This is a genomic window from Variovorax sp. GW821-FHT10B04, assembly GCF_059415645.1.
On record NZ_JBWKNQ010000003.1, the window covers coordinates 111,966 to 169,091 of the forward strand.

The 57,126-nt window shown below is 65.5% G+C and carries 51 protein-coding genes, 6 tRNA genes and 2 pseudogenes (2 of these 59 running past the window's edge); 32 read left to right on the plus strand and 27 right to left on the minus strand.

Features of this window, described 5'->3' with window-relative positions; all coding sequences use genetic code 11:
• Positions 1–589 (plus strand): annotated as a pseudogene (gene dsdA / locus AC07PZ_RS08705) (D-serine ammonia-lyase); its annotated part reaches 734 nt to the left of the window's first position; the annotation flags it as partial.
• 99 nt (positions 590–688) lie between these two features.
• The gene (locus tag AC07PZ_RS08710) at positions 689–1,738 is read left to right on the plus strand and encodes a DSD1 family PLP-dependent enzyme (RefSeq protein WP_495295151.1); all 1,050 of its coding nucleotides are present in this window, start codon (positions 689–691) and stop codon (positions 1,736–1,738) included.
• 34 nt (positions 1,739–1,772) lie between these two features.
• Here AC07PZ_RS08710 and AC07PZ_RS08715 read toward each other — a convergent pair whose 3' ends face one another.
• On the minus strand, positions 1,773–2,930 hold the full coding sequence (locus tag AC07PZ_RS08715) for an acyl-CoA dehydrogenase family protein (protein ID WP_495294664.1): 1,158 nt from the start codon (positions 2,928–2,930) through the stop codon (positions 1,773–1,775).
• A gap of 190 nt (positions 2,931–3,120) precedes the next feature.
• On the opposite strand from AC07PZ_RS08715, the gene AC07PZ_RS08720 reads away from it, so the two are divergent.
• From AC07PZ_RS08720 to argE, 9 genes are all read left to right on the plus strand, one after another.
• Positions 3,121–3,573 carry a hypothetical protein gene (locus AC07PZ_RS08720; RefSeq protein ID WP_495294665.1) on the plus strand — a complete coding sequence of 151 codons (453 nt, stop codon included), beginning with the start codon at positions 3,121–3,123 and terminating at the stop codon, positions 3,571–3,573.
• 179 nt (positions 3,574–3,752) lie between these two features.
• On the plus strand, positions 3,753–4,355 hold the full coding sequence (locus AC07PZ_RS08725; protein WP_495294666.1) for a phosphatase PAP2 family protein: 603 nt from the start codon (positions 3,753–3,755) through the stop codon (positions 4,353–4,355).
• Positions 4,352–5,392, plus strand: a complete 1,041-nt coding sequence (locus AC07PZ_RS08730) for a glycosyltransferase family 2 protein (protein ID WP_495294667.1) — start codon at positions 4,352–4,354, stop codon at positions 5,390–5,392. Before AC07PZ_RS08725 ends, AC07PZ_RS08730 begins: the two co-directional genes overlap by 4 nt.
• Entirely contained in the window at positions 5,389–6,954 is a 1,566-nt protein-coding gene (locus tag AC07PZ_RS08735) for an ArnT family glycosyltransferase (RefSeq protein ID WP_495294668.1), read from the plus strand. The genes AC07PZ_RS08730 and AC07PZ_RS08735 overlap by 4 nt, the downstream gene beginning before the upstream one ends.
• Entirely contained in the window at positions 6,951–7,787 is an 837-nt protein-coding gene (locus AC07PZ_RS08740) for a ChbG/HpnK family deacetylase (RefSeq protein WP_495294669.1), read from the plus strand. Before AC07PZ_RS08735 ends, AC07PZ_RS08740 begins: the two co-directional genes overlap by 4 nt.
• Positions 7,788–7,892: 105 nt before the next feature.
• The gene (locus tag AC07PZ_RS08745; protein WP_495295152.1) at positions 7,893–8,753 is read left to right on the plus strand and encodes an AraC family ligand binding domain-containing protein; all 861 of its coding nucleotides are present in this window, start codon (positions 7,893–7,895) and stop codon (positions 8,751–8,753) included.
• A gap of 47 nt (positions 8,754–8,800) precedes the next feature.
• Positions 8,801–9,520, plus strand: a complete 720-nt coding sequence (locus AC07PZ_RS08750) for an alanyl-tRNA editing protein (protein WP_495294670.1) — start codon at positions 8,801–8,803, stop codon at positions 9,518–9,520.
• Complete coding sequence (locus tag AC07PZ_RS08755; protein ID WP_495294671.1) at positions 9,520–10,458, plus strand: DMT family transporter; 939 nt, start codon at positions 9,520–9,522, stop codon at positions 10,456–10,458. The genes AC07PZ_RS08750 and AC07PZ_RS08755 overlap by 1 nt, the downstream gene beginning before the upstream one ends.
• Before the next feature lie 19 nt (positions 10,459–10,477).
• Positions 10,478–11,623, plus strand: a complete 1,146-nt coding sequence (argE, locus tag AC07PZ_RS08760) for an acetylornithine deacetylase (protein WP_495294672.1) — start codon at positions 10,478–10,480, stop codon at positions 11,621–11,623.
• Positions 11,624–11,641: 18 nt separating this feature from the next.
• Here the strand turns inward: argE and AC07PZ_RS08765 are convergent.
• The 12 genes from AC07PZ_RS08765 to folC form a co-directional block, all read right to left on the minus strand.
• Positions 11,642–11,718: transfer RNA gene (locus AC07PZ_RS08765), tRNA-Asp, on the minus strand.
• 69 nt (positions 11,719–11,787) lie between these two features.
• Positions 11,788–11,863: transfer RNA gene (locus tag AC07PZ_RS08770), tRNA-Glu, on the minus strand.
• 53 nt (positions 11,864–11,916) lie between these two features.
• Positions 11,917–11,992 (minus strand) — tRNA-Ala (locus AC07PZ_RS08775).
• Between the two features lie 181 nt (positions 11,993–12,173).
• Positions 12,174–12,250 (minus strand) — tRNA-Asp (locus AC07PZ_RS08780).
• 69 nt (positions 12,251–12,319) lie between these two features.
• Positions 12,320–12,395, minus strand: a tRNA-Glu gene (locus AC07PZ_RS08785).
• 56 nt (positions 12,396–12,451) lie between these two features.
• Positions 12,452–12,527: transfer RNA gene (locus tag AC07PZ_RS08790), tRNA-Ala, on the minus strand.
• 31 nt (positions 12,528–12,558) lie between these two features.
• A complete protein-coding gene (gene gltX / locus AC07PZ_RS08795; RefSeq protein WP_495294673.1) occupies positions 12,559–13,950 on the minus strand; it encodes a glutamate--tRNA ligase in 1,392 nt (463 codons plus the stop codon).
• Positions 13,947–15,164 (minus strand): O-succinylhomoserine sulfhydrylase, encoded by a 1,218-nt coding sequence (locus AC07PZ_RS08800; RefSeq protein WP_495294674.1) that lies wholly within the window; start codon positions 15,162–15,164, stop codon positions 13,947–13,949. Before AC07PZ_RS08800 ends, gltX begins: the two co-directional genes overlap by 4 nt.
• A gap of 8 nt (positions 15,165–15,172) precedes the next feature.
• Positions 15,173–16,690, minus strand: a complete 1,518-nt coding sequence (gene purF / locus AC07PZ_RS08805; protein WP_495294675.1) for an amidophosphoribosyltransferase — start codon at positions 16,688–16,690, stop codon at positions 15,173–15,175.
• A gap of 12 nt (positions 16,691–16,702) precedes the next feature.
• On the minus strand, positions 16,703–17,188 hold the full coding sequence (locus tag AC07PZ_RS08810) for a CvpA family protein (RefSeq protein WP_495294676.1): 486 nt from the start codon (positions 17,186–17,188) through the stop codon (positions 16,703–16,705).
• Between the two features lie 15 nt (positions 17,189–17,203).
• Positions 17,204–18,079, minus strand: coding sequence for an SPOR domain-containing protein (locus AC07PZ_RS08815; RefSeq protein WP_495294677.1), 876 nt, complete (start codon positions 18,077–18,079; stop codon positions 17,204–17,206).
• A 60-nt stretch (positions 18,080–18,139) separates the two neighbouring features.
• Positions 18,140–19,444 (minus strand): bifunctional tetrahydrofolate synthase/dihydrofolate synthase, encoded by a 1,305-nt coding sequence (gene folC / locus AC07PZ_RS08820; RefSeq protein WP_495294678.1) that lies wholly within the window; start codon positions 19,442–19,444, stop codon positions 18,140–18,142.
• Positions 19,445–19,490: 46 nt separating this feature from the next.
• Between folC and AC07PZ_RS08825 the strand changes: the two genes are divergently transcribed.
• From AC07PZ_RS08825 to argG, 4 genes are all read left to right on the plus strand, one after another.
• Positions 19,491–19,847 carry an ArsC family reductase gene (locus AC07PZ_RS08825; protein ID WP_495294679.1) on the plus strand — a complete coding sequence of 119 codons (357 nt, stop codon included), beginning with the start codon at positions 19,491–19,493 and terminating at the stop codon, positions 19,845–19,847.
• An 81-nt stretch (positions 19,848–19,928) separates the two neighbouring features.
• Complete coding sequence (locus AC07PZ_RS08830; protein WP_495294680.1) at positions 19,929–20,471, plus strand: hypothetical protein; 543 nt, start codon at positions 19,929–19,931, stop codon at positions 20,469–20,471.
• Positions 20,472–20,573: 102 nt separating this feature from the next.
• Positions 20,574–20,897: a pyrimidine/purine nucleoside phosphorylase gene (ppnP, locus tag AC07PZ_RS08835; RefSeq protein ID WP_495294681.1), complete on the plus strand. Its 324-nt coding sequence runs from the start codon at positions 20,574–20,576 to the stop codon at positions 20,895–20,897.
• 14 nt (positions 20,898–20,911) lie between these two features.
• Positions 20,912–22,249, plus strand: a complete 1,338-nt coding sequence (gene argG, locus AC07PZ_RS08840; RefSeq protein WP_495294682.1) for an argininosuccinate synthase — start codon at positions 20,912–20,914, stop codon at positions 22,247–22,249.
• A 141-nt stretch (positions 22,250–22,390) separates the two neighbouring features.
• On the opposite strand, the gene murB is transcribed toward argG, so the two are convergent.
• Positions 22,391–23,443, minus strand: coding sequence for a UDP-N-acetylmuramate dehydrogenase (gene murB / locus AC07PZ_RS08845; RefSeq protein WP_495294683.1), 1,053 nt, complete (start codon positions 23,441–23,443; stop codon positions 22,391–22,393).
• 122 nt (positions 23,444–23,565) lie between these two features.
• Here murB and AC07PZ_RS08850 point away from each other — a divergent pair, with 122 nt between their 5' ends.
• Positions 23,566–24,051 (plus strand): YajQ family cyclic di-GMP-binding protein, encoded by a 486-nt coding sequence (locus AC07PZ_RS08850; protein ID WP_495294684.1) that lies wholly within the window; start codon positions 23,566–23,568, stop codon positions 24,049–24,051.
• 78 nt (positions 24,052–24,129) lie between these two features.
• Here AC07PZ_RS08850 and AC07PZ_RS08855 read toward each other — a convergent pair whose 3' ends face one another.
• From AC07PZ_RS08855 to AC07PZ_RS08870, 4 genes are read right to left on the minus strand one after another with little or no spacing between them, the layout of a single operon-like run.
• A complete protein-coding gene (locus AC07PZ_RS08855) occupies positions 24,130–24,483 on the minus strand; it encodes a RidA family protein (RefSeq protein WP_495294685.1) in 354 nt (117 codons plus the stop codon).
• A 7-nt stretch (positions 24,484–24,490) separates the two neighbouring features.
• Positions 24,491–25,126, minus strand: coding sequence for a glycerol-3-phosphate 1-O-acyltransferase PlsY (gene plsY / locus AC07PZ_RS08860; protein ID WP_495294686.1), 636 nt, complete (start codon positions 25,124–25,126; stop codon positions 24,491–24,493).
• Between the two features lie 28 nt (positions 25,127–25,154).
• The gene (locus tag AC07PZ_RS08865; RefSeq protein ID WP_495294687.1) at positions 25,155–25,649 is read right to left on the minus strand and encodes an aminoacyl-tRNA deacylase; all 495 of its coding nucleotides are present in this window, start codon (positions 25,647–25,649) and stop codon (positions 25,155–25,157) included.
• A gap of 17 nt (positions 25,650–25,666) precedes the next feature.
• Positions 25,667–26,728, minus strand: a complete 1,062-nt coding sequence (locus AC07PZ_RS08870) for an aldo/keto reductase (protein ID WP_495294688.1) — start codon at positions 26,726–26,728, stop codon at positions 25,667–25,669.
• A 112-nt stretch (positions 26,729–26,840) separates the two neighbouring features.
• Between AC07PZ_RS08870 and AC07PZ_RS08875 the strand changes: the two genes are divergently transcribed.
• The 10 genes from AC07PZ_RS08875 to AC07PZ_RS08920 all read left to right on the plus strand — a co-directional run bounded on the left by AC07PZ_RS08875 (position 26,841) and on the right by AC07PZ_RS08920 (position 40,226).
• Positions 26,841–27,761 (plus strand): alpha/beta fold hydrolase, encoded by a 921-nt coding sequence (locus AC07PZ_RS08875; RefSeq protein WP_495294689.1) that lies wholly within the window; start codon positions 26,841–26,843, stop codon positions 27,759–27,761.
• A gap of 101 nt (positions 27,762–27,862) precedes the next feature.
• Positions 27,863–31,354 carry a response regulator gene (locus AC07PZ_RS08880; protein ID WP_495294690.1) on the plus strand — a complete coding sequence of 1,164 codons (3,492 nt, stop codon included), beginning with the start codon at positions 27,863–27,865 and terminating at the stop codon, positions 31,352–31,354.
• Positions 31,351–32,190, plus strand: a complete 840-nt coding sequence (locus AC07PZ_RS08885; protein WP_495294691.1) for a CheR family methyltransferase — start codon at positions 31,351–31,353, stop codon at positions 32,188–32,190. The genes AC07PZ_RS08880 and AC07PZ_RS08885 overlap by 4 nt, the downstream gene beginning before the upstream one ends.
• 2 nt (positions 32,191–32,192) lie before the next feature.
• The gene (locus AC07PZ_RS08890; RefSeq protein ID WP_495294692.1) at positions 32,193–32,795 is read left to right on the plus strand and encodes a chemotaxis protein CheB; all 603 of its coding nucleotides are present in this window, start codon (positions 32,193–32,195) and stop codon (positions 32,793–32,795) included.
• On the plus strand, positions 32,785–33,993 hold the full coding sequence (locus tag AC07PZ_RS08895) for a hybrid sensor histidine kinase/response regulator (RefSeq protein WP_495294693.1): 1,209 nt from the start codon (positions 32,785–32,787) through the stop codon (positions 33,991–33,993). The genes AC07PZ_RS08890 and AC07PZ_RS08895 overlap by 11 nt, the downstream gene beginning before the upstream one ends.
• A gap of 83 nt (positions 33,994–34,076) precedes the next feature.
• Positions 34,077–35,181, plus strand: a protein-coding gene (gene prfB, locus AC07PZ_RS08900) for a peptide chain release factor 2 (protein ID WP_495294694.1) whose coding sequence is annotated in 2 segments (ribosomal slippage) — positions 34,077–34,157 and positions 34,159–35,181 — 1,104 coding nt in all. Because the reading frame shifts where the segments join, the coding sequence is not laid out codon by codon here.
• Complete coding sequence (locus AC07PZ_RS08905; protein ID WP_495294695.1) at positions 35,181–35,858, plus strand: HAD family hydrolase; 678 nt, start codon at positions 35,181–35,183, stop codon at positions 35,856–35,858. The genes prfB and AC07PZ_RS08905 overlap by 1 nt, the downstream gene beginning before the upstream one ends.
• Positions 35,842–38,547: an aminopeptidase N gene (pepN, locus tag AC07PZ_RS08910; RefSeq protein ID WP_495294696.1), complete on the plus strand. Its 2,706-nt coding sequence runs from the start codon at positions 35,842–35,844 to the stop codon at positions 38,545–38,547. Before AC07PZ_RS08905 ends, pepN begins: the two co-directional genes overlap by 17 nt.
• 47 nt (positions 38,548–38,594) lie before the next feature.
• Complete coding sequence (locus tag AC07PZ_RS08915; RefSeq protein WP_495294697.1) at positions 38,595–39,605, plus strand: class 1 fructose-bisphosphatase; 1,011 nt, start codon at positions 38,595–38,597, stop codon at positions 39,603–39,605.
• A gap of 402 nt (positions 39,606–40,007) precedes the next feature.
• Positions 40,008–40,226, plus strand: coding sequence for a hypothetical protein (locus AC07PZ_RS08920; RefSeq protein WP_495294698.1), 219 nt, complete (start codon positions 40,008–40,010; stop codon positions 40,224–40,226).
• Positions 40,227–40,243: 17 nt separating this feature from the next.
• On the opposite strand, the gene AC07PZ_RS08925 is transcribed toward AC07PZ_RS08920, so the two are convergent.
• The 4 genes from AC07PZ_RS08925 to AC07PZ_RS08940 all read right to left on the minus strand — a co-directional run bounded on the left by AC07PZ_RS08925 (position 40,244) and on the right by AC07PZ_RS08940 (position 46,854).
• Positions 40,244–40,576 (minus strand): hypothetical protein, encoded by a 333-nt coding sequence (locus tag AC07PZ_RS08925; protein ID WP_495294699.1) that lies wholly within the window; start codon positions 40,574–40,576, stop codon positions 40,244–40,246.
• Positions 40,577–40,761: 185 nt separating this feature from the next.
• Entirely contained in the window at positions 40,762–42,093 is a 1,332-nt protein-coding gene (locus AC07PZ_RS08930; RefSeq protein WP_495294700.1) for a virulence factor family protein, read from the minus strand.
• Positions 42,094–42,170: 77 nt separating this feature from the next.
• On the minus strand, positions 42,171–44,984 hold the full coding sequence (gene mprF, locus AC07PZ_RS08935) for a bifunctional lysylphosphatidylglycerol flippase/synthetase MprF (RefSeq protein ID WP_495295153.1): 2,814 nt from the start codon (positions 44,982–44,984) through the stop codon (positions 42,171–42,173).
• A 64-nt stretch (positions 44,985–45,048) separates the two neighbouring features.
• Positions 45,049–46,854: an ATP-binding protein gene (locus tag AC07PZ_RS08940; protein ID WP_495294701.1), complete on the minus strand. Its 1,806-nt coding sequence runs from the start codon at positions 46,852–46,854 to the stop codon at positions 45,049–45,051.
• 586 nt (positions 46,855–47,440) lie between these two features.
• On the opposite strand from AC07PZ_RS08940, the gene AC07PZ_RS08945 reads away from it, so the two are divergent.
• From AC07PZ_RS08945 to AC07PZ_RS08960, 4 genes are all read left to right on the plus strand, one after another.
• Positions 47,441–48,097 (plus strand): hypothetical protein, encoded by a 657-nt coding sequence (locus AC07PZ_RS08945; RefSeq protein ID WP_495294702.1) that lies wholly within the window; start codon positions 47,441–47,443, stop codon positions 48,095–48,097.
• Between the two features lie 91 nt (positions 48,098–48,188).
• The gene (locus AC07PZ_RS08950) at positions 48,189–48,578 is read left to right on the plus strand and encodes a DUF488 domain-containing protein (RefSeq protein ID WP_495294703.1); all 390 of its coding nucleotides are present in this window, start codon (positions 48,189–48,191) and stop codon (positions 48,576–48,578) included.
• A gap of 90 nt (positions 48,579–48,668) precedes the next feature.
• Positions 48,669–49,574, plus strand: coding sequence for a CoA transferase (locus tag AC07PZ_RS08955; protein ID WP_495294704.1), 906 nt, complete (start codon positions 48,669–48,671; stop codon positions 49,572–49,574).
• Positions 49,575–49,725: 151 nt separating this feature from the next.
• The gene (locus AC07PZ_RS08960; protein ID WP_495294705.1) at positions 49,726–49,983 is read left to right on the plus strand and encodes a hypothetical protein; all 258 of its coding nucleotides are present in this window, start codon (positions 49,726–49,728) and stop codon (positions 49,981–49,983) included.
• Positions 49,984–49,994: 11 nt separating this feature from the next.
• On the opposite strand, the gene AC07PZ_RS08965 is transcribed toward AC07PZ_RS08960, so the two are convergent.
• Positions 49,995–50,849 carry a hypothetical protein gene (locus tag AC07PZ_RS08965; protein WP_495294706.1) on the minus strand — a complete coding sequence of 285 codons (855 nt, stop codon included), beginning with the start codon at positions 50,847–50,849 and terminating at the stop codon, positions 49,995–49,997.
• Between the two features lie 125 nt (positions 50,850–50,974).
• On the minus strand, positions 50,975–53,365 hold the full coding sequence (locus tag AC07PZ_RS08970; RefSeq protein ID WP_495295154.1) for a YgiQ family radical SAM protein: 2,391 nt from the start codon (positions 53,363–53,365) through the stop codon (positions 50,975–50,977).
• Between the two features lie 235 nt (positions 53,366–53,600).
• On the opposite strand from AC07PZ_RS08970, the pseudogene AC07PZ_RS08975 reads away from it, so the two are divergent.
• A pseudogene (locus AC07PZ_RS08975) lies at positions 53,601–54,086 on the plus strand (GNAT family N-acetyltransferase); the annotation flags it as partial.
• A 3-nt stretch (positions 54,087–54,089) separates the two neighbouring features.
• Here the strand turns inward: AC07PZ_RS08975 and AC07PZ_RS08980 are convergent.
• From AC07PZ_RS08980 to AC07PZ_RS08990, 3 genes are read right to left on the minus strand one after another with little or no spacing between them, the layout of a single operon-like run.
• The gene (locus AC07PZ_RS08980) at positions 54,090–54,872 is read right to left on the minus strand and encodes a 3-hydroxybutyrate dehydrogenase (protein ID WP_495294707.1); all 783 of its coding nucleotides are present in this window, start codon (positions 54,870–54,872) and stop codon (positions 54,090–54,092) included.
• A gap of 57 nt (positions 54,873–54,929) precedes the next feature.
• Positions 54,930–56,144, minus strand: coding sequence for a DUF3734 domain-containing protein (locus AC07PZ_RS08985; RefSeq protein WP_495294708.1), 1,215 nt, complete (start codon positions 56,142–56,144; stop codon positions 54,930–54,932).
• Positions 56,145–56,193: 49 nt separating this feature from the next.
• Positions 56,194–56,646 (minus strand): CHRD domain-containing protein, encoded by a 453-nt coding sequence (locus AC07PZ_RS08990; RefSeq protein ID WP_495294709.1) that lies wholly within the window; start codon positions 56,644–56,646, stop codon positions 56,194–56,196.
• Positions 56,647–56,844: 198 nt separating this feature from the next.
• Here AC07PZ_RS08990 and AC07PZ_RS08995 point away from each other — a divergent pair, with 198 nt between their 5' ends.
• Positions 56,845–57,126, plus strand: partial view of a hypothetical protein gene (locus tag AC07PZ_RS08995; RefSeq protein ID WP_495294710.1) — the 5' portion only. Its footprint extends 639 nt past the window's final position; the window shows 282 of its 921 coding nt (coding positions 1–282); it begins with the start codon at positions 56,845–56,847; its stop codon lies beyond the right edge, outside the window.

The following is a 57,126-nucleotide window of genomic DNA, read 5'->3' on the forward strand; positions in this document are numbered from 1 at the left end:
CGCGGCGCAGGAACTCGCTGCGCAACTGACAGCCGCCGGACGCCAGGTCGACGCCGTGCATCCGCTGTTCGTCTACCTGCCGTGCGGGGTCGGCGGCGCACCCGGCGGCATCGCGTCCGGGCTGAAGGCGCTGTTCGGCGAGCACGTGCATTGCTTCTTCGCGGAACCCGTGGCCTCGCCGTGCATGCTGGTCCAGCTTGCGGCAGGCACCGATGCGCCGGTGTCGGTGTACGACATCGGCCTGGACAACCGCACCGAAGCCGATGGCCTGGCCGTGGGCCTGGCATCGCCGCTGGTCGCACCGCTGATGGCGCGCCAGCTGGCCGGCGTCTACACCGCCAGCGATGCGCAGCTGTTCGACGCGCTGCTCGACCTGGTCGACAGCGAAGGCATCGAGCTCGAGCCCTCGGCTGCAGCCGGCATTCCCGGCCCCGGCTGGATCACCGGCTCGGACGCCGGCCGACGCTACCTGCGTGCACACGGCCTCGATGCGTACTTGCCGAACGCCACGCACGTGATCTGGTCGACCGGTGGTTCGTTGGTGCCGGCCGAGGCCCACGCGCGCTTCCAGGCCGAAGCGCGGCGGCTGCGCGGCGCCGGCTGGCTGGACGACCTTGCGCGCGCCACCTGGCCCGCGCCCGCATCGCCCGGCATGCCGCTGGCGGCCGTCGACACGCCCGCGCTGGTGATGGACCTGGACGCCTTCGAGCACAACCTCGCACGCATGCGCGACATGGCCGCCGCTGCCGGCGTGTCGGTGCGGCCGCACGCCAAGGCGCACAAGTGCCCGTCGATCGCGCTGGCGCAGATCGCGCACGGCGCGGTCGGCATCTGCTGCCAGAAGGTGAGCGAGGCGCTGCCCTTCCTGCAGGCCGGCGTGCGCGACATCCACATCAGCAACGAGACCATCGCCGGGCCGAAGGTCGACCGGCTGGCCGAGATGGCGCGACACGGCCGCTTCAGCATCTGCGTCGACGACCTTGCGCAGGTCGACGACCTGGCGCGCGCGACCGCCGCGGCCGGCAGCACACTGCGCGTGCTGGTCGAGATCGACATCGGCCAGAACCGCTGCGGCGTGAGCGATGTCGCATCCGTCCTGATGCTGGTCGACGCCATCGCGGCGCACCCGCAACTGCGCTTCGGCGGACTGCAGGCTTATCACGGCGGCCTGCAGCACCTGCGCGGCCATGCCGAGCGCCGTGATGCCGCCCGGGGCGCCAGCGAACGGACCGCGGCCTTCGTCGATGCGTTGGCGCAGCGCGGCATCCGCTGCGAAACGGTCACCGGCGGTGGCACGGGCAGCGTCGAGTTCGACCTCGAGAACGGCGTCTACACCGAGCTGCAGCCGGGCTCGTACGTCTTCATGGACGCGGACTACGCGAAGAACGAGTTCGCCGCGCCGAGCCGCTTTGCGCACAGCCTGTTCATCGCGACGCAGGTGATGAGTCGCACGCACGCCACGCGCGCGGTGGTCGACGCCGGACTGAAGTCGATCGCGGTCGATTCCGGGCTGCCGACGGTCCAGGGCGGGCGCTTCGTCTACACCGCGGCCAACGACGAACACGGCATCCTGCAGTTGCCGGACGACGGCTCGGCGCCGCCCGCGCTCGGCAGCCTCGTGCTGCTGGTGCCGGGACATTGCGACCCGACGCTGAACCTGCATGACGAACTGGTCGTGTTCCGCGATGGCCGTGTCGAAAGCCTGTGGCCGATCGCGGCGCGCGGGCTGAGCCGCTGAGCAGGCGCCGCACCCGGCGGCTCGACGACGGGGCCTAGCCTCGCGCGATGCGCTTGGCCATGCTCCAGCGATGCACTTCCGACGGGCCGTCGTAGACCCGGAAGGCGCGCATGTCGCGGAAGATGCGCGCGACGATGGTCTCGTCCGACACGCCGCTGGCGCCCAGGATCTGCACCGATCGATCGACCACGCGCCACTCGGCCTCGGAGCACAGCACCTTGGCCTGGCTCGACTCGTGGCGGCCCTTGCCGCCCTGGTCGAGCACCCACGCGCAATGCCAGATGGCCAGGCGTGAGACGTGCAGGTCCATCTCGTTGTCGGCCAGCATGAAGCCGACACCTTCGTGCTCCACCAGGGGCTGCCCGAAGGCGTGGCGCCCGCGTGCATAGGCACTCGCGGCGTCGTGCGCGCGCCGGGCGGCGCCGAGCCAGCGCATGCAGTGCGTGAGTCGCGCGGGCGCCAGCCGCACCTGGGCATAGCGAAAGCCCTCGCCGAGGGCACCCAGCACGTCGGTCGCCGGAACGCGCAGGCCGTCGAAGCGGACCACCCCATGGCCGCCGGTGAAGCAGCTGTCGAGCGCATCGATCTGCCGCTCGACCACGATTTCCGGCTGGTCCATGTCGGCCAGGAACATCGTCGCGGTGCCGTCCTCCATGCGCGCCATGATGATCGCGAAGCCCGCACCGGTGGCGCCGGTGATGAACCACTTGCGGCCGGTGATCACGTAGTGGTCGCCGTCGCGCACCGCGACGGTCTGCATCATCGAAGGGTCCGAGCCGGCACCGGGCGGCGGCTCGGTCATGCAGAAACAGGAACGCACGTGGCCGTCGATCAGCGGCTGCAGCCAGCGCTTCTTCTGCTCGGCCGTCGCGACCACTTCCATCAGATGCACGTTGCCTTCGTCGGGCGCATGGATGTTGAGCGCGACCGGGCCGAGCGGCGAGTAACCGGCCTCCTCGAACACGATCGCCTTGTCGACGTGCGACAGGCCGAGACCCCCGTGTTCCTTCGATGCATGCGGCGTGAGCAGGCCATGGCGACGAGCGCGCGCCACCAGGTCGTCACGCAGTTCTTCCGCGGGTCCATGCGAGGACTGGCGCGGGTCCGACTCCATCGGAATCACCTCTTCGGCGATGAAGCGCCGGGTGCGTTCCTGCAATTCCGACTGTGCGGGGCTGAGACTGAAATCCATGGGACCTTCCTTGAACGCATCGCTGAGATGCGCGTGATGAGAGCAAGCGTCGGATCGTGCCGCGCGGGCGGCGCCACGGCAGTCGTGAACGAGACATCAAGCAGCGCCCCCATGGCAGCCCGCACGCAACCTGACTGGCGCATTCAGGGTCGTTCAGGCTCATTTCAGTTCCGTTCACTACGCTCAGGCCATGGTTTCAGCCCGCCTGCGTCGACGCATCACCTCCAGCCTCATCGGCTGGTGTGTCTGGGGCATTCTGCTCGCGGCGCTGCAACCGTTCATCGCGACCCACTTCCGCCAGGACGGCTGGGAAGACGAGCCGGGCTTCCGAATCCGAAGCGTGAGCGCGACGGCCGAATTCGAGCCCGACGAGCGCAGCGACCACGCCAACTGGCACGAGACCACGCTCTTCGTGCCCGCGGCCGCGAACATCGATCTGCCCAACGCGCTGCAGCATGGGCTCGACCGCCTGCTGGCGCTGGTGCTTGCCGCACTGCCGCTCACGGTTCTGCTCGCCATGCTGATGCCGCGCGCGACACAGCCATTGCGCATCCGGCGCATTCCCAACCCGAGCGGCGCACCGCCGCCTGCGGCCTGCTGGCGCCGGCAGCCGCCTTCGCAAGCCCCTCCCTCGATGCACTGACCCGCGGCGCCGAACGGCGTCGACCGTTCCTGCTGCGCATGGCGCTGCAGGCGACCTTGTCGTGCTCGAGAGATTTTCATGAACCACTTTTTCAGGGTGCCGCACGGCGCCCGGACGGACTGCGGCCGTCTGCCGTCAACCCGCGTGCCCACGGCGCCACGAACCGTGTGGAGGTCGCAGTGAGAGCACTGGACCTGATGCTGTTCGGATGGATCGGTGCAGGCATGCACCCGACGCCGTGGCTGTTGCCGCCCGCCATCGCCATCGCCAGCCAGGGCGCCTGGATGAGCGTGCTGATCCTGGCGTGGGCCGCGTGGCGGCATCCCGCCGATCGCGTGTACCTCACGGGCACGCTGGCCGCCTGTGGGGTGACGGCCATGCTGGTCCACGCCCTCGCTGCGGCGATCGATCTGCCGCGCCCCTTCATGCTGGGACTGAGCCCGCCCTACCTGCCGCACGGTGCGCGCGGATCGTTTCCGAGCGCGCATGCGGCGGTGATGTCGACGGTTGCGGCGATCCTGCTGATGCGCCCCACGTTGCGCCGGGTCGGCATGGCCGCTGCAGCCGCCGCCGCGCTGACGGGCTGGGCACGCATCTACGTCGGCGTGCACTTTCCGCTCGACATCGTCGGCGGCGTGGTGCTCGCCCTGGCCATCGCCGGTGTGTTCCAGGTCGCGCGCCAGTTGCTGCGGCAATGGAGTGCGGCACCTGCAACACCGGCACCCATGGATGTCGGCACGGACGCCGACCCGATCGACCCAAGCTCAAGGAGATTGCCATGAACATGCCATCGAGATCCCTCACGCATGCCATCGACATCGGCCTGCACATGGAACCGCGCCACCTGAGCGCCGCACAGCATCCCAGCGAACGGGTGCGCAGCATCTCGTGCGTGATCCCGTGCTTCAACGAAAGCGGCAACCTGAACGCGCTGCTCTCGCAGCTCGAAGAGGTTCTCGGCGAGACCGGCCTCGACTGGGAAATCATCGTCGTGGACGACGGCAGCACCGACGCGACCGTCGACGTGGCCGCGCAGTGGTGTTCGCTCGCGGGCTTTCGCTGCATTTCGCTGTCGCGCAACTTCGGCAAGGAGGCCGCGCTGACCGCCGGCCTGCAGGCTGCGCGCGGCGACGCCGTGGTGCTGATGGACGGCGACCGCCAACATTCGCCTGCACTCGTCAAGGTGATGGTCGACGAATGGTTGCACGGCGCGCAGGTGGTCCACACCGTGCGGCGCGAACGCAAGGCCGAGACGCCGGCCAAGCGGCTCGGCGCACGGCTCTTCTATCGGCTGATGAATTCCTCGCACCGCTTCAAGCTGGCCGAGGACGCGGGCGACTTCAGGCTGATGGACCGCAAGGTGGTGAACGCGCTCCTCAGCCTTCCGGAACGCACCCGCTTCATGAAAGGGCTCTACGCCTGGGTCGGCTTCCGAACGGTCGCGCTGCCCTACACGCCCGAGCCACGCGCTGCGGGCCAGAGCACCTTCAGTTTTCTTCGCCTGGTCGGGCTGGCCGTCGACGGGCTCACGGCCTTCACCACATGGCCGCTGCGCATGGTGAGCATCGTGGGCGTGCTGCTGGCGGCGCCCGCCTTCGCCTACGGTCTCTTCCTGATCATGAGCCACCTGCTGGTCGGCAACACGGTGTCGGGCTGGACCACCATCGTCGTGAGCCTGATGTTCTTCATGGGCATCCAGATGATCTTTACCGGCGTGCTGGGCGAGTACGTCGCGCGCATCTTCGACGAAGTCAAGGGCCGTCCGCTTTACGTCGTCGACAGCGAATGGGGCGAAGGCCTGGCGGCGGACGAACGATGAACACGCGCCGTCTGCCTCCCCGGGTCCGCACGTGGGGACCCATCTTCCTGCTGTTCGCATGGTTCGCCGCGACGGCCTGGTTTCGAACGCTCACGGCGCCGGACGAAGGCCGCTATGTGGGCGTCGCGCTCGCCATGCTGCGTTCCGGCGACTGGCTGGTGCCACGGCTGGATGGCATGCCCTTCTTCCACAAGCCACCGCTGTTCTACTGGCTCGGTGCCGCATCGATGTCCGTGTTCGGCGTGTCGGAATGGGCGGCGCGCATGCCGTCGCTGCTCGGCGCAACGATGGTCGCCGCGTCCATGCTTCTGTTTCTGCGGCGATGGGCACCGGGCACGGCCACGCCGCGCAACACGGCCGTCGTGCTGGCCACGATGCCGTTCTTCTATGTCGGCGCGCAGTTCGCCAACCTCGACATGCTCGTGGCCGGCTGCATCGGTACCACCGTGCTGCTGGCAGCGCACGCCGTGCTGGCTCAGGAGGCGGGACAACCCTTCCGGGCTGCGCTGGCCGGCGCCTTCGGCATGGCCGCGCTGGGCGTCCTCGCCAAAGGGCTGATCGGTCCGGTGCTGCCGGGTCTGATCTTCTGTCTCTGGTGTGCGAGCACACGCCGGCTCGGCGCCTTGTGGCTGCTGGCCTGGTGGCCCGGCTGGCTGCTGTTCTGCGCGATCGCCCTGCCATGGCCGCTGCTGATGCAGGCGCGCTACCCGGGCTTCTTCGACTACTTCGTGGTGACGCAGCATTTCCGCCGCTTCGCGCAGGCCGGGTTCAACAACGCGCACCCGTTCTGGTTCTATGTGCCGGTGATCGTGGGTCTCACGCTGCCCTGGTTCACGCTGCTGGCCACGGCCGGATGGCGCGCCAGACGCGCGCGCTGGCCGCTGAACGACGTCGACTGGCTGATGCTCATCTGGCTCGCGACGATTCTGGTGTTCTTCTCGATCCCCAGATCGAAGCTGATCGGCTACGTGCTGCCGATGCTGCCGCCACTCGCCTATTTCGTTGCGCGGGCACTGGCGCACGGCTCGACGCTGGCCGCGCGCTTTCCGTCCGCATTCCGCTGGGGCGCCGGCGTGTCCGCGGTGCTCTGTGTCGGGAGCATCGCCGCCGTCGGCCATCTGGCCGTGGCGCCAGCCACACGCGTCGCTTTTCCGGCGGGCCTGCGGATCGCACCATCCGACCAAGTGTTCATGCTCGACAGCTATCGGTATGACGTCCCGTTCTACTGGCATCTGTCGCAGCCCATCGGCGTCATCGCCGACTGGACGCCCGCCGCGGCGCAGGCACGGGACAACTGGCGCAAGGAGCTCTTCGATGCCGGCGTGTTCGATGCCGTCCGCCAGAAGCAGGCGTTGATCTCGCCGCAGGACGTGCGTGCACGGCTCTGCGCTGCAGGCACGAGCTGGGTGATCGGCGCACCGGAAGACGCGAAGTCGACGGCCTGGTTGTCCACGCAGACGCCGGTCGTCACCGAGGGGCCGATCGCCGTCTGGCGGCTCACCTCGGCCAGCGCGGGTTGCACCGAGGCGCCTGCACGGCTGGCAGGGAGCGCGCAGCCATGACCGCATCCGTTGGCCCGCGGCGGCTCTGCATCTGCGCCGACGACTACGGCATGAGTGCCGGCATCAACGCGGCGGTGCTCAATCTGGCGGAACGTGGCCGGATCTCGGCGACGGGCTGCATGGTGTTGCGGAGCGCCTGGAAGGCCGGCGCGCAACGCCTCGGCGCGCTGAGCCCGCTGCTGCTCGACACCGGCCTGCATCTCGACCTGAGCCACCTGCCCGGCCGCGACGGCGCAGACAGCAGCCTCGGCCGACTGATCGCGGCCTGCTACGCGCGCGCAGTCGACCGCACCTGGCTGCGCGAGCAAGTCCGCATGCAACTGTCGATGTTCGAGGACGCCATGGGCCGCGCGCCATCCTTCGTCGACGGCCACCGGCATGTGCATCAGTTGCCGGTCGTGCGCGACATCCTCGTGCAGGAGATGTCGGACCGCTATGCCAGCCAGCCGCCGTGGCTGCGCAGCACGGCGCCGGAACGCACGACACGCTGGCTGCGCAAGCAGGACCTGATCTACGCGCTCGGCGGCCGGGCGCTGCGGCGGCTGGCGCGGCAGCATGCGATGCCGACCAACCGGCGGCTGCTCGGCGTCTATGCCTTCGACGATGCCGTGCCCTACCGGCGCCTCCTGGGTGGCTGGGTCGACGCATGCGCAGACCGCGACGTGCTGATGTGCCACCCGTCGCTGAGCCGGCTGCCGTCGGATCCCATCGCCGAAGCGCGGTGCCGCGAATACCGCGCGCTGAACGTTTTCGATGCTGCGGCATACGCCGCCGAGAGCCGGCCGGTGACGATCTCGCCGCTGTCCCGGATCCTCACGCAAGCCGCAGGCTGACGCGCGGCGGCGGCCGGGCGGTACCATCCGGCTGGCACGCCAAGCCGGACCGGACGTGTCCGAGGCGATCAGCACCGATACGAACGGAGATGCACGTTGGCCCGAGTGGATTCCCGCAACAAGTCCCGCTACTGGCATGCGCCCAGCGTGCCGGGGATGGACCTGCTGCACGCCGACTTCACGAAGCACGACTACGCGCCCCACGTGCACGACTCCCTCGTCGTCGCGGTGACCGAAGTCGGCGGCTCGGAATTCAAGAGCCGTGGGCGCACCGACATCGCCCGTCCGCAGGCATTGCTCGTGTTCAACCCGTCCGAGCCCCACTCGGGCCGGATGGCCGGCAGCGAGCGCTGGCGGTACCGGTCGTTCTATCTGGCCGAGCCGGCCATCCATGACGTCCTGAACGCCGTCGGGATCGACCGTCCGGGCTACTTCACATCGAACGCCGTACCCGACCAGGATCTCGTGGCGCGCTTCCTGGCACTCCACCACATGCTGGACGACGAGCCGCAGGACGCGCTGCTGCATCGCGAGTCGCTCGTTCGCACCTTTGGAGACCTGTTCCTGAGACATGGGCAGGCGGCGCGCCGCATTCCCAAGCCCCCCGGGGATGCGGCCGCACTGGCGCCTGTTCTCGAACTCGTGCGGGATTGCTACGTGGACAGCCTGACGCTCGAGCAGATGGGCACGGCGGCGGGGCTGACGCCGTTCCAGTTGATCGTCGCGTTCAAGCGGACGCTGGGCCTGACGCCGCATGCCTATCTGACGCAATTGCGGCTCCGAAGCGCGCTGCGCCATCTGCAGTCGGGACAGTCGGTCGCCGATGCGGCACTGGCCTCGGGCTTCTATGACCAGAGTGCGCTGAACAAGCACTTCAAGCGCACCTTCGGCATGACGCCGCTCCAGTACGTCCGCGCGAACGCCATGCAACCGGTCGTGCCGCCCTTCATCAATTCCGACCAATAGCATTTCGAGCCGTCCTGCCATGCTGGTGCCCATCAGCAAGGCAACCCATGACGCGATTCTTCTGCCAAGACAATCCTGAAATCCTGACATTGGACGCGACGGTCATCCGATCGCGTCCCGGCGCTGTTCTCCTTTCGACGCATCCGCTTTATCCGGGCGGTGGCGGGCAGCTGCCGGACAGGGGCGTCATCCGCTGGCAAGGCGGGGAAGCCCCGGTCACCGGGTTCTCCGAGCACGGCGGTGCGGTCTGGATCGAGGTCGGCGGCGACGTGGAGATCGCGGGTGACGTCCAGGTGGCTGCCGACCCCGTCTTTCGCCAACTCATGCGGGAACTCCACACCGACCTGCACCTCCTGAATGCGCTGGTGTTCAGGGACTTCGACGGCGCACTGGTGACGGGCGTCCAGATGAACGAAGACGGCACGGCGCGCATCGACTTCGATCTGCCGGATGCCGACAACGACCGCCTGCGGGCGCTGGAGCCGGAACTGAACGACGTCATCGCCCAGGATCTCGCTGTCGAAACGAGCTACGTGTCCATGACCGCGGCCCATGCCGAGAAGGGCCTGCTGCGTTCTCGCTCGGTGGCGCCACCTCCGTCTTCGGAAGGCCTGATCCGCATCGTCGAGATCGCCGGCCTCGATCGGCAAGCCTGCGGTGGCACGCATCTGGGTTCGACGGGTGCATCGCGGCCGATCCGGATCCTCAAGATCGAGAACAAGGGCCGCAGCAACCGCCGGGTCCGCATCGGCCTGCAGGGCGTGTGATGCACAAGGCGTTCCTTGCCGTGTGGGCACGGCCCGTCTGGCTGCTGTGGCTGCCGCCCGCCTTCTGGGCCGGCAACCTCGTGCTCGGGCGGGCGCTCGGGGCGGTGTTTCCGCCGGTGTCGCTGGCGGTCGGCCGCTGGGTCGTGGCACTTGCCGTTCTGGCACCTTTCGTCTGGCGGCAGGCCTGGCATCAGCGCGCGCTGCTGGCGAAGCACTGGGTGCTGATCGCCGCCTGCGGCGCCTTCGGGATAGCCGGCTACAACGCACTCGGCTACCTGGCGCTGCAGACCGTACCCGCCGCCAGCGTCGCGTTCCTCAATTCGACCTTGCCGCTCATGGTGCCGCTCGCGGCGGTGGTCCTCGGCGTGGAGCGCATCACGGCGAAGGCGCTGGTCGGCATCGCCATCTCGTTCATGGGCGTCGCCTGGATCGTGGCACGCGGCGACATGGCCAGCCTCGCCGCGCTGCGTTTCGACGGCGGCGAACTGCTGGTGCTCCTGGCCGTTGCCAACTACGCGGTGTATTCGGTGCTGCTGCGACGCAAGCCGGCCGCGATCCATCCCCTGGTGTTTCTGGCGGCAACCATGGCGGCAGGCTTGCTCGTGCTGATGCCGTTCTGGGCCATCGAACTCGTGCGCGGCGCGCACATTCCGACCGACCCGGCGTCGATGGCCGCCGTCCTGTACATCGGCCTCTTCGCCTCGCTGTTCGCCTTCATCCTCTGGAACCGCTGCGTCGCGACGCTCGGCGCGACAGTGACCGGCGTGTCCTTCCATCTCGTCGCCCTGTTCACCGCGCTGCTGGCCTTTCTCGTGCTGGGCGAACCCGTTCGCGCTTTCCACGTCGCCGGCATCGCGCTCATCCTGCTTGGCTTCTTCGTCACGACGCTCCGGACCGCACGGCGCCCGACGGCAGTGTCCGAGCCGTCGCGCTCTTGACCGACAGGATCACCCGGCCATGGACACGATCGAGATTCTCCGGGCGCTGATCGCATTCGACACGACCTCTCACCGGTCCAACCTGGATCTCATCCACTGGATCGCCGCGTATCTGGACGGGCACGGCATCGAAGCGCAGCTGATCCACAGCGACGATGGCGCGAAGGCCAATCTGCGCGCGACGATCGGGCCGGACGTGGCGGGCGGCATCGTGCTGTCCGGTCATACCGACGTGGTGCCTGTGGCCGATCAGGCATGGGACTCCGATCCTTTCACGCTGGTCGAGCGCGACGGACGGTTTCACGGGCGAGGCGCGGCAGACATGAAGGGATTCATTGCGGCATGCCTGGCCGCGGTGCCGCGCTGGCGTCGCCCGGATCTGCGCCGCCCGATCCATCTGGCGTTCTCCTATGACGAAGAGGTGGGGTGTTTCGGCGTTCCCCGCCTGATCGACGACCTGCGGATGCACGTGCAGTCGCCAGCCCTGGCCATCATCGGCGAACCGACCGGAATGCGCATCGGACTGGCACATCGGGGCGTGTACTGCTGTCGGACGACGTTCCGCGGCCGTCCGGCGCACTCGAGCGACCCGAGCCTGGGCGCCAGCGCCATCGAGCCGGCCGCGCTGTTGATTGCGCAGTTGGCGACGTTCGGGCGCACGTTGTCGATGCAAGGCAATCGCACCACCTTCAACATCGGACGCATCCGTGGAGGAAGCGCACTCAACATCGTGCCCGGATGCTGCGAGGTGCTGTGGGAGTTCCGGCCAACGGACGAGGCCAGCGCGGCAGCCGTGGAGGCCGAGGTCCGTCGCCTGCTGGCGGCCACACCGCCAGACGTCGCGGTCGAGATGGCGAACATTGCCCGCATTCCTTCCCTCGCAGGCCGGCATGACAGCGCCGCCGTGAGCATCGCGAAGGCATTGGGTGCCCATTGGCCACCGAGTGAGGTTCCGTTCGGCACCGAAGCGGGCTTTTTCGAACAGGCCGGGATCCCGTCGTTGGTCTGCGGGCCTGGCGCCATCGCACAAGCGCATCAACCGAACGAATGGATCGCCGCGAGTGAACTCGGATCCGCCGATCGATTCATGGCGGGCATTGGCGCATGGGCCACGGCGGCCGCAGCACATGGCGGCGGAAAGAGAAAAGCCCCTGCAGGTCAATGACTTGCAGGGGCTTCGATCTGGCGGAGTGGACGGGACTCGAACCCGCGACCCCCGGCGTGACAGGCCGGTATTCTAACCAACTGAACTACCACTCCTGGTAGACAACGTTCGCTCCTTGCGGAGCCAAGTGCTGACGACTTGTGCCTGCTTCACTTGCGTGAAACTGGCGACCCTACGGGGATTCGAACCCCGGTAGCCACCGTGAAAGGGTGGTGTCCTAGGCCTCTAGACGATAGGGTCAAAACCTTCGGAACCGCGCTGCGATCAGCGCTTTTCTCTTCTCGACAACCAAATGGTGGAGGTAAACGGGATCGAACCGATGACCTCTTGCATGCCATGCAAGCGCTCTCCCAGCTGAGCTATACCCCCTCTGGGTGTCGAGCCATCGATTATAGCAAGCGAATTGAAGCCCAAAGGAGGCAAACGCGCATCGAATGCAAGATTTTTTCACACGAGCGCCATCGGGATCTGCTTTGCAGCAAATGTTGCAGCACATGGCGGCGGAAAGAGAAAAGCCCCTGCAGGTCAATGACTTGCAGGGGCTTCGATCTGGCGGAGTGGACGGGACTCGAACCCGCGACCCCCGGCGTGACAGGCCGGTATTCTAACCAACTGAACTACCACTCCTGGTAGACAACGTTCGCTCCTTGCGGAGCCAAGTGCTGACGACTTGTGCCTGCTTCACTTGCGTGAAACTGGCGACCCTACGGGGATTCGAACCCCGGTAGCCACCGTGAAAGGGTGGTGTCCTAGGCCTCTAGACGATAGGGTCAAAACCTTCGGAACCGCGCTGCGATCAGCGCTTTTCTCTTCTTCTCGACAACCAAATGGTGGAGGCAAACGGGATCGAACCGATGACCTCTTGCATGCCATGCAAGCGCTCTCCCAGCTGAGCTATACCCCCGATTGTCGAGCCTCAGATTATATACAGAACTTCACGCCTCTCGCAAACGGGAGACGATCTTTTCCTTCGGGAACAGCGCCAGCACTGCGTCGAGCGATGGCGTCTGCGGCGTGCCCATGACCAACACGCGAACCGGCATCGCCAGCACCGGCATCTTGATGCCGTGCTGCGCAAGGACTTCCTTGATCACGGCGGCAATTGCGGCCTTGTCCCAGGTGCCGAGCGATGCCAGCTTCTCGGCGAGCGTCTGGATCGCGGGACGCACAGCATCGGTCACGTGCTGCGCCAGATCTTGCGCATTCGGCTTCACGTCGCCGTAGAACGCCGCAGCCCAGCCGGCCAATGCGACGGTCGTGTCGCAGCGGTCCTTGAACAGCCCGCAGATCGCCGGCAGACGGTCATCGCTCGACAGCCCCTGCTTCTGCAGTTGAGCCGCGACCAGCGGCGCCAACGCGTCGTCGGCCATCGCCTTGAGGTGCTGTGCATTCACCCAGCGCAGCTTGGCCTCGTCGAACTGCGCGGCACTGCGGCCGAGGTGATCGAGGTTGAACCACTCCAGGAATTGCGCACGGCTGAAGATCTCGTCGTCCCCATGGCTCCAGCCGAGGCGCGCGAGATAGTTGACCATCGCATCGGGCAGGAAGCCTTCGTCGCGGAACTGAGTGACCGGCTTGGCCCCATTGCGCTTGCTCATCTTCTCGCCCTGCTCGTTCAGCACGGTGGGCAGATGCGCATAGACCGGCGGCTCCTTGCCGAGCGCCTTGAAGATGTTGATCTGTCGCGGCGTGTTGTTCACGTGATCGTCGCCACGGATCACGTGCGTGATCGCCATGTCGATGTCGTCCACCACCACGCAGAAGTTGTACGTGGGTGTGCCATCGGGACGGGCGATCACCAGGTCGTCGAGTTCGTCGTTGCCGATCTCGATGCGGCCCTTGACCTTGTCGTCCCACACGACCGCGCCGCCCTGCGGGTTCCGAAAGCGCAGCACCGGCTGAACGCCTGCCGGCACCGGCGGCAGCGTCTTGCCGGGCTCCGGGCGCCAGGTGCCGTCGTAACGAGGCTTCTCCTTGGCAGCCATCTGCTTCTCGCGCAGCGCGTCGAGTTCGGCCATGCTCATGTAGCACGGGTAGACCTGACCTGCCGCCTGCAGCTCGGCCAGCACCGCCTTGTAGCGATCCATGCGCTGCATCTGGTAGTAAGGGCCTTCATCGTGGTCGAGGCCGAGCCAGGCCATGCCTTCGAGGATCACGTCCACGGCGGCCTGGGACGAGCGTTCGACATCGGTGTCCTCGATGCGCAGGACGAAGTCGCCACCGGTGGAACGCGCGAAGGCCCATGGATAGAGCGCCGAACGGATGTTGCCCAGGTGGATGAAACCGGTGGGCGAAGGAGCGAAACGGGTACGGGTCTTTTGCGTCATGCGAGCGTGTCCAGGCCGCGCAGCAGGTCGGCCTTGATGTCTTCAATGTGGTCGAGGCCGACCGCAAAGCGGATCAGCCCCTGGCCGATGCCGGCAGCCTGGCGCTGCGCTTCGGTCAGGCGTCCGTGCGATGTGGTACCCGGATGGGTGATGATGGATTTGGTGTCGCCGAGGTTGGTCGCGATGCTCACGACGCGCGTGCTGTCGATCACGTGGAAGGCATTCTGGCGTGCCGTTTCCGGATCGCCTCCGCGCACGTCGAAGGACACCACGGCGCCACCCAGCCCCGACTGCTGGCGCATCGCCAGCTCGTGCTGCGGATGCGACGCGAGACCGGGGTAATGCACGCGCGTGACGGCCGGATGGCCTTCCAGCCATTGCGCCACCGCCAGTGCATTCGCCGACTGCGCCTGCATGCGGATGCCGAGCGTTTCCATGCCCTTGAGCACGACCCACGCATTGAACGGCGCCAGCACCATGCCCGCAGTACGGACGACCGGACCGAACACGTCGACGATCAGCTTCGACGGACCACAGATCGCGCCGGCCATCACGCGGCCCTGGCCGTCGAGGTACTTGGTGCCCGAATGGATCACGAGATCGGCACCCAGCTCGGTGGGCCGCTGCAGCGCCGGCGAGCAGAAGCAGTTGTCGACCGCGAGCAGCGCGCCAGCGTCGTGCGCCAGATCGGCCAGCGCCCGGATGTCGCAGATCTCGGTCAGCGGGTTGGTCGGCGTCTCGGCGAAGAAAAGCTTGGTCTTGCCTGGGCGCACGGCGGCGCGCCACTCGGCGATGTCGGTCTGGGAGACAAAGCTCGTCTCCACGCCGAACTTCGCGAACTCCTTGCCGAACAGGTTCAGCGTCGAGCCGAACACCGAGCGTGAGCAGATCACATGGTCGCCGGCGCGCAGCAGGCCCATGCACATCATGAGGATCGCGCCCATGCCGCTCGACGCGGCGATCGCGGCCTCGGTGCCTTCGAGCGCAGCCAGGCGCTGCTCGAAGCTCGCGACCGTCGGGTTGGACGTGCGCGAATAGGTGAAGCCTTCCTCGGTGCCCGCGAAGCGGCGTGCAGAGGTCGCGGCATCGGACTGGACGAAGCCGCTGGTGAGGAAAAGCGCCTCGGAGTTTTCGCCGTACTGGCTGCGTTCGAGCGCAGTGCGCACCGCGAGCGTGTCGCGATGCAGGCCGGGCGGCAGGGATCGATCTGTCACGGAAGGCCTCAGCTCAGGTTGGGCAGTGCAAGACGCGAGGAGTCCTCTTCGGTTTCCTCGACACGCGGCCGGCTGCCGTTCATGCGCAGGATCGCGTCGGTGTCGATGTCGCCGGTCACGTAGATGCCGTCGAAGCAGGAGGAGTCGAAGCCGTCCAGCTTCGGCGAGCCGGGCGTGGTCGGCATGGCCTTCATGACCGCGCGCTTCATGCCTTCGACATCCTGGTAGATCAGCGCATCGCAGCCGATCAGTTCGCGGATCTGTTCGATGGTGCGATCGTGCGCAACCAGTTCGTCCTTGGTCGGCATGTCGATGCCGTAGACGTTCGGGTAGCGCACCGGCGGCGCCGCGCTCGCCAGGTACACCTTGCGGGCACCGGCGTCACGCGCCATCTGCACGATTTCCTTGCTGGTCGTGCCGCGCACGATCGAATCGTCGACCAGCAGCACATTGCGGCCCTTGAACTCGCTCGCGATCACGTTGAGCTTCTGGCGAACAGACTTCTTGCGCACGCCCTGCCCCGGCATGATGAAGGTGCGGCCCACGTAGCGGTTCTTCACGAAACCTTCGCGGTACGGCACGCCCAGCAGATGCGCGAGTTGCGTGGCGCTCGGGCGGCTCGATTCGGGGATCGGGATGATCACGTCGATGTCGCTCGGGGGCACCGTCGACACGACGCGCGTCGCCAGCGTTTCGCCGAGGTTCAGACGCGCCTGGTACACCGAGATGCCGTCGAGCACCGAATCGGGCCGCGCGAGATAGACGAACTCGAACATGCAGGGGTTCAGCGTCGGCGATTCGGCGCACTGTTCGGCGTTCACATTGCCCTGGAGGTCGATGAAGACCGCTTCGCCCGGCGCGATGTTGCGCTCGAACAGCAGGCCCGAGCCTTCCAGTGCGACGGATTCGCTGGCCACCATCACGCTGCCATCGGCGCTGCGGCCCATGGCCAGCGGACGGATCCCGTACGGATCGCGGAACGCCAACAGCCCGTGCCCCGCGATCAGCGCCACCACGGCATACGAACCGCGAACACGACGATGCACGTTGCGCACGGCGGCGAAGACGCTCGCCGAATTCAGCGTGCCGCCGCGGGTGGCGCGCTCGATCTCGTGCGCCAGCACGTTGAGCAGCACTTCGGAGTCGCTCTCGGTGTTGGTGTGGCGATGGTCGGTGGAGAACAGCTCGGCGCGCAACGCGTGTGCGTTGGTCAGGTTGCCGTTGTGCACCAGCACGATGCCGTAGGGCGCGTTCACGTAGAAAGGCTGCGCCTCTTCCTCGCTGTAGGCATTGCCCGCAGTCGGGTAGCGGACCTGGCCCAGTCCCACGTCGCCCGGCAGCGCACGCATGTTGCGCGTGCGGAACACGTCGCGCACCATGCCCTTGGCCTTGTGCATGAAGAACTTGCGCTCTTGCAGCGTGACGATACCCGCCGCATCCTGGCCGCGATGCTGCAGCAGCAGCAGCGCGTCATAGAGCAACTGATTGACGGGAGCGTTACTGACGACGCCGACGATTCCACACATGAAAAGATCCTCTCAGGGCAGGTAGCTTGCCAACTTCTCAGGCAGTGCAGGCTTGAGGGCCTGCAGCGCCGCATCCAGAAAAACCGCGCTTTGCGACGTCTGCCACCAGGCAACGTCGGTCCACGCCATCAAATGCATCGCGATGGCCAGCACCAGCAGCGCCAACGCGCCGCGAAGCGCGCCAAAACCGGCACCCAGCAGCCGATCCACGGGTCGCAGGCCAGCCACGACGATCAACCTGCGCAACAGCGAAGCGATCAAGCCCACGCCGAACGCCACGCCGATGAACACCAGCGCAAAGGCCAGCGGATACCGCCAGACGGCATCCACCTTCCCGAACGGCAGCCACGTGGCCACATCCGTCGCCAACCATTGCGCCACGATGAATGCCGCGACCCACCCGGCCAGAGACATCACCTCGAATATCAGTCCGCGCGACAAACCCACCAGCGTCGATAGCACCAGTACCGCGACAACGATCCAGTCGAACAGGACCACGTAGAACGACGCCGATTACAAGGTAAGGACGGCGGCAGGCAATGACAAGCCCTTGACCCGACTCGCGGCACGGTCGGCTTCCGCACGTGAACTGAACGGACCGACACGCACACGCGTGCGCTCGCCATCGGCCGTCTTCGCCACGTGCGTGTATGTCTTCAACCCTGCGCGCTCGAGCTTCTGGCGGACTTCGCGTGCTTTGTCGGCATCGGCGAATGCCCCCACCTGCACGACGAACCGGCCGTTGTCTTCGCTGCCCGCAGCGGGTTTGGCCGCTGCGGCTGCCGCCGTCGGCGCCTTGCCTTCGAGTAATGCGCGGGCGCGCATGCCATCGTCGGCCGGCGCTGGCTTGGCGGGCGCTGCGGGAGCAGGCTTCGCATCGGCGCGATGGTCGTTCTTTTCCGGCGCGGATGTCGCGACCTCGGGCCGCGGTTCGGGCCTGGTTTCCGGACGGCGCTCCGACGCTGGTGCCGGCTCGGGCACTGCGGACGCGCGCGGCATTTCAGGAGGCGGCGAGAGAACCGGCTTGTCGGAAGGGATCTCCGTACCATCTGCGCGCTCGGTGATCATGCCGCCAGACGCTGGGGCGGCAGCGACGCGCGATCCGGCATCGGCGTCTTTCGCCACTGGCGCTGGCGGCACGGTCAACGGCTTGCTCTTGGCGCGGTCCGGAATGTCGATGGGAATGTCGACGGCGATCGGCCGCGGCTGCGTGTCGAACAGGAGCGGGAAGCCGATCACGCCCAACAGGACCAGCACGGCGGCGCCGAGCAGTCGATGGCGCGCCCTGCGCCGCATCGCTTCGACACTCTCGGCCGGCGCAGGCGGGACGCTGGCGTTGCGTCCTTCATTGGCTGGCTGGCCGCGGGCGCGGAACTTGAAAAACGCCATGAAATTCGATCCCTGAGAGAGCAGCGTGGTGTGTCGAGAAGCGCTGGCGACGGGGCTTGGTCAGGCCGATCCGGCGCCTGGCAGCAGGTGCTTTGCCTGCAGACGGGGCGTTCCGTGCTCCAGCACGCCGCCCACTGTGAAGAACGATCCAAAGACGACGATTCTATCAGCGGGGTCCGCCTGCTCGATGGCGGCCCGAAGCGCCGCCATGGGATCCGGGTGAACGCTGGCAGCCGCGTCGGCACGCTTGTTCTGCGCCTGCCAACGGGTCAGCAGGTCGTGCGCCGCCGCGGCGCGCGGCGTCGGCAGATCGGTGAAGTACCAGCGGTCGATCAACGGGCCGATGCGCGCGAAGATCGGATCGAGGTCCTTGTCCGCCATGACCCCGAAGACGGCATGCGTGGTCGGGTAGAAACCCATTGCATCGAGGTTCTCGGCCAGCGCCGCGACGGCATGCGGGTTGTGCGCCACGTCGAGCACCAGCGCCGGCTCGCCGGGAACGATCTGGAAACGCCCAGGCAATTCGACCATCGCGAGACCGGTGCGCACGGCTTGCGCGTTGATCGGCAACTTCGGCCGCAGCGCCTCGAGCGCCGCCAGCACGCCGGCTGCATTGATCAGCTGATTGGCACCGCGCAGCGCGGGATAGGCCAGGCCGCTGTAACGCCGGCCGCGGCCGCTCCAGCCCCACTGCTGCTTGTCGCCGGAGACATTGAAGTCGTGGCCGAATCGCCAGAGGTCCGCTCCGATGTTGCGGGCGTGATCAATCACGCTCTGCGGCGGCATCGGATCGCTCACGATGGCCGGCCGGCCGGCGCGCAGGATGCCTGCCTTCTCGAAGCCGATGCTCTCGCGGTCCGGCCCGAGGAAGTCCATATGGTCGAGGTCGATGCTGGTGATGATCGCGCAGTCCGGATCGACGATGTTGACCGCATCGAGCCGGCCACCCAAACCGACTTCAAGGATCGCGACGTCGGGCTTCGCCTCGGCGATGCAGCGAAGGATCACCAGCGTGGTGAGTTCGAAATAAGTCAGCGACACCTCGCCGCGCGCCGCGTCGACGGCCTCGAAATGGGCGATCAGGCGCTCGCCGTCGACCGCCTCGCCCAGCAGGCGCAGGCGTTCCTCGAAGCGAACGAGATGCGGCGACGTGTAGACCGCCGTGCGGTAGCCCGCGTGCGCGAAGATCGACTCGAGCATGGCGCAGGTCGAGCCCTTGCCATTCGTTCCAGCGACAGTGATGACGGGGCATTCGAATGCCAGCCCGAGGCGTTGTGCGACGGTGCGCACGCGGTCCAGGCCGAGTTCGATGTTCTTGGCGTGCAGTCGCTCGGCATGTGCGAGCCAATCGGCGAGGGTCTTCATGGAGGGCAGGATTGTCGCCGACCCGGGCAACCGGCATCATCCGCGCATGACAACCACCCTTTACGGCATCCCGAATTGCGACACGGTGAAGCGCGCACGAACCTGGCTCGACACGCAAGGCGTCGCCTACCGCTTCCACGACTTCAAGAAGGAAGGCGTCCCCGAGGCCGAACTCGACCGCTGGCTGGCCTCCGTCGGCTGGGAAACGCTGGTCAACCGGCGTGGCACGACCTGGCGGCGACTCGACGACGACACCCGCGCTGCCGTGGTCGACACTGCATCGGCTCGTCGGGTGCTGATGGCCAATCCGAGCCTGATCAAGCGCCCCGTGGTCGAATGGGCCGGCAAGAATGACGTTACAACCGGTTTCGATCCCGAAGCCTGGAAAAGCCGCACCGTGTAAACGGTTGAACCCGGCACGGGCGTTCGTATCCAATCGACGATGCGGCGCCGTACGCCGCGTCGACCTTCCAGGAGACCCGACATGCACATCCTCAGATCCAGAATCGCCGCCCGCCTCGCTCTTGCTGCCGGCCTTGCCGTGCTGGCCGCCGGCGCGATGGCACAGAGCCAGCAAGTACAGGCCCGCGTCATCTCGACATCCCCGGTGACCGAGGCCAATGGCAGCACCAGCTTCAACGTCACGTACGAATACGACGGGCGCCAATACACCACACGGACCACCACCCCGCCCGGCGCGACCTTGCCCATCGAGGTGAACGCCTATGGCGTGGCGACCATGCCCGTGACGCCCCAGACACCGTTGGCGCCCGCAGCAGCAAACGACCAGGCACGCTGGCAAAGCGTCACCCCGGAGCCAGGCGTGGTCGTCTCGGCCGGTGCACAGCAGGCGCCGACCTACTACCCGGCGCCCGTCTATGCACAGCCGGTGTACACGCAACCGGTGTACGTCCAGCCTGCCTATGCGTACCCCTACGCCTACGCGCCGGCCTATTTCCCGCCGATCGGTTTGTCGCTCAACCTCGGCTACTCGCGCGGCTGGGGCGGACACCGCGGCTGGCGCTGAGTCGACGCCTGGCGTCGATGGCCCGCGGCAAGCCCTAAAATCGAGGGCTTTCCACCTCATTTCCCGCACGGGTGCGCCGAAACCGGCGCCGGGCCTTTTCAAATGACGATTACCGAATCCCTCAGCTGTACCGCGGTCGCGACCAAGGCCAACGTGTATTTCGACGGCAAGTGCGTGAGCCACGGCCTCACGCAGGCCGATGGCACCAAGAAGTCGGTCGGCGTGATCCTGCCGGCCACCCTCACCTTCAGCACCGGCGCGCCGGAAATCATGGAAGGCGTCTCCGGCCGCTGCGAATACCAGTTGACCGGCACCACCGAATGGATCGCATCGGGCCCTGGCGAGAAGTTCAGCGTGCCGGGCAATTCGAGCTTCCAGATTCGCGTCGAAGGCGAACCCTACAGCTACATCTGCCATTTCGGTTGAACGGGAAACGCGACATGTCGACCATCCTGCAACACGTACCCGCCGGCCAGAAGGTCGGCATCGCCTTCTCCGGCGGCCTCGACACCAGCGCCGCACTGCACTGGATGAAGGGCAAGGGCGCGATCCCCTACGCCTACACCGCCAACCTCGGCCAGCCCGACGAGCCCGACTACGACGACATCCCGCGCAAGGCGATGCAGTACGGCGCCGAGAAGGCCCGGCTGATCGACTGCCGCAGCCAGCTCGCGTCCGAAGGCATCGCCGCCCTGCAGGCCGGCGCATTCCATGTGACGACCGCCGGCGTGACCTACTTCAACACCACGCCGCTCGGCCGCGCGGTGACGGGCACGATGCTCGTGAGCGCCATGAAGGAAGACGACGTCCACATCTGGGGCGACGGCAGCACCTACAAGGGCAACGACATCGAGCGTTTCTACCGCTACGGCCTGCTCACCAACCCCGCGCTGAAGATCTACAAGCCGTGGCTCGACCAGTTGTTCATCGACGAACTCGGCGGCCGCGCCGAGATGTCGGCGTTCATGACGGCTGCCGGCTTCGGCTACAAGATGTCGGCCGAGAAGGCGTATTCGACGGACTCCAACATGCTCGGCGCCACGCACGAAGCCAAGGACCTCGAGCACCTGGACAGCGGCATCAAGATCGTGAACCCGATCATGGGCGTCGCGTTCTGGAAGGACGAAGTCGAAGTCAAGCGCGAGACCGTCTCGGTCGGCTTCGAGGAAGGCCGCCCGGTCTCCCTGAACGGCGTGCGCTTCGACAACCTGGTCGACTTGATCCTCGAGGCCAACCGCATCGGCGGACGCCACGGCCTGGGCATGAGCGACCAGATCGAGAACCGCATCATCGAAGCCAAGAGCCGCGGCATCTACGAAGCGCCTGGCCTGGCACTGCTGTTCATCGCCTACGAGCGCCTGGTCACCGGCATCCACAACGAGGACACGATCGAGCAGTACCGCGACAACGGCCGCAAGCTCGGCCGCCTGCTGTACCAGGGCCGCTGGTTCGATCCGCAAGCCATCATGCTGCGCGAGACCGCCCAGCGCTGGGTCGCGCGTGCGATCACCGGCGAGGTCACGGTCGAGCTGCGCCGTGGCAATGACTATTCGATCCTGAACACCGTGTCGGCCAACCTGACGTACAAGCCCGAGCGCCTGAGCATGGAGAAGGTCGAAGGCGCCTTCACGCCGCTCGACCGCATCGGCCAGCTCACGATGCGCAATCTCGACATCGTCGACACGCGCGACAAGCTCGCGATCTACAGCAGCGTCGGCCTGCTGTCGCAAGGCAGCGGCGCGTCATTGCCCAAGCTGACGAACGACGAAGGCAAATAAGCCCGCCGAGCGCCAGAAAAGAGCCACCGCAAGGTGGCTTTCTTGATTCCAGAAACACCGCAGAACCGGCTCGGCCGGGCTGCCGGTGTTGCCCCGGAAGGGGGTTGGCAGCTACGCGAAGCGAGCAGGCCTGGGGGCGAACTAAATGACCACGGGCTCCGGCTCGAGGCGGATGCCGAAGCGCTCGTAGACGCTGGTCTGGATGGCCTTGGCCAGCGTCATGACCTCGCCGCCGGTGACGGGGTTCGCGTTGCCGCCGCGATTGACCAGCACCAGCGCCTGTCGTTCATAGACGCCTGCATTGCCCACCGACTTGCCCTTCCAGCCGCAGGCATCGATCAGCCAGCCGGCCGCGAGCTTGATGCTGCCGTCGTCCATCGGGTAATGCACGATCTTCGGATCGCGCGCGATGATGTCAGCGCACTGCTCCGGCGTGACCGTGGGATTCTTGAAGAAGCTGCCGGCATTGCCGAGAACGCGCCAGTCGGGCAGCTTGGCGCGGCGGATCGCGCAGATCCAGTCGAAGATGTCACGCGCGTCCGGCGTGAAGTTGCCGGTCTCTTCCATCTTGCGTTCCAGATCGAGATAGCCGACGACCGCCTTCCATGGCTTGGGCAGCCGGAAGCGCACCCGGGTGATGAGCGCGCGCCCCGCCAGGCCGAAGTCGTTGACGCCACCTGCGACATGCTTGAACACCGAATCCCGGTACCCAAAGGCGCATTGCGCTGCATCGAGCGTGAAGCTGCGACCGGTCTCGAGATCGATCGCATCGAGCGACTCGAAGCGATCCTGCAGTTCGATGCCATAGGCACCGATGTTCTGCACCGGCGCACCGCCGACGGTGCCGGGGATCAGCGCGAGGTTTTCGAGACCGGGGTAGCCGCTCTCGACCATCCACTGCACGGTTTCGCTCCAGTTCTCGCCCGCGCCGGCCTCGACGATCCAGGCGCGCGGCGTCTCTTCGACCAGCCGGCGCCCCTTGATCTCGACCTTGAGCACCAGCGGCTTGACGTCGCCCGTCAGCACGATGTTGCTGCCGCCGCCGAGTACGAAGCTGGGCTGCTTCGCCCATTGCGGATCGGCCAGCAGCGTGGCCACATCGGCCTCGCTGGCGATGCGCACGAGCTGCTGCGCACGTGCGACGATGCCGAAGCTGTTGTACGGCTGCAGCGGGACGTTGGACTCCATGATCATGGGAGAATTGTCGCACTCACATCGAGCTGCACGGCGCCCCAGCCGCAGTCTCACATCCGTTCCATGCCCCCCCGACACGGGGCGCATTCGCCTCCGACGAGGCGACTCTCCAGGAGACCTACATGCCATCTTTCGACACCGTCTGCGAACCCGATCTGCCCGAAGTCAAGAACGCCGTGGAAAACACGTCCAAGGAAATCGCCACGCGCTTCGACTTCAAGGGCACGGCTGCGTCCGTCGAGCTGAAGGACAAGGAAATCACGCTGATCGGCGACGCCGAATTCCAGCTCGTGCAGATCGAGGACATCCTGCGCAACAAGCTGACCAAGCGCAACGTCGACGTCCGCTTCCTCGACAAGGGCGACGTCCAGAAGATCGGCGGCGACAAGGTCAAGCAGGTGATCAAGGTCAAGAGCGGCATCGAGAGCGAGCAGGCCAAGAAGATCACCCGCCTGCTCAAGGACAGCAAGATGAAGGTGCAGGCAGCGATCCAGGGCGACGCCGTGCGCGTGACTGGCGCCAAGCGCGACGACCTGCAGGCCGCGATGGCACTGATCCGCAAGGACGTGCCGGACATGCCGCTGAGCTTCAACAACTTCCGCGATTGATCGATGATCGCTGCGTCAGGCCCTGGCCTGACGCTTTCTGGATGACTGCAGCGCCGTGATGCGCGCCGCCTGCCGTGCTCAGGCCTGCGCGGCGGTCACGACCACTTCGATCTTGTAGGCCGGGTTGGCGAGCTTCGCCTCGACGGTCGCGCGCGGCGGCGTGTTGCCGGCCGGGATCCAGGCGTCCCATACCTCGTTCATCGCGCCGATGTCCTGGATGTCGGTCAGGAAGATCTGCGTCATCAGGATGCGTGACTTGTCGCTGCCGGCCTCGGCCAGCAGCCGGTCGATCATGCCGAGCACCTGCGCGGTCTGGCCGCGAATGTCCTGCGTGGTGTCGTCCGGCACCTGGCCCGCGAGGTAGACGGTGCCGTTGTGCACGGCGGTCTCGCTCAGGCGTGCGCCGACGTGGAATCGTTTGAATTCAGCCATGTAATCCTCAATCCTTCTTTTTCGAGCCCAACCGGGACTCGGTGCCCGCCGCGAGGCGACGGATGTTTTCACGGTGCCGCCAGACCAGCAGCAGGCTGATCACGATCAGCGCGACCAGCGTGGTGCGGTCGAGCGGCCAGACGATGTTGCCGCCCACCAGGTAGTAGGCCGGCGCGAAGAATGCCGCGACGATGGACGCCAGCGACGAATAGCGAAAGAAGACCGCGATGAGCAGCCAGGTGACGCCAGTGGCGAGTCCCAGCAGCCAGGCGATACCCAGCAAGGCGCCTGCGGCGGTCGCCACGCCCTTGCCGCCACGGAAGCCGAAGAACACCGGGTACAGGTGGCCCAGGAAAGCCGCCAGACCGGCCACGGCCGCAATGCCGGGCCCCATGCCGAGATCGGCGCCCACCTGCCGCACGACGAACACCGGCAGCCAGCCTTTCAGCGCATCGAGCAACAGCGTCGCAAGTGCCGCCTTCTTGTTGCCCGAACGCAGCACGTTGGTCGCACCCGGGTTGCCGCTGCCGTAGCTGCGCGGATCGGCCATGCCGAGGAATCGACTCACGATCACTGCGAACGACAGCGAACCCACGAGATAGGACAACACGATCGCGACGACCGATGGAAGATGAAAGCTCAACGCGCGCTCCGCCCGAAAAAAAGGTCGCTCATTCTGCCAGCGCGCACTGCACCGGCTTGGCACCCAGCAGCGCAACGCAGGCCTGTGGATCGATGCCGACGAGGTAGCCGCGCCGGCCGCCGTTGATCAGTATCTTCGGCAGCTCGAGGATCGTCGACTCGATGTAGACCGGCATCGCACGACGCACCCCGAACGGCGACGTGCCGCCAACCAGGTAGCCGCTGTGCCGGTTCGCCACCTCCGGCTTGCAAGGCTCGATCGACTTGGCGCAGACCTGCCGCGCCAGGTTCTTCGTCGACACCGTGCGGTTGCCGTGCATCAGAACGAGCAGCGGCTTGGCGTCCTGGTCCTGCATCACCAGCGTCTTCACCACCATGAACGGGTCGAAACCCAGCACCGCCGCGCTGTGCTGGGCGCCGCCGTGTTCCAGGTACTCGTAAGGATGCTCCGTGAAGACCACCCCGTTCGCCCGCAGCAGTTGCGTGGCCGGCGTCTCGGATACATGCGCCTTCTTGGCTGCCATCTATGCGTCGCGGCCGATCAATTGGCGGGGTCGCGGATGTCCCAGCGAATCTTGTCGATCGCGGCCAGGAGTTCGGGCGACAGCGTCGTGCCCCATGCGTCCAGGTCCTCGTCGAGCTGGGCGACCGAGGTCACGCCGATGATGGTGCTGGCGACCTGCCATTTCGTGTAGCAGAACGCGAGCGCCAGCTGCGTCGGCGTCAGGCCGTGCTCGCGGGCCAGCGCGTTGTACAGCCGCGCAGCCCTCAGCGCATCCGGACGTCCCCAGCGCTGCTTGCGCACCGATTCGTAGCTGGAAATGCGCGCGCCCTTCGGCGCATCCGGCCCTTCGATGCCGCTCTGGTCGTACTTGCCCGTCAACAGGCCGAAGGCCAGCGGGGAATAGGCCAGCAAGGACACGTCGAGCCGGTGCATGGTTTCGTCCAGGCCGTTCTCGGCGCCGCGGCTCAAGAGGCAATAGACGTTCTGCACGGTCGCGACGCGCGGCAGTTGATGCTGCTCGGCCAACCGGACGAATTCGTGCACGCCGTAGGGCGTTTCGTTCGACAAGCCGATGTAGCGCACCTTGCCTGCCTTGACCAGCCCGCTGAACGCCTCGAGCTGCTCGTGGATCGAGGTGACAGACGTCTCCTTTTCCGGGTCGTAGTACAGGTTGCCGAAGGCCGGCACATGGCGTTCCGGCCAGTGAATCTGATACAGGTCGATCACGTCGGTCTTCAGCCGCTTCAGGCTGGCATCGCACGACGCCACGATGTCGCTCGCCGTCATGCCCTTGCCCTCGCGGACCCAGGGCATGCCGCGCGACGGGCCGGCGACCTTGGTGGCCAGCGTGAGCTTGCCGCGGGCGCCGGGGTTCCTGGCGAACCAGTTGCCGATGATGGTTTCCGTCGCACCGTAGGTTTCCTTGCGCGCCGGCACGGCGTACATCTCGGCGGTGTCGATGAAATCGATGCCGCGTTCGAGCGAACGATCGAGGATGGCATGCGCGGTGGTTTCGTCCACCTGCTCGCCGAAGGTCATGGTGCCAAGGCAGATCGGAGTGACGTGCAGATCGCTTTGGCCGAGTTGGATTTTGTTCATGCGCGGAATGCTACCGTCGTCCCTCGACCCGTGCACGACACGGCATCGGATCGGCGCCGCGCTGTCCCGCGGGTGGCGGCGAAGGTCCGCACTGGCTTCTATGATTCGGCGCATGTACCAAGCCCTCCGCCCCTCGCGCACCGAATTCGTGCCTGTCCGCAAGCTCAGCTACCACGTGCGCCTGTGGGGTGAGCCGTCGTCCACGCAGCCGCCGCTGGTGTTGCTGCATGGCTGGATGGACGTCGGCGCGTCGTGGCAGTTCGTGGTCGACGCCATGGCGCAGCAGCGCTTCATCGTGGCACCGGACTGGCGCGGCTTCGGTCTCACGCACGGCGGCGACGTCGACAACTACTGGATGCCCGACTACCTCGCCGACCTCGACTGGCTGCTCGACCACTACGCCGGCGACCGGCCCGTCGACCTGGTCGGCCACAGCATGGGCGGCAACATCGCCATGCACTACGGCGGCGTGCGGCCGCAGCGCGTGCGCCGGCTGGTCAATTTCGAAGGCTTCGGCATGCCGAGCCGCGCGCCCGAAGAAGCGCCGAGCCGCTACGGCAAGTGGATCGACGAGCTGAAGCGGTTGCACGACGGCAAGATGGCACTCGCACGCTACGACTCGGTCGACGGCGTTTCCCGTCGCCTGAGGAAGACCAACCCCCGCCTCACGCAGGACAAGGCGGACTGGCTGGCGAGCCACTGGGCGGCCAGCGACATCGACGACGCGGATGGCAGCCAGCGCTGGGCGATCCTCGGCGACGCGGCCCACAAGATCATCAACGCGAACATCTTTCGCGTCGACGAAACGCTGGCGCTGTATGCACGCATCAGCGCGCCGGTGCTGGCGGTGGAAGCATCCGACGACAGTTTCAAGGGCTGGTGGGGCACCAGCTACTCCCTGGACGAATACCACGAGCGCCTCAAATCGGTACCCGACGTGAGGCTCGCCCGGGTCGATGACGCGGGCCACATGCTGCACCACGACCAGCCCGCGCAGGCTGCGGCGCTCATCGAGGAGTTCTTCGCCCGCTGAGGACCGCCACGCCGGAGCGCCGGACGGGCGCGGCGTTATCCGACAGAAACAAGCTGACACATCGGGCAGACTCGGCGGGTTTTGCTTCCCGAGCCTTCCCAATGAAAACAGCGACGACCATCGACCCCCGGGATTTCCAGCGACTGCTGAGCCGCAACGTGAAGCTCCCGCTCGCGGGCGGGCTGATCGGCGCAGTGGTGTTCGTGTCACTGATCTTCTATCTGCTGTCGGTGATCGGCTGGGTCGAGCACACCGACCGCGTGACGCGCACGGCGGCGGAGATCCAGCGCCGCAGCATCGACATGGAAAGCAGCATGCGCGGCTTCCTGATCAGTGGGGACGAGAGCTTTCTGGTGCCCTACGACCGCGCCGAGATCCGCATCGTCGGCGACCTCAACGGCCTTCGGACGCTGGTGTCGGACAACGGGCAGCAAGTCGAACGGCTCAATCGCATCCTCAACCTGCAGAACACGTGGATCGCCTACGCACGCGAGCTCATCACGGCCAAGCGCAACTCCGGCGACTACGCAAGCGCGGTGGTCCGCGGGCGCGGCAAGAGCCTCACGGACGACATGCGTTCCGAGTTCGCAGATTTCATCGACACCGAACAGACGCTGCGCTTTCAGCGCAACAACGACGCCAACCGCACGAGCATCCTGGTCATCGGTCTGTTTCTGGTCTTCACTTTCACGCTGACCGGGCTGCTGGCGTTCTTCGGCCGGCGCCAGCTGGTACGGCTCTCGGGCAGCTACGACACCGTTCTTCGGGAACAGGAGGCGCACGCCGAAGTCCTGCAGCGGCAAGCCTGGCTGCGCAGCGCCCAGACCGAGCTGGTCGGCGACCTTGTCGGCGAACTCAACGGCCAGGACATGGGCCGCCAGATCCTCGAGTTCTTCGCACGCCACATCGGCAGCGTCGTCGGTGCGGTCTACACGCGAGAGCGCGACGGCTCGCTGCGGCGCACGGCCAGCTATGGTTTTTCTCCCGAGGCCGAAGCTCGTCCGCAGGTTCTGGGCCCGAACGAAAGCCTGGTCAGCCAGGCCGCTGCCGACAAGCGGCTGCTGCTGATCGAACCCGTGACCAGCGACTATCTGCGCGTCAACACCGGCCTCGGCGACATGGCGCCACAGGCTGCGGTGATGCTGCCGATCCTCAACGACGGGCGCGTGAATGCCGTGATCGAACTCGGCCTGCTGCAGTCACCCGACGAACGCACACGCGCCCTGCTCGACCTGGTGTCCACCAACATCGGCAATTCGGTCGCCGCCGTGCGCTACCGCGAGCAATTGCAGGACGTGCTGGCCGAGACCCAGCAGCTCAACGAGGAACTGCAGGTTCAGCAGGAAGAGCTGCGCACGGCCAACGAGGAGCTGGAGGAACAGTCGCGTGCGCTGCGCGAATCGCAGGCCACGCTCGAGAACCAGCAGGCCGAGCTCGAACAGACCAACAGCCAGCTGTCGGAACGCACCGAAGCGCTGGACATGCGCAACGCAGCGTTGCGCCGGGCACAGACCGATCTGGAAGAACGCGCCGAAGAGCTTCAACGTGCCAGCCGTTACAAGTCGGAATTTCTTGCGAACATGTCGCATGAGTTGCGCACACCGCTCAACAGTGCGCTGATCCTGGCCAAGCTGCTGAGCGGCAATCCACAAGGCAACCTGAGCATCGAGCAGGTCAAGTTCGCCGAGTCGATCTACTCGTCCGGCAACGACCTGCTCGTGCTGATCAACGACATCCTGGACATTGCCAAGGTCGAGGCCGGCAAGCTCGAAGTCGTGGCCGAGGACATCGGGCTCTCGCGCCTCACCGACAGCCTGGCCATGACCTTCACGCCGCTGGCACAGCAGAAGCAGCTGAACTTCCGGGTCGAACTGCGGCCGGGCACGCCGGCCACGCTCGTGACCGACCGGCAGCGTGTCGAACAGATCCTCAAGAACCTGTTGTCCAACGCACTGAAGTTCACCGACCGTGGCGAGGTCTCGCTCACCGTGTCCGCGGGAGCGGCTGGCGGCGCCGTGTTCGAGGTCACCGATTCGGGCATCGGCATCCAGCCAAGCCAGCAAGAGGTGATTTTCGAGGCCTTCCGCCAGGCGGACGGCACCACCAGCCGCCGCTACGGCGGAACGGGCCTCGGCCTGTCGATCTCGCGCGACCTGACGCGCCTGCTGGGCGGCACGCTCAAGGTCGACAGCACGCCCGGCAAGGGCAGCACCTTCCGGCTCGAACTGCCGGCGGAAGCGCCGCAGGCCGTGCCGCCTGCGCCGGCCGGCACGGCCTACCGTGCGCCGGTTGCGCCTCGCACGACATCGGCGGCGCCAGCGCAGAACGTGCCGCAGGCGGTGCCCGCCGTGGCACCACCGCCACCGCTCCCTCAGTTCTCCGACGACCGCAACCTGCCGCGCGATCATGTGCGCCGCGTGCTGGTCATCGAGGACGAACCCCAGTTCGCCCACATCCTGTACGACATGGCGCACGAGCTCGGCTATCGCTGCCTGGTCGCGCACGGTGCGACGGACGGCTTCAACCTCGCGCTGCAGTTCGTGCCGGACGCCATCCTGCTCGACATGCGGCTGCCCGACAGTCCCGGCCTCGGCGTGCTGCAGCGCCTGAAGGACGAGCCCCGCACGCGCCACATCCCGGTGCACGTGGTGTCCGCGCAGGACCACAGCGAAGCCGCGCTGCACATGGGCGCCATCGGCTATGCGCTCAAGCCGACCTCGCGCGACCAGTTGAAGGACGTGTTCCGCAAGTTCGAGGAGAAGCTGACGCAGAAGGTGAAGACCGTGTTGCTGGTCGAGGACGACGCGCTGCAGCGCGAGTCGGTCATGCGGCTGATCGGCGACGACGACGTCGTCATCACCGCCGTCGAATCCGGCGAGGAAGCGCTGGAACTGCTGCGCGCCCGCGTCTTCGATTGCATGATCACCGACCTGCGCCTGCCCGACATGCAGGGCAGCGAACTGCTCAAGCGCATGGCGACCGAGGAGATCTGCTCGTTCCCGCCGGTCATCGTCTACACCGGGCGCAACCTCACGCGCGACGAGGAAGCCGACCTGCTGCGCTATTCGCGTTCGATCATCATCAAGGGCGCTCGCTCGCCCGAGCGCCTGCTGGACGAGGTCACGCTGTTCCTGCACAAGGTCGAGGCCGACCTGTCGAGCGAACGCCAGACCATGCTCAAGACGGCGCGTGGCCGTGACCGAGCCTTCGAGGGCCGGCGCATCCTGCTGGTGGACGACGACGTGCGCAACATCTTCGCCCTCACCAGTGCGCTGGAGCAGCGCGGTGCCACCGTCGAGATCGGCCGCAACGGCCGCGAGGCGCTCGAAAAACTCGACCAGGTCAGCGACATCGACCTGGTTCTGATGGACGTGATGATGCCGGAGATGGACGGCCTCGAAGCCACGCGACGGCTGCGCCAGGACCCTCGTTTCGAGAAGCTGCCCGTGATCGCCGTCACCGCCAAGGCGATGAAGGACGACCAGGAGCAGTGCCTGGCCGCGGGTGCGAGCGACTACCTCGCCAAGCCCGTCGACCTCGACCGCCTGTTCTCGCTGCTGCGCGTCTGGATGCCCAAGATGGAGCGCCTGTGAAGACACCCGTGGCGCGGGTTCCGCCCAGCGCGACCGAAATCGAACTGCGGCTGCTGATGGAGGCGATCTACCTCAAGTACAGCTACGACTTCCGCGACTACACCGGCGCGTCGCAGAAGCGGCGCGTGCTGTATGCGCTGACGCAACTCAACGTGCCGAACATCTCGGCGCTGCAGGAGCGCGTGCTGCGCGACCCCGCCGTCTTCGGCCGGCTGCTGCAGTTCCTCACGATCCCGGTCAGCGAGATGTTTCGCGATCCGGGCTACTTCCTCGCGCTGCGCGAGCAGGTGATACCGGTGCTGCACACCTACCCGTCGATCAAGGTCTGGGTGGCCGGCTGCAGCACCGGCGAGGAAGCGTATTCGCTGGCGATCCTGCTGCGCGAGGAAGGCCTGCTGAAGCGCACGCAGATCTATGCGACCGACATCAATCCGGCTTCGCTCGAGAAAGCCCGCCAGGGCATCTTCCCGCTGGAGGCCGTGCGCGGCTACACCGCCAACTACCAGCGTTCCGGCGGCCGGCAGGCCTTCTCCGACTACTACACCGCGGCCTACGAGGCCGCGCGGTTCGACAGCTCGCTCGTGCAGGACGTGATCTTTGCCGACCACAGCCTGGCGACGGACAGCGTGTTCGCCGAGACGCACCTCATCTCGTGCCGCAACGTGCTGATCTACTTCAATCGCCAACTGCAGGACCGTGCCCTCGGCCTGTTCCACGAGTCGCTGTGCTACCGCGGCTTCCTGGGCCTTGGCTCGAAGGAAAGCATCGATTTTTCCGGCTACGCCGACCGATTCGATACGCTGGCACGCGCCGAACGCATCTATCGCAAGGTCTGAGCATGAAAGCTGCGCGCGCAACCACCGTTCCGCAAGTCGACGCCGTCGTGATCGGCGCGTCGGCCGGCGGCATCGACGCGCTGATCGTGTTGCTGGGTGAACTGCCCGTGGGATGGCGGCTGCCGGTGGTCGTGGTGCTGCACCTGCCCGAGGCCTACGACAGCCGGCTGGCCGAGGTGTTCCAGCATCGGCTGCCGATCCCGGTGTGCGAGGCGGCGGACAAGGCGGCCGTCACGCCGGGCACGCTTTACTTCGCGCCCTCGGGCTACCACCTGTCGATCGAGCGAACGCATGTGTTTTCGCTGAGCTGCGAGGCGCCCGTGCGCTGGTCGCGTCCGTCGATCGACGTGCTGATGAGCTCGGCCGCCGATGCCTACGGCGCCCGGCTCGCCGGCATGCTGTTGACCGGCGCCAACGACGACGGCGCCGAAGGCCTGCTGCGCATTCACGAGGCCGGCGGCCTGACGGCGGTGCAGGAACCGACGGAGGCGCAGGTCGATGTCATGCCGCTCGCCGCCATGCAGCGGCACGCGCCAGACCACGTGCTGCCACTCTCCAAACTCCGCGCTTTGCTGTTGCAACTGGACGCCATTCATGCAATTTGAAGTCGAAAGCAAGCTGCTGATCGTCGACGACCTTCCGGAAAACCTGCTGGCACTGGAGGCGCTCATCCGTGCGCCCGCCCAGCCGGTGTTTCAGGCCAGCTCGGCCGAACAGGCGCTCGACCTGCTGCTCGAAAACGAGTTCGCGCTGGCCATCGTCGACGTGCAGATGCCGGGCATGAACGGCTTCGAGCTCGCCGAGATGATGCGCAGCACCGAGCGCACGCGCCACATTCCGATCATCTTCGTGAGCGCTGCGGGCCGCGAGATGAACTACGCGTTCAAGGGCTACGAAAGCGGCGCCGTCGACTTTCTGCAGAAGCCACTCGATCCGCACGTGGTCATCAGCAAGGTCAACGTGTTCGTCGACCTGCATCGCCACCGCAAGGCGCTGCGCCACGAGATGGAGGCCCTGGCCGAGGCGCACCGGCAGCAGGCGGCTCTGGTCTGCCAGTTGCAGACCACGCAGCGCGACCTCGAGCGCGCAGTGCGCATGCGCGACGACTTCATGTCGATGGTTTCGCACGAGCTGCGCACGCCGCTCAATACGCTGTATCTCGAAACGCAGGTGCGCAAGCTGCATCTGTCGAAGGGCAACATGGCGCCCTTCGCCAACGAGAAGCTGCCGGCCATGATCGAGCGCGACCAGCGCCAGATCCAGAACATGGTCCGGCTGATCGACGACATGCTCGACGTCACCCGCATGCGCAGCGGCACGCTGTCGATCAAGCCCAAGCTGGTCGACCTGGCGGCGCTGGCGCGGCGCGTGGTCGAAAGCCTGGCGCAGCAGGCCGACGCGGTCGGCGCAGTGCTGCGGCTGGATGCGCCTGCGCCGGTGCATGGCATCTGGGACGAATTCCGCATCGAGCAGGTGCTGACCAACCTGCTGACCAACGCGCTGCGCTATGGCGGTGCGCACCCGGTCGACATCCGCGTGGCCGCGCAGGGCGTTCACCATGCGCTGATGTCGGTGCGCGACGGCGGCATCGGCGTCGCGCCGGAAGACCAGGCGCGCATCTTCGAGCAGTTCGAGCGCACCGACGACAGCCGCAAGCACGCGGCCGGGCTGGGCCTCGGGTTGTTCATCACGCGGCAGATCGTGCAGCTCCATGGCGGCGAGATCCACCTGCAAAGCGAGCCGGGCAAAGGCGCGCTCTTCACTGTCGAACTGCCGCTTCAGTCGCCTGCGCCCACGGAGTGAGTTGCGTGCATTCCTTGCGCCGCCAAGGCAGTGGCAGAGCATGAGAAAATCGACGTTTTCCCCGAACACCGTCAGGACACCCCATGGATGCAGAGCAAATCAACCAAATCGGCGCCAACCTTGCAGACCTGAGCGTTCGCACGGTCGATTTACGGAGGTATCTTTGACTACGATGCCAAAGCCGAACGCCTGAGGACGGTCAACGCGTCGCTCGAAGACCCGAACGTCTGGAACGACCCGAAGAAGGCCCAGGAACTGGGACGCGAGAAGAAGTCGCTCGACGACGTCGTCGTCACGCTCGACCGGCTCACCAGTGGCCTCTCCGACAACACCGAGCTCTTCGAGATGTCGAAGGAAGACGGCGACATGGATGGCCTGCAGGCCATCGCCGATGACGCCGCCGTGCTCGAAGCCGACATCAAGCAGCTCGAGTTCCGCCGGATGTTCAACAACCCGGCCGATCCGCTGAACGCCTTCGTCGACATCCAGGCGGGTGCCGGCGGCACCGAAGCCTGCGACTGGGCCAGCATGCTGCTGCGCCAATACCTGAAGTACGCCGAGCGCAAAGGCTTCAAGACGCAGATCGAGGACGAGACCGCAGGCGACACGGCCGGCATCAAGGGCGCGACCATCAAGGTCGAAGGCGACTACGCCTTCGGCCTGCTGCGCACCGAGACCGGCGTGCATCGGCTGGTGCGCAAGTCGCCCTTCGACTCGTCGGGTGGGCGCCACACCAGCTTCGCGAGCATCTTCGTCTACCCGGAAATCGACGACTCGATCGAGATCGACATCAATCCGTCGGACGTGCGCACCGACACCTTCCGCGCGTCCGGCGCTGGCGGCCAGCACATCAACAAGACCGACTCGGCCGTGCGGCTCACGCACATCCCGACCGGCATCGTGGTGCAGTGCCAGGACGGCCGCAGCCAGCACAGCAACCGCGACGTGGCGTGGAAGCGCCTGCGCTCGCGCCTGTACGACCACGAGATGCGCAAGCGCCAGGAAGAGCAGCAGAAGCTCGAGGACAGCAAGACCGACGTGGGCTGGGGCCACCAGATCCGCAGCTACGTGCTGGACAACAGCCGCATCAAGGACCTGCGCACCAACGTCGAAGTCTCGGCAACGCAGAAGGTGCTCGACGGCGATCTCGATGTGTTCATCGAGGCATCGCTGAAGCAAGGCGTCTGATGGCGCGGATCGAGGCGTTCATCTTCGATATGGACGGCACCATGATCGACTCCATGCCCTGGCACGCCAAGGCATGGGTCGAGTTCGCGCGCCGTCGCGAGCTTTCGCTCGACGTACCCGACCTGATGCGCCGCACGACGGGGCGAAACGCCTTCGAGTGCGCCTCGGCGCTGCTGGAGCGTGAAGCCACGTTGGAGGAAAGCGCCGAGATCACGCACGAGAAGGAATCGATCTACCGCGAACTCTTCGGCGCGGCCTTCGCCGAAGTCGCCGGATTTCGCGTGTTCGCCGCGCGTGCGGCTGCGCGTGGCCTGAAGATTGCTGTCGGAACGGCCGGTGATCAATACAACGTCGAATTCGTGATGTCGCGGCTCAACATGGAGCCGCTGCCGCTGACCATCGTGCGCGGCGACGAAGGCCTTCCCGGCAAACCGCAGCCCGCCATCTTCCTGGAGGCAGCCCGCCGCATCGGCGTGGCGCCAGAGCGCTGCGTCGTGTTCGAGGACGCGCCCTTCGGCATCGAAGCCGCACGACGCGCCGGCATGCGTGCCGTCGCCGTCTGCACCACCCATACCCCGGCGGAACTCGCGGGGCCGCATGTGATTGCGGCCGTCCGCGACTACGAAGAACTCGCCCTTACGAATTTTCTGGAGACACTCGATGTTGCGACTGCGTGATGGACAAGGACAGCCGATGGCGATCCGCCGCGAGGATTACGTCGCCCCCGCATGGTGGATCGACACGGTCGAACTGACCTTCGATCTCGACCCCGCCAAGACGCGCGTGCTCAACCGCATGCGCCTGCGCCGCAATCCCGAGCAACCCACCGGCCCGCTGCGGCTCGATGGCGACGAACTGAACCTCGCGCGCGTGCTGGTCGACGGCCATGGCGCCTCGTTCCGCATGGAAGCCGGCCAACTGGTGATCGACAACCTGCCCGACGCCTTCGAGCTCGAGATCTTCACCACCTGCTGCCCCGCGAAGAACACCAAGCTCATGGGCCTGTTCGTGAGCGAGAACACCTTCTTCACGCAATGTGAGGCCGAAGGCTTCCGCCGCATCACCTACTTCCTCGACCGTCCCGACGTGATGGCGAGCTACACCGTGACGCTGCGCGCCGACAAGGCTGCCTATCCGGTGCTGCTGTCGAACGGCAACCTGGTCGAAAGCGGTGACCTGCAAGGTCCGGGCAACGAAGGACGCCACTTCGCCAAGTGGGTCGATCCGTTCCGCAAGCCCAGCTACCTCTTCGCGCTGGTCGCGGGCAAGCTGGTCGCACGCGAACAGCGCATCACCACGCGCGCCGGCAAGGAACATCTGCTGCAGGTCTACGTGCGCTCGGGTGACCTCGACAAGACCGAGCACGCGATGAACTCGCTCGTCAACTCGGTGCTGTGGGACGAAACCCGTTTCGGCCTGCCGCTCGACCTCGACCGCTTCATGATCGTCGCAACCAGCGACTTCAACATGGGCGCGATGGAAAACAAGGGCCTGAACATCTTCAACACGAAGTACGTTCTCGCCAACCAGGCGACCGCCACCGACGCCGACTACAGCAACATCGAAAGCGTGGTCGGCCACGAGTACTTCCACAACTGGTCGGGCGACCGCGTGACCTGCCGCGACTGGTTCCAGCTCTCGCTCAAGGAAGGCCTGACCGTCTTCCGCGACCAGGAATTCAGCATGGACCTGTGCGCCGACGCGTCGGCACGCGCGGTCAAGCGCATCGAGGACGTGCGCGTGCTGCGCACCGCCCAGTTCCCCGAGGACGCCGGCCCGATGGCGCACCCGGTGCGGCCCGACAGCTACATCGAGATCAGCAACTTCTACACCGTCACGATCTACGAGAAGGGTGCCGAGGTCGTGCGGATGATGCAGACGCTGGTCGGCCGCAAGGGCTTCGAACGCGGCATCACGCTGTACTTCGAACGCCATGACGGCCAAGCCGTGACCTGCGACGACTTCGCGCAGGCGATTGCCGACGCCAACCCGGACTCCGATCTGGCGCGACTGCTGCCGCAGTTCAAGCGCTGGTACAGCCAGGCCGGCACGCCGCGCCTGGCCGCCGCCGGCCGCTACGACGCCGACGCACGCACCTACACGCTGAGCTTCACGCAGAGCTGCGCGCCCACCCCGGGACAGCCGAACAAGCTGCCGTTCGTGATCCCGGTGAATCTCGGCCTGCTCTCCGAAGACGGCCGTGCGCTGCAGATGCGCCTGGCCGGCGATACCGACGCCGTGCACGGCACGCGGACGCTGGTGCTGACCGAAGCCACCCAGGAATTCGTCTTCGTCGACGTCGACGCCCAGCCGGTACCGTCGATCCTGCGCGGCTTCAGCGCACCGGTGGTGCTCGACTTCAGCTACACCGACGCCGAGCTGCTCACGCTGCTGGCCAACGACCTCGACCCGTTCAACCGGTGGGAAGCCGGCCAGCGCCTGGCGCTGCGCAGCGCCATCGCAGCCGTCGGCGCGCCGTCGACCATTGGCACGCCGGTGCTCGGCGAGGCTTATGTCGATGCGATGCGCAGCGTGCTGCGCGATCCGAAGCTCGATGCGGCATTCAAGGAACTGGTACTGACGCTGCCGTCCGAAACCTACATCGCCGAACAGCTCGACGTGGTCGATCCGCAGCGCGTGCACGCCGTGCGCGAAGCGATGCGCGCCCAGTTGGCGGCAGCGCTCTTCTCCGATTGGGAGCAGGCCTACGAAGCCAACCAGGACACCGGTGCCTACACGCCCGATCCGCTGTCGGCCGGCCGCCGCGCGCTGGCCGGCATGGCGCTCACGCACCTGTGCCTGGCGGCGCGCGAAACCGGTGACGCCGTGTGGCCCGGCAAGACGCTGCAGCGCTTCAAGGACGCGGGCAACATGACCGATCGCTTCAATGCGCTCAGTGCGTTGGTGGCTTCGGGCAATGCGCTCGCCGGTCAGGCGCTGGCGCGTTTTCACGCGATCTTCAAGGACGAAGCGCTGGTCATCGACAAGTGGTTCTCGCTGCAGGCCGGCTCGCCGGACCGTGGCGGCAACGTGCTGCCGCTGGTCAAGCAACTGATGAAGCACCCGGATTTCTCGTTGAAGAACCCGAACCGCGCGCGCAGCGTGATCTTCAGCTACTGCAGCGCCAACCCCGGCGCGCTCCACCGCCCCGACGCCGCCGGCTACGTGTTCTGGAGCGAGCGCGTGATGGAACTCGACGCCATCAACCCGCAAGTGGCTGCACGCCTGGCACGCGCGCTCGACCGCTGGAGCAAGCTGGCCGAACCCTACCGCAGCGCTGCCCGCGAAGCCATCGCCCGCGTGGCCGCCAAGCCCGACCTCAGCAAGGACACGCACGAGGTGGTGACCCGCGCGCTGGCCGGCTGATCGGCACGACCTGAATTCTTCCGAATTCGTATTTCAAGAAAGCAACCATGGCCCAACCACCCAAGATATCCCTCACCCGCTATCTCGTCGAGCAGCAACGCGCCGACGGCCTCATTCCCGGACAGCTGCGGCTGCTGCTCGAAGTCGTCGCCCGCGCCTGCAAGAGCATCAGCCAGGCCGTCACCAAGGGCGCCCTGGGCGGCGCGCTCGGCACCGCCGAAAGCGAGAACGTGCAAGGTGAAGTCCAGAAGAAGCTGGACATCATTGCCAACGAAGTGCTGATCGAGGCCAACGAATGGGGCGGTCACCTGGCCGCCATGGCCAGCGAGGAAATGGACACGATCTACGTCGTGCCCAACCGCTATCCGCAAGGCGAATACCTGCTGCTGTTCGATCCCCTCGACGGCTCGAGCAACATCGACGTGAACGTCAGCATCGGGACGATTTTCAGCGTGCTGAAGAAGCCAGATGACCATCCTGGCGTGCACGAGGCCGACTTCCTCCAGGCCGGCGCGAAGCAGGTGGCCGCAGGCTATTGCATCTATGGCCCGCAGACCACGCTGGTGCTGACGGTCGGCAATGGCGTCGCCATGTTCACGCTCGACCGCGAGCAGGGCTCCTTCGTGCTCACGCAGGAAGACATCCAGATCCCGGCCGACACCAAGGAATTCGCGATCAACATGAGCAACATGCGCCACTGGGACGAGCCGGTGAAGCGCTACATCGACGAATGCCTGGCGGGCAAGGACGGCCCGCGCGGCAAGGACTTCAACATGCGCTGGATTGCCAGCATGGTGGCCGACGTGCACCGCATCCTGATGCGCGGCGGCGTCTTCATGTACCCCTGGGACAAGCGCGAACCTGAAAAGCCGGGCAAGTTGCGGCTGATGTACGAAGCCAACCCGATGAGCTGGCTCGTCGAACAAGCCGGCGGCGCTGCCACCAACGGCCGTGAACGCATCCTGGACCTGCAGCCAGGCAAGTTGCATGAACGGGTGAGCGTTGTTCTGGGTTCGAAGAACGAAGTCGAGCGACTGACGGGCTACCACACGGCGTAACAAGTGCGGGCAGGCTCGCCCTGCCCGCTGCCGGAGCCGCCGGCCAAGAACCGGGAACACGATCTTGCATCGTCCTCATTCTTCCGGCGGGTGTTGTGGCACGTAGGTTGACAACGTTTTGAGCAATTTGAAACAGAAGTTCACGAATGAATTTCTTTTTGAAACTGCACAAAATTGGTGAATTCAGCTAATTCGACAATTAATTCTGCAGATTACCGCATGCGACGCATTTGCCTTCACCCTGAAAAAATGCACCAATTCAGGTCACTTTGACGGCTCTCGGGGATTGTCATTAGGCATAAACCCGGCGGGATTTCTACCGTATTGCGAAGAAATAGGCGGTGATAGTCTTACACGCATGCGAAATAAATCGCATCTGCGAGAAAACTATCCGAGAACGCCATGTTTGCACTGATCCTCACCGCCGCCGCCCTGACTTACATCTTCTTCGGGCTCAGCGCCTTCAGCATGATGAAGGTTGCGTCACTGGCCGACGAAGCGGATGAGCTGCTAGGCAGACGTACACAGCGACCGCGCCGAGTCCGCGCTCCCGCCCGCAAGATGCGATTCCGGGCCCAGCGCGAAAGAAATTCGCACTTCGGCCCGCACCATCACGCCTGATTCGCGCAATTTCAGAATCAAAGACCGGATGTGAGATGACGCCACACGACATGGCGTTCGTCCGCCCAATTCGGCTTTGAACCGCCGAAGCTCGCACTTTTGCGCCATGAGTTGTAACGCGGCGGCGTAGGCGCTGCGCGGTTGGCAACACCCATGAACACGAATACCGACGACACGAGATCATCGAGTCCATAGTCGGAAGGAAGCGAGCCCATGGCCATTGCAGCTGTCCGCTGCGTGCAGCCACAACGCCATTGCAGCCATTCCTTCAAAAGGCGAGAAGCAAAGCTGTTTTCCCGAGAATCGGCTTTCCACTTGCTGAAGCGGGTCTGACCCAAGTCGTCCTTCATTTCGGCACCCTTCCGTCACGCGAATGACGGCTTCATGGATGCAGAACCCATGCCGCCCATCGCGATCACCGTTGATGGAAGCAGCCAGCGAGAGGCTGCTAAGGGTTTACCTTATGCACTTTTCATGTGACATGCGTTCATGCGTAACTATCTGTTGCGATTTGCACCAGATCGCAGCCGCATGCTCAGGGCGGCGGAGTCGCCTCGATGATCCGTGCCGCGATGGCGTCGTAATCGCCACCCAGATGGTGGCCGCCTGCCGTCGTTAGCACGCGAACGCCGGGGTTGGCGGCGATGTCAGGACACAGGGCCGAATCTTTTTCTTCCACGCCGTAAACGCACAGGGTTGCACCGGTAAGCTTGCGCGCCTCGGGTTCGATCGGTTTGTCGCCGCTCGCACCAATCCAGTTCGAAACGTGGAATTCAAAAGCCGCTTTCTTGCCAGGCGCGAGCAACGCGGTCAGGCGCACGCTGGCCCGGGTCGAGGCAGGCAGCCGATTCAGGGCAAAAGGCATGACGTCGGCGCCTTGGGAAAAGCCAATCAGCATCACGTCGGGGCGCTTCCAGCGCGCCGCGTAATAGCGGATCACGCGGTTCAGATCGGCGGCGACACCGTCCGGTGTGCGTGCAGTCCAGAAATAGCGAAGGGAATCAAGGCCGACCACGGGAATACCGCTCTTTGCCAACGACGCAGCGAGCCGCTTGTCGATGCTGGCCCAGCCGCCATCGCCGGAAATGAGCACGGCAAACCTCGTCGGGTTTTCGGTGCCCGTTGCCGGCACTTCAACGACAGGGATGTCCGCGAGCTGGGTGGGCGCAATATCGAGTGCAGCGCGGCGGGCAGCGAGCTTGGCATAGGCCGCTTCAAAGCCTGCCGGAATCTCGCCGGTATCGCCGGCCGCACGCGCGATCCAGCTCGCCTGCGGCACCCGTTCGGTGAAACTTCGGGGCGATGCGTTGCAGGCGGCAGCGGCGCTTCCGGTGTCGAGCACGGCCCAGGGAGAAGCCAGCTTCGGTGCAGGCGCCAGATCGATACCGCCGGCCGTTGCCTGCCACTGGAGCGCATTGGCCGCACAGAGCGGCATGTCCAGCATCAGCCGCGGGCAGTAACCGACGGAAAGCGCGCCGGTGAACGTGTCTGCAGGGGCCTGTGCCATCAGCGCATAAACGAACGATCCCGCCGTGCCCGTGCCGACCAGCAAGGGCTCGATGTAGGTGGGTACCTTCTCGATCGCCTGGATGTAGCGCGCGGTGTTCTCGACCGTTCCGGCCGCGTAGACGCATCCCTTGCTCAAGGGAATATTGCGTCGGTAGAACGGCGGGACCAGAACCGCAGCCACCATCGCGCCCTTGGCCGCCATGGATTGCGCCAGTTGCCGATCGCTCGCGGTCAGTGTCTCGCTGCCCGACATCAGCAGCACGAACTGCTGAACCGGCCCGTTCGGCCGATACACCTGGATGTCGTCGAACTGACCGTGCGTCATCTTCACCGGCGCAGGCAGCGCCTGGGCGTTCACGCGCGGCGCCGCCCAAGAGAAAGTCAGCGCGCACAGCAGCGCTGGTGCCCAACGGCACCAATACATCAACCAGCCTCTCATTTGGATACTGCGCCCTTCACGCCACCGCCAACCAAGGCAGCCAGATCGACCATCAACAGCACGGGCGCAACACCGCCCGGTGCGGCCAGATAGCGCGCCTCCCAGACCGGCTCGAACTTGTCCTTGAAACTGTGAAGCCCGCGGAAGCCGTAGAAACGCTCGCCATGGTCGAACAGCAGCCGGCACAGCCGTTGCCAGCGCGGCGCATGGCTGCGCATGGCCATGCCTGCCATCGGCGACATGCCCAGACCAAAGCGCTTGTAGCCCTCGGCCTGGAGATGGAGCAGCGTCTTGGCGAACAGGAAATCCATGGTGCCGGGTGGCGAATCCGGCGTGTACCGCATCAGATCCACGCTGGCGTCTTCACGGGCATCCGTGACGAGCAGATTGGCAAAGGCAATGACCTTCCCTTCGCGCCGAACCACCACCACGGGGCCACGCAACAGGTAGTCGGGATCGAAACGGCCAATGGAGAAACTCTTCTCCCGCGCTTTCTGCCGCTGCAGCCACGCGTCCGATACGGCACGCAACTCGGGCAACACCGCTTCCACCTCGGCGGGCTGGAGCACCTGAAACACCAGTCCTTCGCGGTCGCCACGGTTCATGCCCGAACGCAGATTGGCGCGCTTGGCACCCTTGAGGCTGAAGTCGGCCAGCTCGATGTGCGCATGCTCACCCAGCTTGTACGCCCGCAGGCCGCAGTCCAGGAAAAGCGGCAGGGTCGATGGACGCACCTGGTAGAACGCCGCGCGGCCGCCGTGCGCGGAAGCCAGCTCGACGAAGCGCCAGACAAGATCCGCCCATTCGCGGCGATCACCAAAAGGGCCGAACAGCGATATCCACGAACGTCCCTGCTTGCCGAACATCAGGAAGCTTTTGCCCGATGGAGAGAAGAGCATGTGCTTGTCGCCGGTGAGCGCGTAGCAGCCCTCGGAGGCAGGATTGGCGCGCACGATCGCGGCGGCATGGTTGATGTCTTCCTTCGACGGCACCGGCAATGCGCCAGCCGGCGGACGCAGCAGATGCCACATGCCGAATGCAAGACCACCCAGCGCTACGCCGAGCAGCGCACGCAGGGAACGCGGCGCCTCGGCGTCAAGCTCGAATTGCCACCACAGGCGGTTGGCATATCCGACCTCCTGGTAAGCGAAGAACAGGATCCAGACCGTCGCGGCAAACACGCATGCCAGCATCAACAGCCATTCGGGTTCGAGCCGCTGGGAGAACAGCGAAGAAGGCCGATCGAACTGGTGGCGGGAAATGACGAGCAGGACGACGATCACGGCCAGCAACGCCGCCTCGTTGAGCGCGATGCCTTTCGGCAGCGCCAGGACCGCCGCGACAACGGACAGGCCGAGCGCAGCCCACCATGCGGCGTCGAGCCGGTGGAACAAACCGCGCGCCACGAGCAGCATGCCCAGGCCCGCTACGCTGCCAAGAAACAAGGAAGCCTCGACCAGCGGCAACGGCACCCGCAGCGCATGCAAGATCTCTTTCGCGTCCTCGGTCAGCGGCGTTGCGCCCGACACAAGCAGCCAGAGCCCGGCAATCAGCGCCAACGCTGCCATCAGCCGCGGACTCAGCCGCACCGCCGCGCGACCGATCGGCGCGGCAACGCCGGAACGCGACTCGTGCGTGATGATGAGCGCAGTCGCAAGAACCAGCGGCAGCACGTAATAAATTCCGCGATACACCAGCAGTGCGCCGAGCATTGCTTCGGTCGGCACCTGCGAGCCGCTGGCGAGCAACATCACGGCCTCGAACACACCGACGCCACCGGGCACGTGGCTCACGATGCCGGCCGTCACGGCGATCGCATAGAAAGCCAGAAAAGTCGGAAGCGGGATGCGGTCGCCAGGCAGCAGCAGCCACAGCGCGATGGCGGAAGCACCCAGTTCCAGCGCGGAAATCACCAGTTGCTGAACCGCGAGACCCACCGTCGGCAAACGCAGTGTCCAGCTCGAACCGAGATGCAGCTCGCGCCGGCGCGCGCAGAGCCACAGAAAAGCACCCAGGCCCAGCAGCAGCGCAAAGGCGCCGGCACGCAGCAGCCCGGCAGGCACGTGCAACAGCGGCGCCACGTCAGCGGCGCCCCAAAGCAGGCCGAGTGCGCCGAAGGCAGAGATGCCGAGGCCGAACGCAACGGCGTTGAACACGATCACTTGCGCGATCTGGCCCGGTTCCAGGCCCGCCGCTGCATACATGCGGGTGCGCACGGCACCACCGGTGAGGGGCCCGAGGCCAATGGTGTTGGCAAGTGCATAGGCGACGAACGAGGTCAGCATCACCGTCGTGCGGCCAACGCTCGCGCCGGCGTAGCGCAACGAAGATGCGTCGTAGCTGGTGAGCGCGATGTAGCTGGCCGCAGTGGCAAGCAGCGCCAGCACGATGTCGGAATCAGGCGTCAGCTTGACGGCGCTCATCACGTCTTCGTAGTGAACCTCGCGCAGCAAGCCATGCAGCGCCTGGCCGAGCGCGACGGCAAGCAACACACCCAGGGCGATCAGGACCCAGGTCTTGGCCCGCGGCCACCAGATGGACGCCATGGCGCCGATGGTGTCCGGACCGCTGCGTTCCAACGCGCGCGGCAACGGGGGCGTGCCGATGCCTTCGATCTTTCCGACGGAAGGAGCCAGGGTGGATTGCACAGAAAACCTCGAGAACCGAATAATGGACGGCCAGTACTGCGCCGGTCCCACCAGAGCCCCGGCGCCAGCCAGAGCTGCAGGATTAACGGTCAAAAGACACAAACGGATGACAATTTCGCGTGACCCGTTTTGGCGCGAACCAAAATCCCCAGGCTCCGACATGCGCACCAGGCAAGCGAGCGCGGACTACGGGCCGTGCCAGCAGCAAGCCCAGGCGCTGAAAACGTCAGTATTCAGGCGAGCGAGCCGGATCAACCTCGATGTCGGTGCGTGGTCGTGCCAGCCACTCCTCGACCTTCGAAAACAGCAGTTCCGCGGCAACCGGCTTGCCCAGATGCGCGTCGAACCCTGCTCGCTTGAGCTCCCCCACGCGGTCCTTTGACAGGTAGCCCGTGACGGCGATCATGGGTGTCCGTTGGTTCGCACCTTCGGTATCACGAATATTTTGCGCAGTTTCGATACCGGTCATGCCAGGCATCTGAATGTCCATCAAAATCAGATCAAAAGGCTGGCCTGCGCATTGGACCATCGCCTGTGCGCCGCAATCCGCCTGGGTGACCACACAGTTGCGGGACGTCAACAGTCTCCCGAGAAACTCGCGGATATGGAAATCGTCATCGACGACCAGAATCCGGCGCCGATTTCCAATCAGAACAGGACTGGACGGGCTCTGCAAAACCGGCTCATCGACGGCACGCATTGGAACTTCAAAAGAAAAAGTGCTGCCATTGCTTCCATCGCTGGTGACATGCAGCGAGCCACCCATGAGCTCGGCCAATGCCTTGGAAATGGTGAGCCCCAGGCCTGCACCGCCAAAACGCCGCGCAACGGATCCATCCGCCTGGTAGAAACGGTCGAAGACGCGTGCTTGCTGGTCTTGCGTGATGCCGATGCCCGTATCAGTCACATCGACGCGAAAGCTGAAAGTCCTGCGGTCCGCCAGGATGGATGCAGCCACCTTGACGGACACCGCACCTCGATCAGTGAACTTGATTGCATTTCCGACAAGGTTCAGCATGATCTGCAGCAGCTTTTCGGCGTCGCCGATCAGCCGGCGCGGGATGCCGGGCTCATCCCAGACACTGAAATGCAGCCCCTTCTTTGCGGCACTGTCGCGCATCACCGACGAACAGCGTTCCAGCAGCCATTGCACATCGAATGCATCCTCCTGGATATCCAATTGGCCGGCCCTCAGCTTCGAGACGTCCAGCAGATTGTCGATGCGCATGAGCAGCACGCGGCTTGCGCGTGCGAGGTAGCTCACGGCCTCGCGTTTGTCCGGAGGCAGTTCGGACATGCCTTGATCCAGAAAAGCGGCATAACCCATGACGCCGGTCAACGGCGTACGCAATTCGTGACTCACGTTCTCGAGAAACTGGTTGCGCGCAATGATCGCCGCCTCGGCGTTGGCCAGCAGTTCGGCACGCTCTGCGGTGATGGCGGTGATGACCTGAAAGCTGCGCCAGTTGGCCAGCGTTATCCACGCTACCCCCGCGGCCATGAGAAGGATCAGCAGTGATAGCTCGAGCTGCGACGCATGCGGAAAGGTGACGGTGACATACAGCGAAGCCAGAAACATTGGCGTTGCATAAGCCGCGCTAGCCCACGGAATCACGTAGAACGCGGCAGCAGCACCGGCCGCCAGGAACGCACATCCCATGACGAGAAAGGCCAGGATGTCGAAACTGACGCGCGGCAGGTAATACAGCATGCACGCCGCCCAAGTCAGCCCGATCAAGCCGGAATACGCAACGAGCTTGCGAATTCGGGCCGGCGACACGCGGCTGGGTCGAGCTCGGCGTCGCAGGCGGAGCCAGCCGAATATCACCGGAAGAAGCAGGCCCCACATGACCACGATCATGGGCAACGCATCACGCCAGGACTGGCTCCCGCTCACGGCCATTGCGCCGATGATTGCACCCAGGCCGTTGCCAAAGATGACCATCGGCAGTTGCCTCACGACTGCAACCGACTGCGCAATGCGCAATTCCGCAGAATAGAGTCCCTCAATTTTCGGCTCAGGCGTCGTCATCCGCACTCTTGCCCTTCATGGAATGGCCCACCAAATCGCCCGTGTCGAAACCGGTCACTTGAATTCAAAACGGCGCTGGCGCTGTCAAGCACGTTTATTCAACCTCCTCGCCGACCAGACAGAGTGTTTGGCGACAAGAAATTAGATCAGAACTATTCTTCGATACTGATATAAATGTCACAAAAATGAATGAATTTTCAGTGCGAATGACTGAAACGGCCCTTCGATAGAGCATGAGAAAAATTTGAATTTGAAAACAAAAATGGTATCCCCCGGATATCGACCATCAAAATGTAAGAGAAAGTATGGAGATCAATGAAAACTTCCGATTGATGAAATACCCACTCACCAACCGGTTGCGCAGTGGAGGCATGTCGAGCGCATGCACCAAAAATGAGCTACGCCACGCGACGGCTGCAGACGAACTCTTTCGGAGGCGTATTTCTCGTACTAGTTGGTGTTTCTTTTGGATTCGATGGCAGTCTGTGTCCAATCCAGTGCGGCGATAGATACTGGCTCGCCCGGCAGCGCCACAACCGACGCCACCGGTCACCGATGCCCCCGTCTGCCGACGCCCAACACGCCAATGACTTTCCCCAGCGCCACCCTGCACTTCGCCGCAGAACCCGACTCGCCAGGCTATGAATGGCCTGCGGTTCCGCTCGAAACATTTCTGAGGCAGAACGCAGAGCGCGAGGATCCGGGCTTCACGCGACTCATCCTGGCGGCCTACGACGATTGGAGAGCAACGACCGGCACCGGCGAGGCATCGATCCAAGCGGTGGATGCATCAGACGCGTCACCAGATGTGCGCCCGACAGCGGGGAGCGCTGCGAACGCCAGTCCCTTCGATGCTTTCGCCCATGTGGCCGACGCCACCATGCGAGCGTTCGTTCGGCTTCTCCCTCACCGGATCTCCTTCGCCACGGCCATGGTCCTGACCGGCATGGAGCGATCGGAACTCGAAGCACTCACGACCAGCCTGCGGTCCTGGCTGGCGGCAGCACAGTCGCAACAGGATCTTCAAAGCCGTATTCAACTCGGATTCGATCCTCTCGCATCCGAACTGACCTGCCCCCACTGCGCCAGCAGCCATGCACCGGTATTCTTCGGCCTCAGCTGGCATCACATCCAGGTCTACCGATGCGACGCCTGCGGCCAACTGTTCGAGGCACACCAGGGGCTGCCCGGGCGGGCAAGCAGCATGCGCGACACGGACGGCCTCTCGCATACGCATCGTTAAAGGAGCGGCCGGCATCCCACGCGACCGGACGGGGGGAGCGCGGGGCTTCGTCACCCGGTCGCCCCGAAACACAACGAAGGAGCAAGACATCATGCCCATCCACATCGTGCGCCTTGGAAGTGAGCGCCATGCCGGCGAAGGCCTGCGCGTCGGCACCGTGCGGAGGCCGCCGCGTGGCGTACCGAAAACCGAATTCGCGAGCGGGAACTGGTACGACGTCTGGTATCCGAATCTGGCGCCGTCGGCCGAAACCATGAAGCTCGGCCAGGACGCGCAGACGCCCGCCGACTGGACGAACTTCACGCGCAAATACAAGGCCGAGATGAACCAGCCCGATGCAAGCCGCAGCATCGACTTGCTGGCCGCTCTTTCGCACACTGCGGCCTTGGCTGTCGGCTGCTATTGCGAGGATGAATCGCGTTGCCACCGATCGCTGTTGCGTGGGCTGCTTGCCGAACGCGGCGCCGATATCGCCAACTGAGTCCGGCACACCACGTGCCGACGCATCAGGCCGGCTCGCAGCACACCGGACGGACAATCTTGCTTCGATGCAATCATCCCGGACCGAATCATGCAGAGCCCCGTGACATCCTCGCCTTCCGCAGCACCGCTGGCCGCCCTGACCGGCATCCACATCCTCAGCCTGGCGCTGAACCTGCCCGGCCCCGCAGCGTTGATGCGCTGCCAGGCGATGGGTGCGACCTGCACCAAGCTCGAACCCGCTTCGCCCGACGGCAGGCCGACCGACCCGATGGCGCAGTACGCGCCCGACGCCTACAAGGCGATGCATGAAGGCATCGCGCTCATGCAGGCCAACCTGAAGACGAACGAAGGCCAGCGACTTCTGCACGCCGAACTGGCACGCACGGACGTGCTGATCACTTCGTTCCGGCCGTCAGCGCTGGCCAAGCTGGGACTGTCCTGGGAAGCGCTGCACGCGCGTTATCCGCGGCTCTCGCTGGTTGCCATCGTGGGCGCGCCCGGCACCCGTGCAGAAGAACCGGGCCACGACCTGACCTATCTCGCCGAAAGCGGACTGGTCACCGGCACCACGCTCCCGTCCACGCTGTATGCCGACATGGGCGGGTCGCTGATGGCGAGCGAAGCCGTGCTGCAGGCTCTGTTGCATCGCAGCATGCACCAGACCGGCGTTCGGATCGATGTGGCGCTGTCGGACGCGGCCCATTACCTCGCCCTGCCTCGGCAATGGGGGCTGACTCAGCCTTCCGGCTCCGTCGGTGGCGCACATGCGGGCTACCGGGTCTATCCATGCGCCGATGGCCGCGTTGCTGTGGCCGCGCTGGAGCCACATTTCGCCGATGCGCTGAGCGAGGTCGCAAGCCTTCCTTCGCGCAACATGTTCTCGTCGGTGACACATGCGGCACTGGCTGGGTGGCTGCTGGACCGCACCTGCGAAGAGCTGGATGCGCTGGCCGTACAGCACGATATTCCGCTACACACGTTGGCCGATATCTGAGAGCCCCTGGCGGCTCCGGCGTGTCACAAAACTGTCATATCAAGGTTGCGACAATCCATGCATTCGGTGCCTGCGGAAGTCTTTCGACCTACTGCGTGCCAGCGCACCGCCATCGCAGCAACAGCACCGGCGCCGTCCAAGGAAACCTCTCATGAATGCCATCAAATCCGCCCGCAAGTTCATCGTCGCCAACCCCGCCAGCAACTCCGCACGGACTCTGGCGCAGCTGGTTCTGGCGCTTGAATCGGAAAGCAATTTCGACGTGACGGAGCTCTACAAGCTCGATCTTGAAACCTTCGACATCGCGATCGACATCCTCAAGGAATGGCGCATCGACCGCTACTACGCCGGCAAGGCCAAGCTGTTCGATCTGTCGCTGCAGGTCAGCACGCTGCCGGCCGCCGAATAAGAAGTCTTCGATCAGCGCACGCCGTCACGCACACGGTCTTCGCGCTTGAGATCGAGGTAGGTGGCACGATCGATCTCGTGGAGTTGCCTGGGGTATTTCTCGACCGATGAGAACCAGGCCTGCAGCCGCTCATCACCCTGCTGCGCAGCAGGCGCATCGACTGCCGACAGGTAGGCATCGACTGCCAGGAAATAGCGCATCGCATTGCGTTCCACCAGCCCTCGCGTGCCGCGGATCCAGTCGGGTTCGCCGCCAGGCAAGGTGCCCAGCACGGTGAAGCCGACCTTGTCGCGCCCGAACGTCGCCAGATAGGCTTGCGTGGCGATTCGCGCCATCAGGTTGTGGTCGTAGGCGTAGCTGAAGTGGAGAAAGGTCCGGCCGGCATCGACCGGGATCGCTTCCAACATGACGTGGTAGTTGCTGGTTCCGAACGGGCCCGCTTCGGCACTCATGTGCACGGCCATGTAATCCGGCGTCGCGCTGGTCATGCGATAGACGAAGGGCAGCAGAAAAGCGCTGTCGACAGGCTTGTCGTAACGCCCCACCACGCTGAGCGTCAGCAGCGCCCGCCCTCGCTCTTCCGTGACCTGACAGCGTCGGTTGTTGAGATGCAGCAGCAACGCCTCGCACCAGCGCTCCGGCGTGCGCAGGGCCTCTTCCATGGTGTGCAACGGATGGTCGACGACGGCGTAGACGTCACCCTTCAAGCCTTCGGGCAACTCCAGGGAATCGAGCACCACAGGGCGGCCGAACGGGCTGCTGGCGAGCCGCGCGGCGATTGCCTGGTGCTGCGCCACGAGCGAGCGGGCAGCGGTCGAGGGGATCGCGTCGGCGGCGACCGCACCACCGGACCATGGCAGCGCCAAGGTCAGACAGACTTGAAGGATGAAACGCGCGATGGGTCGTGCAGGCACAGGCATGACACGCACGATAGCGCGACCGGGCGCCGCGTGTGCAAGATCGCGCTGCCGCGCGCAGCGCGCTCAGCCGTTCAACGCCCCTTGCGGATCGGCTTGCGCTGCGAAGGCTGCGGCGCGGAGCCGTTGTCGCGCGGCGGCAATCCGGTGTGCTGCGTCAGCAGGCGCCCCTTGGTCGGTGAACGCGGCGCGCTCGTCTTGACGACCTCGGCCGATGCACTGGAATTCTTTCGACGCGCGCTGGTGTAGCTGCCATCGGTCAGCGGCTGCCAGGTCGGGATCAGGTGATGCTTGCCATTGCCGATCAGGTCGGCGCGCCCCATCGACTTGAGCGCCTCGCGCAGCAAGGGCCAGTTGTTGGCGTCGTGATAGCGCAGGAAGGCCTTGTGCAGCCGGCGGCGCTTGTCGCCGCGCACGATGTCCACCGTCTCGCTCTCGCGCGTGATCTTGCGCAGCGGGTTCTTGTTGGTGTGGTACATCGTCGTGGCCGTCGCCATCGGGCTCGGATAGAAGGTCTGCACCTGGTCGGCGCGGAAACCGTTCTTCTTCAGCCAGATCGCGAGGTTCATCATGTCCTCGTCGCTCGTACCCGGATGCGCCGCGATGAAGTACGGAATCAGATACTGCTTCTTGCCCGCTTCTGCTGAGTACTTCTCGAACATCTGCTTGAACTTGTCGTAGCTGCCAATGCCCGGCTTCATCATCTTGCTGAGCGGGCCTTGCTCGGTGTGCTCGGGCGCGATCTTCAGGTAGCCGCCGACATGGTGCTGCACCAGTTCCTTGACGTACTCCGGCGACTGCACGGCCAGGTCGTAGCGCAGGCCGGAGCCGATCAGGATCTTCTTGATGCCCTTGAGCGCGCGCGCGCGGCGGTAGATCTTGATCAGCGGATCGTGGTTGGTGCCGAGGTTCGGGCAGATGCCCGGATACACGCAGCTCGGCTTGCGGCAGGCCGCCTCGATCTCGGGGCTCTTGCAGCCGAGCCGGTACATGTTGGCGGTCGGCCCGCCCAGGTCGGAAATCGTGCCGGTGAAGCCCTTGACCGAATCGCGGATCGCCTCGACCTCCTTGATGATCGAGTCTTCGGAGCGGCTCTGGATGATCCGGCCTTCATGCTCGGTGATCGAGCAGAAGGTACAGCCGCCGAAGCAGCCGCGCATGATGTTGACGCTGAAGCGGATCATTTCCCACGCGGGGATCTTGGTCGCGCCGTCGTGGCTGCCATTCTCGTCGGCATAGCGCGGATGCGGGCTGCGCGCGTACGGCAGATCGAACACGTGGTCCATCTCGGCCGTGGTCAGCGGAATCGGCGGCGGGTTGATCCATACGTCGCGCGCAGTCGTCCCTTCGCCGTGCGCCTGCACCAGCGCGCGCGCATTGCCAGGATTGGTCTCGAGATGCAGCACGCGATTGGCATGCGCATAGAGCACCTGATCGCTTCGCACCTGTTCGTAGGCCGGCAGGCGGATTACCGAGCGATCGCGCGGCGGCACCTTGATGCGCGCACGCACGGCCAGTGCCGGATTCGGCACGAAATTGAGTGGCTTGATCGCCGGATTGGCGGATGACCCCGGCGTCGGCTTGGCGCCGCCGGCTTCGGCAGCCGCGGCGACGGCCTGCGCCTCGTCCTCGCGGGCGCAGCTCGCACCGTTGGCCTTGGCCTGGTCCGAAACCATCAGATAGGGGTTGACGTGCGCCTCGACGCGGCCGGGCTCGTCGACGCTGGTCGAGTCGATCTCGAACCAGCCCTGCGCCGATTCGTCGCCGCTGCGCCGGACGAAGGCGGTGCCGCGCACGTCGGTGATCTGCTGCACCGGCTCACGCGCCGCGATGCGGTGGGCGATCTCGACGATCGCGCGCTCGGCATTGCCGTAGAGAAGCAGGTCGCATTTCGAGTCGACCACCACCGACCGGCGCACCTTGTCGGACCAGTAGTCGTAATGCGCGATGCGGCGCAGCGAGCCCTCGATGCCACCGAGCACGATCGGCACGTCGCTCCAGGCTTCCTTGCAGCGCTGCGAATAGACGATGGCGGCACGGTCCGGCCGCGAGCCACCGACGTCGCCCGGCGTGTACGCGTCGTCGCTGCGGATCTTCCGGTCGGCGGTGTACCGGTTGATCATCGAATCCATGTTGCCCGAGGTCACGCCGAAGAACAGGTTCGGCTTGCCGAGCACCTTGAAAGCGTCCGCGCTCTGCCAATCCGGCTGGGCAATGATGCCCACGCGAAAACCTTGCGCCTCCAGCATGCGACCGATCACGGCCATGCCGAAGCTTGGATGGTCGACGTAGGCGTCGCCCGTGACCACGATGATGTCGCAGCTGTCCCAGCCGAGCGCGTCCATTTCCTGCCGCGAGGTTGGCAGGAACTTCGCGGTGCCGAAGCGCGCAGCCCAGTACTTGCGGTAGCTGGTCAGCGGTTTGGCGGCGCGCGCGAAAAAGGAAACGTCGACAGGGGCGTTCATCGCGGGTAGTTGTTTGGGGGTGGCCGTGGGTGGGGCCGGAAATGCAGGGGAACCGGCGATTGTAAGTGGCTGCTCCCTCCCTGTCGCCTGCAAGGGTAAGCAGCGGAAACAGCGCCGATCGCTTGCAGACGACGTCCATCGGCTGGCCATGCCCATCATTGAATCGACAATGGCACCCATGTCGTCATTGCCTCATCTCGATTCGATCCCGAACACCGCGGCCACCTCGGCAGCGCCGCGCGCCGCCTCGCTGCGCGAACTACGGCCCGGCGACATCGGCTGGGTCGTTCAGCAGCATGGCGAAATCTATGCGCGCGAGTACGGCCTGAACGGCGAGTTCGAGGCGCTGGTCGCGGAAATTGCAGCGAAATTCGTGCGCAAGTTCCAGCCGGCCTGGGAGAAATGCTGGATCGCCGAACTCGACGGCCAGCGCGTCGGCGCCGTGTTCGTGGTGCGGAAGTCGCCGACCGTGGCGCAGTTGCGCCTGCTGATCCTGGCGCCGGAAGCGCGCGGTCTCGGGCTGGGCGGCCGGCTGACCGACGAATGCATCGCCTTCGCGCGGCGCAAGGGCTACCGGAAGATGACGCTCTGGACCAACAGCTGCCTCATCGCGGCCCGCGCGATCTACGCGGGCCGTGGTTTCAGGATGGTCAAGTCCGAGCCCTACGAAGGCTTCGGCCAGGCCATGGTCGGCGAGACCTGGGAACTGAAGCTGCAGTAGCCCTTACTGCATGAACCAGCCGTGGCTGACCACCAGCGACTGGCCGGTCAGTGCGTTGGTCGGGAAGGCCGCGAACATCAGCGCGACCTGGGCGACGTCGTCGGTGGTCGTGAATTCGCCATCGACCGTTTCCTTGAGCATCACGTTCTTGACGACCTGCTCCTCGGTGATGCCCAGCGTCTTCGCCTGCTCGGGAATCTGCTTCTCGACCAGCGGCGTGCGCACGAAGCCAGGACAGATGACGTTGGCGCGCACGCCGTATTTGGCGCCCTCCTTCGCCACCGTCTTGCACAGGCCGATCAGACCGTGCTTGGCCGTGACGTAGGGCGCCTTGAGAACCGAGGCCTCCTTGGAATGCACCGACCCCATGTAGATCACGCTGCCGCCGCGGCCTTGCGCATACATGTGCTTCAGGCAGGCGCGCGTCGTGAGGAAAGCGCCGTCGAGATGGATCGCGAGCATCTTCTTCCAGTCGGCAAAAGAGAACTCGTCGACCGGATGAACGATCTGGATGCCGGCGTTGCTCACCAGGATGTCGATGCCGCCGAAGGCCTTGGCTGCTTCGGCGACGGCGGCGTCGACCTGCTCTTCGCTCGTCACGTCGACGGCCACGCCGATGGCCTGCGCGCCGGTCGCCACCAGTTCGGCGGCCGCGGCGTCGGCAGCGGCCTTGTTCAGGTCCGCGATGACGATCTTCGCGCCCTCCCTGGCGTACACGATGGCGATCTCCTTGCCGATGCCGCTGGCCGAGCCCGTGATGAAGGCGACCTTGTCCTTGAGTTGCATGCCTGTTCCTTGTGTGTTGAATGAAAACGAAAAAACGGTCGGCCAGCGGGGCCGCAATCAGCGTGCCCGCTTGGGCAGCCGCGTCGCACCGCCATGCAGGTCGAGCGCGGGCCGGCGCACCTGCGGCGCGTCCGCGACGGCCATGTCGTACGTGGTGACGCCGTTCTCGGTCGCGCTCTCGAGCCATTCCGGGTGAGCGAGCGTGTGCCGCATGTCGCGCATGCCGGCTTCCCAGTGCTCGATCACGGTGCTGCGCGAAAACTCGTAGTCCTTAGATTCGAGCTCGTACGGCTTGTTGCGGTAGATCAGGTGGACGATGTCGATCGGCTGGTGCGTCATGTGCGCACTCAGCGCGGCCACGCTCGGGTCGTCGCGCAGCTGCGGCGGCAGCCTGGCGATCAGGTCGGCCAGCGCCTGCTGCAGGTTGACGTTGGCCGACAGCGCGTCGGTGTTCATGCGCGTCCGGCTGGAATAGATGATGTCCTTCTGCCGCTGCGCGACCTCCGACAGCGTGTGCGGCATGGCGCCGCGCGCACTGAACAGGTCGACCTGCAGCACCACCAGCGGACGCGTGCGCGGATGCTCGTCGAGCACGTACTGCAGCGGCGTGTTCGAGACGATGCCGCCGTCCCAATAGTCCTCGCCATCGATGTGCACCGGCGGAAAGCCGGGCGGCAGCGCGCCGCTGGCCATGATGTGCTCGGGGCCGATCGACTGCGTCATGTTGTCGAAGTAGATCGAGTTCCCGTTGCGCACGTTCACCGCGCCGACGCTCAGCCGCATTTCGCGGCTGTTGATGCGGTCGAAGTCGACCAGGCGCTCGAGCGTCTCCTTGAGGGGTGCCGTGTCGTAGTAGCTCAGCACCGGCGCAGCCCCGCCCAACAGCAGCGACGGGTCGAGCCGCGGCTTGAAGAAACCCGGAATGCCGAAGAGCGCGGCCGACGTGGCGCTCCACTGATTGAGCGCACTCCGATCGCCCAGGCCGGCCGGCACGCGCTGCCCCATGCCCGAGGACACCTGGTGCCAGAACTCGCGCAGCCGTGCGATCCGGTGTTCGGGCGCATTGCCGGCGATGAGCGCGGCATTGATCGCGCCGATCGACACGCCAGCCACCCAGTCCAGCCTGGGCTGGCGCTCGAAGAAGGCGTCGTACACACCGGCCTGGTAGGAGCCGAGGGCGCCGCCGCCCTGCAGCACGAGGGCACGATCGGCGCTGCGCATCGCGGCACCGGAGGCCGGCAGCCGCTTGGCCGCACGTTTTGCTGAAGTCATCCCTCTATTGAACACCCGGAAGATGTCGGCTGCCCGCCGCGGGACATCCTCACATCTTCGGCAGCAGCTGTCCGCGGATCTCGCCGCCCGGATTGGCGGCGGTATGGACATTGGCGTACCACTTGCCGGCGAGCAGATCGGCGGCCTGCGCCGGCGTGAGCGTCGCCGTGCCTTCGATCGGGCTCGCCGGGCTCAGGAAGGGCACGACCACACCGGCATTGGCGCCCGCGATCGCCGGGCCGTGGAAATGCGCCATGGTGGCCGGACCGGTCAAGCCGGAATAGGTGATGCGGTACTTGAGCGTGTTGCTGCTCTTGTCGAACCAGGCCTCGGCCGTGCCGGTGCCACGGCTCGCGTTCGGCGGAACTTCGTTCGACGCGCTCATCGTGCCGATGAAAGGCGCCGTGCCGGGAGCGCCGGGCATCATGCCGCAGCCAGCGAGCGCAACGGTGGCGGCGCCAGCCAGCAGGGCGGCGCGAAAAAGGGAGCGAGTTCGGTTCATGTGGTCGATGAGACAAGGGTGGGTCGGACCTGCAGCATAGGACGGCGGCGGCGCATCCGGTTGTCGGTTTTCGCCCCGAAATGCCGGCGCGCCCTTGTCTTGCCCGGGTCTCGCCTTCACTTTTAAGCGCGGCCTAAGGAAAGGCTGGTCCAGTGCTCTCGTGCACGAATCCCGATGCGCTTGAAAGGAAAGATTCACATGTACATCCAACGCCATGCCGCCCGGTGGAGCCTGGTTCTGGCCCTGGCCATTCCTGCCCTCGCGCTCGCGCAAACCGGCAGCCCGTCCGCCGCATCCGCCCACGAACCAACCATCGACGAGGTCTACCAGGCCGCAGAAAGCGGCCGCCTTGGCGAGGCCGACGCCATGATCGCCCGCGTGCTGAGTGCGCACCCGGACAGCGGCAAGGCGCACTTCGTCCATTCCGAGCTGCTCGCCAAGGAAGGCCATCTGGCGGCAGCGCGGTCCGAATATGCGAAA

Coding starts and splice junctions, on each gene's coding strand:
- AC07PZ_RS08980 (WP_495294707.1), bottom strand. CDS start 54,872: ATGCAACTCAAGGACAAGGTCGCCTTCATCACGGGCTCGGCCAGCGGC.
- AC07PZ_RS08960 (WP_495294705.1), top strand. CDS start 49,726: ATGAATGCCATCAAATCCGCCCGCAAGTTCATCGTCGCCAACCCCGCC.
- AC07PZ_RS08940 (WP_495294701.1), bottom strand. CDS start 46,854: ATGACGACGCCTGAGCCGAAAATTGAGGGACTCTATTCTGCGGAATTG.
- purF (WP_495294675.1), bottom strand. CDS start 16,690: ATGTGTGGAATCGTCGGCGTCGTCAGTAACGCTCCCGTCAATCAGTTG.
- AC07PZ_RS08925 (WP_495294699.1), bottom strand. CDS start 40,576: ATGAAGGACGACTTGGGTCAGACCCGCTTCAGCAAGTGGAAAGCCGAT.
- AC07PZ_RS08710 (WP_495295151.1), top strand. CDS start 689: ATGGACCTGGACGCCTTCGAGCACAACCTCGCACGCATGCGCGACATG.
- gltX (WP_495294673.1), bottom strand. CDS start 13,950: ATGACGCAAAAGACCCGTACCCGTTTCGCTCCTTCGCCCACCGGTTTC.
- argG (WP_495294682.1), top strand. CDS start 20,912: ATGTCGACCATCCTGCAACACGTACCCGCCGGCCAGAAGGTCGGCATC.
- AC07PZ_RS08880 (WP_495294690.1), top strand. CDS start 27,863: ATGAAAACAGCGACGACCATCGACCCCCGGGATTTCCAGCGACTGCTG.
- AC07PZ_RS08875 (WP_495294689.1), top strand. CDS start 26,841: ATGTACCAAGCCCTCCGCCCCTCGCGCACCGAATTCGTGCCTGTCCGC.
- AC07PZ_RS08950 (WP_495294703.1), top strand. CDS start 48,189: ATGCCCATCCACATCGTGCGCCTTGGAAGTGAGCGCCATGCCGGCGAA.
- argE (WP_495294672.1), top strand. CDS start 10,478: ATGGACACGATCGAGATTCTCCGGGCGCTGATCGCATTCGACACGACC.
- AC07PZ_RS08815 (WP_495294677.1), bottom strand. CDS start 18,079: ATGGCGTTTTTCAAGTTCCGCGCCCGCGGCCAGCCAGCCAATGAAGGA.
- AC07PZ_RS08985 (WP_495294708.1), bottom strand. CDS start 56,144: ATGACTTCAGCAAAACGTGCGGCCAAGCGGCTGCCGGCCTCCGGTGCC.
- folC (WP_495294678.1), bottom strand. CDS start 19,444: ATGAAGACCCTCGCCGATTGGCTCGCACATGCCGAGCGACTGCACGCC.
- AC07PZ_RS08905 (WP_495294695.1), top strand. CDS start 35,181: ATGGCGCGGATCGAGGCGTTCATCTTCGATATGGACGGCACCATGATC.
- pepN (WP_495294696.1), top strand. CDS start 35,842: ATGTTGCGACTGCGTGATGGACAAGGACAGCCGATGGCGATCCGCCGC.
- AC07PZ_RS08750 (WP_495294670.1), top strand. CDS start 8,801: ATGACGCGATTCTTCTGCCAAGACAATCCTGAAATCCTGACATTGGAC.
- AC07PZ_RS08730 (WP_495294667.1), top strand. CDS start 4,352: ATGAACATGCCATCGAGATCCCTCACGCATGCCATCGACATCGGCCTG.
- AC07PZ_RS08955 (WP_495294704.1), top strand. CDS start 48,669: ATGCAGAGCCCCGTGACATCCTCGCCTTCCGCAGCACCGCTGGCCGCC.
- AC07PZ_RS08825 (WP_495294679.1), top strand. CDS start 19,491: ATGACAACCACCCTTTACGGCATCCCGAATTGCGACACGGTGAAGCGC.
- AC07PZ_RS08855 (WP_495294685.1), bottom strand. CDS start 24,483: ATGGCTGAATTCAAACGATTCCACGTCGGCGCACGCCTGAGCGAGACC.
- AC07PZ_RS08715 (WP_495294664.1), bottom strand. CDS start 2,930: ATGGATTTCAGTCTCAGCCCCGCACAGTCGGAATTGCAGGAACGCACC.
- AC07PZ_RS08735 (WP_495294668.1), top strand. CDS start 5,389: ATGAACACGCGCCGTCTGCCTCCCCGGGTCCGCACGTGGGGACCCATC.
- AC07PZ_RS08870 (WP_495294688.1), bottom strand. CDS start 26,728: ATGAACAAAATCCAACTCGGCCAAAGCGATCTGCACGTCACTCCGATC.
- AC07PZ_RS08830 (WP_495294680.1), top strand. CDS start 19,929: ATGCACATCCTCAGATCCAGAATCGCCGCCCGCCTCGCTCTTGCTGCC.
- AC07PZ_RS08895 (WP_495294693.1), top strand. CDS start 32,785: ATGCAATTTGAAGTCGAAAGCAAGCTGCTGATCGTCGACGACCTTCCG.
- mprF (WP_495295153.1), bottom strand. CDS start 44,984: ATGTCGGAGCCTGGGGATTTTGGTTCGCGCCAAAACGGGTCACGCGAA.
- AC07PZ_RS08945 (WP_495294702.1), top strand. CDS start 47,441: ATGACTTTCCCCAGCGCCACCCTGCACTTCGCCGCAGAACCCGACTCG.
- AC07PZ_RS08920 (WP_495294698.1), top strand. CDS start 40,008: ATGTTTGCACTGATCCTCACCGCCGCCGCCCTGACTTACATCTTCTTC.
- ppnP (WP_495294681.1), top strand. CDS start 20,574: ATGACGATTACCGAATCCCTCAGCTGTACCGCGGTCGCGACCAAGGCC.
- murB (WP_495294683.1), bottom strand. CDS start 23,443: ATGATCATGGAGTCCAACGTCCCGCTGCAGCCGTACAACAGCTTCGGC.
- AC07PZ_RS08740 (WP_495294669.1), top strand. CDS start 6,951: ATGACCGCATCCGTTGGCCCGCGGCGGCTCTGCATCTGCGCCGACGAC.
- AC07PZ_RS08990 (WP_495294709.1), bottom strand. CDS start 56,646: ATGAACCGAACTCGCTCCCTTTTTCGCGCCGCCCTGCTGGCTGGCGCC.
- AC07PZ_RS08720 (WP_495294665.1), top strand. CDS start 3,121: ATGGTTTCAGCCCGCCTGCGTCGACGCATCACCTCCAGCCTCATCGGC.
- AC07PZ_RS08865 (WP_495294687.1), bottom strand. CDS start 25,649: ATGGCAGCCAAGAAGGCGCATGTATCCGAGACGCCGGCCACGCAACTG.
- AC07PZ_RS08890 (WP_495294692.1), top strand. CDS start 32,193: ATGAAAGCTGCGCGCGCAACCACCGTTCCGCAAGTCGACGCCGTCGTG.
- AC07PZ_RS08755 (WP_495294671.1), top strand. CDS start 9,520: ATGCACAAGGCGTTCCTTGCCGTGTGGGCACGGCCCGTCTGGCTGCTG.
- AC07PZ_RS08915 (WP_495294697.1), top strand. CDS start 38,595: ATGGCCCAACCACCCAAGATATCCCTCACCCGCTATCTCGTCGAGCAG.
- AC07PZ_RS08850 (WP_495294684.1), top strand. CDS start 23,566: ATGCCATCTTTCGACACCGTCTGCGAACCCGATCTGCCCGAAGTCAAG.
- AC07PZ_RS08970 (WP_495295154.1), bottom strand. CDS start 53,365: ATGAACGCCCCTGTCGACGTTTCCTTTTTCGCGCGCGCCGCCAAACCG.